The sequence below is a fragment of the Ponticoccus litoralis genome (genome assembly GCF_039769985.1).
Classification (GTDB): domain Bacteria; phylum Pseudomonadota; class Alphaproteobacteria; order Rhodobacterales; family Rhodobacteraceae; genus Ponticoccus; species Ponticoccus litoralis.
The window spans coordinates 1-57281 of record NZ_JBDNCH010000005.1 but is presented as its reverse complement, the minus strand read 5'-3'; the positions used below and the strand labels follow the sequence as shown (position 1 = coordinate 57281).

The window sequence follows — 57281 nt, the reverse complement described above, 5'->3', positions numbered from 1 at the left end:
GAACCGACGCACGAACCCGCCGCCCAGCATCGCCCCGAGAAAGCCCAGCGTCAGGCTGCCGACGCCGCTCAGGATGCCGAGGCTTGCCAGATCATAGCCCGCGTCGATGAAGAAGGGTCCGAACATGCCTATCGCGGTTTTCTGCGCCACGACGTAGAGCGCGGCGATCAGCAGCCCCTTGCGGACCTCCGGGCGCCGGAGGGCGGCTTTGAGGCTTGGTGTATGGGCGCGCGGCAGGGCCATGGGGCTGCGGGCGATGCGTGTGAAGGGCAGGCAGAGCACGGCGATCACCAGCGCCATCGCCCAGCTGGCGCCAAGCCATCCGACGCGGTCCACAAGGATGAGGAACACGCCGCCGCCGATTGCAGAGCCAAGATAGGCCCCGCCGACCTGGGCGGCATTGCCCCAGCCGTAGCGCGTGTTCCGCAGCGCGGCGACGGCATAGCCGTCACAGGCGATATCGACGGTGGCGGTCGCGAAGGCCGCAACCATCAGGATGGCCAGCACCGGCAGCACCGGGAAGGGCCCGACGAGCCCGACCGCCAGCAGCGCGGTGATCACCACCGTCACGCCGCTCAGCACGATCAGGGCCGACCGGTCGCGCCCGCCATCGGGCAGGCGGAACCGCTCGATCCGCGGCGCCCAGAGGAATTTCAGCGCCCAGTGGAAGCACCAGCAGCGAGACCAGCCCGATCTGGTCCAACGGAAGCTCCTGCGCCCGCAGCACACCGGGCAGCCCGGCCCAGGTCACCCCGCCGATGACGTTCTGCATCACGTAGACGCCACCGATGGCCCCGATGACGCGCCAGTGTCCCCTTTGCCCCGACATCAGAAGCGGTACGCGATGCTGGCGGTCGCGGTGCGGCCCTCGGTGCGGTAGCAATAACCGGCGCTACAGGTCTGGTCGGTGTTGTCGAAGACGTTCTTCACGTTCAGCCGCAGGCCAAGCCCGTCAAGGCCAAGCTGGCCGAAATCGTAGGACAGCGACAGGTCCGCGAAGAGCTGGTCGTCGTTGCGGAAGCTGTTGGTATCATCGCCCCAGCTTTCGCCGACGTAGCGCAGACCGGCCCCAAAGCCCCAGCCTTCAAACGCACCGGCGCTTGGCTCGTAGAAGCCCCAGACCGAGGCCGTGTGTTCGGGGGTCGCCGACAGCTGCTTGCCCTCGGTGCCCGAGGCGCCGCGTTCGATCTCCATGTCGAGATAGCTATAGGCGGCGGTCATCCGCAGGCCGCTGCCGAAGTTGAACTGCCCCTCAAGCTCGACCCCGCGTGAGCGCAGATCATAGGGCACCTGCACCTGATAGAGCCCGCCGAAATCCGCCGGATCGACGGTCTGGAACACCACGCCGTCCTCCTGGCGGATGTCGAAGAGCGAGGCGGTGATCAGGCTTTCGGTGTTGGGCAACTGGTACTTGAAGCCGATTTCCTTCTGCAGGCCCCGGGTCGGATCGCCCGTCCGGCTCGCTGTCCGGCGCATGGGCGCCGTCGTAGACCAGGCCGGTGGTCGGCACGAAGCTGCTGGACAGGTTGGCAAAGACCGAGAGGTCTTCATTGACCGCATAGCTCACGCCGATCCGGCCAGAGAACCCCTCGTCGGACGTGTCGGTGCCGTTCTCTGCGGCATCGAAGGTGGTGGTCTGGACCCAGTCGTAACGACCGCTGAGAAAGACCGTCCAGGCGCCGGTCTGGATCTGGTCGTGCAGGTAGAGGCCAAGCTGTTCGATATCCTGCCCGCCGGAATAGGGCTGGTTCATCGCGTCCGTCGCATCCGACGAGACATAGCCGACGCCGCCGTAATAGGCATCGTAGGAGGCATCGCTGTAGTCGAGGCCGGTCACCAGCGTGTGGTTCAGCGCACCGGTGGTGAAGAAGGCCTCGGCGCTGGTGTCGACGGCGAAGGTCCGGGAGTCTTCAAGGTAGTGCCCCCAGTAGCGCCCCAGTCCGGCACCCGCCGCGTAGAGACCGCTGAATTCGAGATCGGCATCGACTTCGGAGTAGCGCAGGTTCTGGCGCAGGGTCACGCTGTCGGTCAGCTCGTGCGCGATCTCGTAGCCAAGGCGCCACTGCTCGTTGTCGAATTCGTTGTAATCGGGGTCGCCGACATAGATGTGCGAGGCCTTGCCGTATGAGGGGTTGTAGTAGGACGCCGTGCCGCCGCGCGTGGATTTTGCGTATTCACCCAGAAGGGTGACTGTCGTGCGCTCGGTCAGCTGGTAGGTCAGGGCTGGCGCGATCATGGCGAGATCGTCCCGGAAGCCTTCCAGCGGCGTTTCGGCGTCACGCAACACGCCGGTCAGGCGGTAGCTGAGGCGCCCATCCCCGACCGGCCCGGCGAAGTCGAAATCCAGCTCCTTGTGCGCCTCGGTGCCGAAGCTCAGCTGCACCTCGCGGAAGGGCTCCTGTTTCGGGCGCTTCGACACGATGTTGACGATGCCGCCCGAGCCGCTGACACCGTACATCGACGACGACGGTCCCTTGAGCACCGAAACCGCTTCGAAGCTGTAGGGGTAGTTCTGATACCACGCCGAGGGCCCGTTGACCTGCCGCAGCCCGTCGCGGAACAGGCCGGTGTAGGCAGAGGCGAAACCGCGCAGGTAGATCGCGTCATAACGGCTGTCGAAGCCGAAATTGGTGGTGCTCGCACCAGCGGTATAGCCAAGCGCATCCAGCAGCGTGCGCGGCTCCTGATCCTCGATCTGGTCCTGCGTCACCGTGCTGATGTTCTGGGGAATGTCGCGGATCGCCGTGTCGGTGCGCGTCGCCTGGCGACGCTTTCGGCGACATAGCCGTTCTGCAACAGGGTATCGTCGCTTTCCGCTTCGAGAACGAGCGTTCCAAGACCAAACCCGGTGCCATCCTGCGCCAGAGCGCGTGTGGTAAGCGTCGTGGTCGACACCGCGGCAATGCCGGCAAGCAGGGCAATTCGGGAAACAAGCATGGGAGCCTCCATCATGGTGGCCCTGGCTGGTTCCTGGCTGAGGCATCGTGCAGGGGTCTCTTGACCGTTTTACTGGGGAATTTCAATCCACCCGACGCGCAGGTGCCCCGGTGAGGCAGTCCAATTGTATCTTTGAGGTAACAGGACATTGTCCGGCGCTTTTTGGCAGGCGTTGACAGAGGCGCTGCCGGTGCTTGCCGCACCGGGAGCCGGGCGATGCCAGGGGCGGGGGGCCCTGTCGGCGGGACATGCATCGCAAGGCGCAGGGTCCGGCTGACAGGCGCCAAAGAGTTCCGGGCTTTTGGCGTCTAGTGGCGGTCGTGGGGTCGTCTGAGGCTTTCGACCTCGTGCCGCCGGATCGGGGCAACGGCGTTCTGATCCGAAAGCCTCAGGCAATGCGGGGGAATCTTTGCTGCGCATAATTAGGATTATGTTAATATATCTGAATGCCGGCGGGCGGTTCCGTTTCCGCGTTGTCAGGCCCCCAAACGTGAAACGCCCCCGGGGGTCGGGGGGCGCTCTGCTGGTTTTGTCAGGATCGTCGCGGGGTCCGCGCTCAGGCCTTTCGGGGGCCGGGGCGCCCTTCTGGGCCGCGACACGCTTGCGGCTGAAGATCCGCGCCACGATGACGAAGAACAGCGGCACGAAGATCACCCCCAGAACGGTGCCGGTGATGGTTCCGCCCAGCACGGCAGAGCCGACCGCCGTCCGGGCGCCCGCGCCCGCGCCCGAGGACAGCACCAGCGGCACCACCCCCAGAGAGAAGGCCAGCGAGGTCATGATGATCGGGCGGAAGCGCTGCTTGGCCGCCTCTTTCACCGCCGTGTACAGGTCTTCCCCCGCCTCAAAGCGTTCGCGGGCGAATTCCACGATCAGGATGGCGTTCTTGCCGGTCAGGCCGATGACCGTCAGAAGGCCGACCTGAAAGAAGACGCCGTTCTCGAAGCCGAACCACCAGGCCGCGCCCATGGTCCCCGAGGACGCCGATGGGCATGGCCAGCATGACCGAGAAGGGGATCGCCCAGCTTTCGTACAGCGCCGCGAGGCAGAGGAAGATCGCCGCCAGCGACAGGGCATAGAGCATCCCCGCCGAGCCGCCGGAATCCAGCTCTTCCAGCGACAGGCCGGTCCAGGCCACGCCGTAGCCCGGCGGCAGCTGCGCCACGATACGCTCGACCTCGGCAATCGCCTCGCCGGTGGACACGCCCGGCGCCGGAGAGCCCTGCACCTGCATCGAGGGGATGCCGTTGTAGCGCGTCAGGCCCTGCGGCCCGTAGTCCCAGCTTTCGGTGGTGAAGTTGGCGAAGGGCACCAGCTCGCCGCTGGCGTTCCGAACCCGCCACTTCTGCAGGTCGGAGGGCGTGGCGCGGCTGTCGGCCTCGCCCTGCACATAGACCCGCTTGATCCGGCCGTTGTCGTTGAAGTCGTTCACGTAGGTCCCGGCCCAGGCGATGTTCAGCGTGGTGCCGACATTGGCGGGCGTCACACCCACCGCGCCCGCCGCGCGCCAGTCGATGTCCAGCTTGAACTGCGCCGCGTCCTCCAGCCCCGAGGGCCGGGCCGAGCCGATCAGCGGGCTTTGCGCCGCCATCCCAAGGAACTGGTTGCGCGCCTCCAGAAGCTGCTCGTGGGTCTGGCCGCCAAGCGCCTGCAGGTAGAAGTCGAAGCCCGAGACGTTGCCAAGCTCGATCACCGAGGGCGGCACGATCGGGAAGACCTGTGCGTCGCGGATGCCCATGAAGGCCGGGAAGGCGCGGCCCGCCACCGCCTGCACCGACTGCTCGGGCGAGGGGCGTTCCTTCCAGTCCTTCATGCGCACGAAGGCAAGGCCCATGTTCTGCCCCTGCCCCGCGAAGCTGAAGCCCACGACGCCGAAGACAGAGTCGACGTTCTCGGCCTCGGCGGTGGCAAAGTGGTCTTCGACAGATTCGACCACGCGCTGGGTGCGCTCTGCCGTGCCGCCGGTCGGCCCCTGGATCAGGGTCATCAGGATGCCCTGATCCTCGGCGGGCAGGAAGCCGGTCAGGGTGTTCTCGAACAGCACGACAAGGCCATAGCCCATGGCCGCATAGAGGATCAGCACCCGGAAGGGCCGCTTGATCACCGCGCCCACGGTGGCGCCATAGCCGCCGGTCAGCTTGTCGAAACCCTTGTTGAACCACGCACCGGGGCCGCGTGCCGGCGCGTGCTTGGACTTCAGCAGCGTCGCGCAAAGCGCGGGCGTCAGGGTCAGCGCCACCAGAACCGACAGCGCCATGGCCGAGACGATGGTGATGGAAAACTGCCGGTAGATCACGCCCGTCGAGCCGCCGAAGAAGGCCATGGGCACGAAGACCGCCGACAGCACCAGCGCGATGCCGATCAGGGCGCCGGTGATCTGGCCCATGCTCTTGCGGGTCGCCTCACGCGGGGAGAGGCCCTCTTCCTCCATGATGCGCTCGACGTTTTCCACCACCACGATGGCGTCGTCGACCAGAAGGCCGATGGCCAGAACCATGGCCAGCATGGTCAGCGTGTTGATGGTGAAGCCCGCCATCGACAGGATCGCGAAGGTGCCGAGGATGACCACCGGCACCGCCAGCGTCGGGATCAGCGTGGCGCGCAGGTTCTGCAGGAACAGCAGCATGACCAGGAATACCAGCCCGATCGCCTCGAAAAGCGTCTTCTGAACCTCGTGGATCGAGATCTCGATAAAGGGTGTGGTGTCGTAGGGGATGACGTATTTCACGCCTTCGGGGAAGAACTCGCTGTATTCCTCGATCCGCTCCTTCACCCGTTCGGCGGTGTCCAGCGCGTTGGCACCGGTGGCGAGGTTCAGCGCCATGCCCGAGGCGGGCTGGCCGTTGTACTGCGCGATGGCCGCGTAGTTCTCGGCCCCGATTTCCACCCGCGCCACGTCCTGCAACAGCACCAGGCCGCCATCGGTCTCCGACCGCAGCACGATATTGCGGAAGTCCTCGGGCGTCGACAGCAGCGACTGCGCGGTGATCGTGGCGTTCAGCTGCTGGCCCTCGGGGGCGGGCAGCGTGCCGAAGGCACCCGCCGAAATCTGCGCGTTCTGCGCCGAGACGGCGGCCACCACATCGGACGGCGTCATTTCAAACGCCGCCATCTTGTTGGGGTCCAGCCAGATCCGCATGGCGTATTGCGCGCCGAAGACCTGCGCACCGCCGACGCCCTCGATCCGGCTGAAGGCGTCCACGAGGTTCGAGTTCAGGTAATCCGAGAGGTCGGACTGGTCCATCCGCCCGTCTTCAGAGATCAGGCCGATGACCATGAAGAAGGACGAAGAGGCCTTCTGCACCCGCACCCCCAGCCGCTGCACCGTCTCGGGCAGCAGCGGCGTGGCCTGCGCCAGCTTGTTCTGCACCTGCACCTGCGCCACGTCCGGGTCGACGCCGGATTCGAAGGTCAGCGTTACGCTGGCCGTGCCCGCCGAGGTCGAGGAGGACGACATGTAGCGCATGCCGTCCAGACCGGTCATCTGCTGTTCGATGATCTGGGTGACGGTATTGGCCACCGTCTCGGCCAGAGGCGCCGGGATAAGAGGCGTTGATGCTGACCGAGGGCGGGGCGATCTGCGGATATTGCGCCACCGGCAGGGTAAAGACCGACAGCAGCCCGACCCCCATGATCAGGATCGAGATCACCCAGGCGAAAACGGGCCGGTCGATGAAAAAGCGGGCCATGCTGTGCTCCGTGCCTTGGGTGTCAGTCTGCGGATGTGGCGGCGTTCATCGCCAGCGCGCGCTCTTCGGGGGCGACCGTCATGCCCGGAGAGACCTTCTGCAGACCCTCCACGATGATCCGGTCCCCGGCGGCCAGCCCGTCGGTCACGACCCAGTCGCTGCCCTGATCGCGCTGCACGGTCAGCTCGCGCGTCTCGACCACGTTCTCGGCGTTGACCACCATGGCCACGGGACGGCCCCGGCGGTCGCGGGTCACGCCTTCTTGCGGGGCGAGGATCGCGCCCTCGACCACCGCCTGCGGCATCTCGACCTGCACATACATGCCGGGCAGCAGGAATTCGTCGGGGTTCGGGAATTCCAGCCGCAGCACGATCACGCCGGTCTGCTCGTTCACATGCGGTTCGGCGGCGGCAAGGATGCCCGCGTGTTCGTAGGTCTCGCCGTCGGCAAGGCGCAGGAAGACCTCGGCGCCCGCTTCCTCGGCCACCTGCTGGCCCGAGCGGCGCCATTTCAGGATCTCGGCGGCGGATTGCGTCACGTCCACATAGACCGGGTCAAGCTGGCAGATCACCGTCAGCGCATTGGCCTGACCGGATGTCACCAGCGCCCCCTGCGTGGTCTGGCTGAGACCCACGGTCCCGGCGATGGGCGCGCGGATGGTGGTGCGTTCAAGGTCGATGCTCGAGGCCAGAACCTGCGCCTCGGCCACCTTCACCGCGGCCTGTGCCACGTCGCGGGCGGCGGTGGCATCGTCCAGCACCTGCTGGCTGCTGACGTTGCGCTCGCGCAGTTCCTTCTGGCGCTCTTCCTCGCGCTGCGCCGCGCGCAGCTGCGCCTCGGCCTGCGCCAGCCCGGCCTCGGCGGCAGCCTTGGCGGCCTCGTAGGTGGCGGCGTCGATCTGGTACAGCGCGGCGCCGTTCTTGACCGGCTTGCCCTCTTCGAACAGCCGCTCGATCACGATGCCGCTGACCTGCGGGCGCACCTCGGCCACCCCAGAGGCGGCCACCCGCCCCGGCAGGGCGGCGGTCAGGGTGATGTCGCGGGCCTCCAGCGTGACGACGGTCACCGGCTGCGGTGGCCGCTCGCCGCCCTGCTGGGCAAGGACCGGGACCGCGACCAGCGCCAGAAGAATGGCAAGCAGCAGCGAACGGGGGGAAGACTTGGGCATCACGGACTCCGGAAGGTCGGTTTGGGCTGGCATCGGTGCTTGCCATGAGGCATTTACGGAACTGAGCGGTTTTGTAAAGGTGCGTCGCGGGAACCCCGTCGATTTCATCCGCGTTTCTACTGTGGAGGTGGCAGGGATGTTGCAAGTTTCACCGGAGACCCGGGCAGAGCCGAAGACAACGGTGCGCAGGCGCGGACGGCCTGTGCAGATGTGCCAGACCGCGCGCGAGACGCTGGTGCTGGATTCCGCCATCGCGCTGTTGCGCGAACATGGCCCGGACGAGGTGACCATGGAAGAGATCGCCCGCCGCGCGGGCATGTCGAAGCGCACGCTTTACACCCTGTACAGCAGCCGCGAGGAATTGCTGGGCGCCGGTCTGGAACGCATGAGCCGGTCGCTGTTCCGCCCGCTTGGGCCGGACGATCGGGCGGCCTCGCTGGAGGACCGGCTGCGCATCCTTCTGACCTTCAACCCCCAGAAAGAGCCGCCCGCCGTGGTGATCGAGATGCTGCGCGCGGTGATCGCCGGGGCGCGGACCTACCCCGAGATGGGCCGCAGCCTGTCGCGCTCGGGCCCCGGGCAGGTTGCGGTGCTGCTGTGTGCCGAACTGCAGCGCGCGGTCGCGGCGGGCGAGGTGGCGCTGGATCCCGCCGAGATCGAGGGCGCCGCCGAACTGCTGGTCGACATGGTGGTGGGCAATGCCATCCCGGCGCTTCTGAACCCCGATCACCTGCCCCGCGATCCCGAGGCGCAGGCCGCCCGCCGCGACCGCGCGATCCGCATCTTCCTGAACGGCGTGCGCCCGCGCTGACCGCCCGACGCAGCCGCCGTTACGCGACAGGCTGGGGCCGCGATGCCCGCACATCCCGGCCCGGCGCTGATCGTTACCGGACGGGGCGGACGGCCCGCAGGATGGCGATCTCTCGGACGCATCCCCGGCACCCGGTGCATGCACGCGCGGGCGGGCCCGGAGTGCAACCTGCGTGGTCCCGGCTTGCACCGAAGGGTCAGCCCCCAGCCGCCCCGGACACCGCGGAACCGGGGCTTACGCCAAGGAATGCGGAAACCTGCACCCCGAGTCCGATTTGTGACCGGTTTGGTCCGAAGCGGACGTTCCATAACCTTTTGATCCGGCGATACTGGGCGCAAAGGAGTCGGATCAGATGCGTTATTCTGGCTGGAAAGTCATCAAAGAGGCCCTGACGGGCCACCGCGGCTGGGGCCCCGCATGGCGGGATGCCACGCCCAAGGCGGACTACGATACCATCATCATCGGGGGCGGCGGGCATGGGCTGGCGACGGCCTACTACCTTGCCAAGCACTTCAAGCAATCCCGTATCGCGGTGCTGGAAAAGGGCTGGATCGGCGGCGGCAACGTGGGCCGGAACACGACCATCATCCGGTCGAACTACCTGCTGGACGGCAACGAACCCTTCTACGAATTCTCGCTGAAGCTCTGGGAAGGGCTCGAGCGGGAGCTGAACTACAACGCGATGGTCAGCCAGCGCGGCATCCTGAACCTGATCCACTCCGACGCGCAGCGCGACGCCTTCACCCGGCGCGGCAACGCGATGATCCTGAACGGCGCGGATGCCGAAATGCTGAGCACCGCGCAGATCAAGGAACGCTACCCCTTCCTCAACACCGAGGACGCGCGCTTTCCGATCAAGGGCGGGCTGGCGCAGCATCGCGGCGGCACCGTGCGCCACGACGCGGTGGCCTGGGGCTATGCGCGCGGCGCCGATACCCATGGCGTCGACATCATCCAGAACTGCGAGGTCACCGGCTTCCGCATCGAGGGTGGCCGGGTGCTGGGGGTCGAGACCTCGCGCGGCTACATCGGCGCGAAGAAGGTCGCCTCCTGCGTGGCCGGGTCGTCCTCGCGGGTGATGGAGAAGGCGGGCATGCGCCTGCCCATCGAAAGCACCGTCCTGCAGGCCTTCGTCTCCGAGGGGCTGAAGCCGGTACTGCCGGGGGTCATCACCTTCGGCGCCGGGCACTTCTATTGCAGCCAGTCCGACAAGGGCGGACTGGTCTTCGGCGGCGACCCCGACGGCTACAACACCTATGCACAGCGCGGCAACCTGCCGGTGGTCGAGGACGTGGCCGAGGGCGGCATGGCGATCTTCCCGATGCTGGGCCGCGCCCGCCTTCTGCGGATGTGGGGCGGCATCATGGACATGTCGATGGACGGCTCTCCGATCATCGACCGCACCCATGTCGACGGGCTCTATTTCAACGGCGGCTGGTGTTACGGCGGCTTCAAGGCGACGCCCGCAAGCGGCTTTGCCTATGCGCATCTGCTGGCCACCGACACCCCGCATGAAACCGCCAAGGCCTATCGCTTCGACCGTTTCGCCCGTGGGCGGATGATCGACGAAAAGGGCATGGGCAACCAGCCCAACCTGCACTGAGGAGACCCGGACATGATCATCGACCACCCCTCCTCGGGCCGCGCGACGCCTCGGAATTCGTCTACAAGGGCGACGCCATGCTGATCCATCGGCCCGACGGCATGGCCGAGGACGCCCCGGAGAAATTCGTCGACTACGGCTACCTGCGCGACAATCCCGCGGGCGAACACCGAGAGCTGTGGTTCCACGAACAGGGCGACCGCTCTTGGCTGGTCGTCACCCGCAACACGCTGACGCATGAGATCGCCTCGGTCGAACTGGCCCGCGACGTGGCCCGCCGGGAAGGACGCACGAAATGACCCGGGAAAACCGAGTTCAGGGCGGTCTGATCGACCGTTCGCAGACCTTCAAGTTCCGCTTCGACGGGCGCCAGATGACCGGCCACGCGGGCGACACGCTGGCCTCGGCCCTCTTGGCCAACGGCGTGCGCCTGATGGGCCGCAGCTTCAAGTACCACCGCCCGCGCGGCCCGCTGACCTCGGGCTCCGAGGAACCCAACGCCATCGTCGAACTGCGCGAGGGCGCGCGGCAGGAACCCAACACCCGCGCCACCACGGCAGAACTGTTCGACGGGCTGGTGGCCAAGTCGCAGAACCGCTGGCCCTCGCTGGCCTTCGACGTGATGTCGGTGAACGACCGGCTGTCCAGCTTCTTTGCCGCCGGGTTCTACTACAAGACCTTCATGTGGCCCGCCGCCTTCTGGGAAAAGCTCTACGAGCCGATGATCCGCCGCGCGGCGGGTCTGGGCAGCCTCAGCCTGCAGGACGATCCCGACAGCTACGACAAGGGCTTCCTGCACTGCGACCTGCTGATCGTCGGCGCCGGTCCCGCCGGTCTGGCGGCGGCCCTGACCGCTGGCAACGCCGGGCTGCAGGTGATCCTCGCCGACGAGGATTTCGCCCTCGGCGGGCGGCTGAACGCCGAGACCACGGCCCTTGGCGATCAGGCCGGGCACGCCTGGGCGGCGGAAACCGTGGCGCGGCTGCAGGCCCTGCCCAATGTCCGCGTGATGCCGCGCTGTACGGTGCAGGGCGCCTTCGACCATGGCATCTATGGCGCGGTCGAGCGGGTCAGCGACCACCTTGCGGTGCCGCAGGCGGGCAAGCCCCGGCAGATCCTCTGGCGCATCTACGCCAAGCGCAGCCTGCTGACCGCGGGCGCCATCGAGCGGCCCATCGCCTTTGAAAACAACGACCGCCCCGGCATCATGCTGGCGGGGGCGCTGCGCGCCTATGTCAACCGCTGGGCCGCCGCGCCCGCGCGCCGCGTGGCGATCTTCACCAACAACGACGACGGCCACCGCACGGCGGTCGACCTGAAAGCGAAGGGCGTCGAGATCGCCGCCGTGATCGACACCCGGCCCGGTCAGGGCCATGCCGATTACGAGGTGCTGCAGGGCGAGATCATCGACACCGCAGGCCGTCGCGGGCTGACCGGCGTCACCGTCCGGCTGGCCTCTGGCGGCACGCGGCAGATCGACTGCGGCGCGCTTGGGGTCTCGGGCGGGTGGAACCCCAACCTTGGCCTGACCTGCCATCAGCGCGGGCGCCCCGCTTGGGATGAAGGTATCGCCGCCTTCGTGCCGGGCGAGGATCTGCCCGGCGGCATGAGCGTCGCGGGCGCGGCACGCGGGCTGTTCTCGACCCATGCCGCGCTGACCTCGGGGGCCGAGGCGGCGGCGCGCATCGCCTCCGACCTCGGACAGAACGCCACCGCCCCCGACCTGCCGCAGGCCGAGGACGCGCCGGTGAACATCACCCCCTTCTGGCACGTCCGCGACGCGAAACGCGCCCGGGTCGACCAGCAGAACGACGTCACCGCCAAGGACGTGAAACTGGCGCATCAGGAAAACTTCGTCTCTGTCGAGCACCTGAAGCGCTACACGACGCTGGGCATGGCCACCGATCAGGGCAAGACCTCGAACATGGGTGGCCTCGCCATCATGGCCGAGATCGCCGGCAAGGGCATCCCGCAGGTCGGCACCACGATCTACCGCCCGCCCTACACGCCCGTCGCCATGGGCGCGCTGGCAGGCCGGTCGCGCGGCAAGGACTTCCGCCCTGTGCGCAAGACCCCCAGCCACGTCTATGCCGAGGAACAGGGCGCGGTCTTCGTCGAGGTCGGCAACTGGCTGCGCGCCCAGTGGTTCCCCCGCAAGGGCGAAACGCACTGGCGCGAAAGCGTCGACCGCGAGGTGCTTCAGACCCGCAAGTCGGTGGGCATCTGCGACGTCACCACGCTGGGCAAGATCGACGTGCAGGGCACCGATGCGGCAGAGTTCCTGAACCGCATCTACTGCAACGGCTTCGCCAAGCTGGCCGTGGGCCGCACCCGCTACGGGCTGATGCTGCGCGAGGACGGGATCGCCATGGACGACGGCACCGCCGCGCGTCTGGCCGAGGATCACTTCGTCGTCACCACCACCACCGCCAATGCGGTGGGCGTCTATCGCCACATGGAATTCGTGCGCCAATGCCTGTTCCCGGACATGGACGTGCAGCTGATTTCCACCACCGAGGCCTGGGCCCAGTTCTCCGTTGCCGGTCCCAATGCCCGCAACCTGCTGCAAAAGGTCGTCGACCCGGAGTTCGACATCTCGAACGAGGGCTTCCCCTACATGGGCTGCGGCGAGATCACCGTCTGCGGCGGCCTGCGCGCCCGGCTGTTCCGGATCTCCTTCTCGGGCGAACTGGCCTATGAGATCGCGGTGCCGACCCGCTACGGTGACGCACTGATCCGCCGCCTGATGCGCGAGGGACGCGAATTCGACGCGGTGATCTACGGCACCGAGGCGCTTGGTGTCATGCGGATCGAAAAGGGCCACGCGGCGGGCAACGAGCTGAACGGCACGACCACGGCGCTGAACCTCGGGATGGGGCGCATGGTCTCTTCCAAGAAGGACTCGATCGGCGCCGTGCTGTCGCGCCGCGAAGGTCTGAACGAGGAAGACGCGCTGAAGCTGGTGGGCTTCAAGCCGGTCGATCCGTCCAAACCGGTGCCCGCCGGGGCGCACCTGATGACGCGCGGCTCGCCCGTCGATGCGGCGCACGATCAGGGCTATGTCACCTCGGCCTGCTACTCGCCCAATCTCGGGCATGCCATCGCCATCGGCTATCTCAAGTCGGGCGACACGCGGCTGGGCGAAACCGTCCGGCTGGTCTCGCCGCTGACCGGCATCGACCACGAGGTCGAGGTTGTCAGCGCCCATTTCGTCGATCCTGAAGGAGAGCGTCTCCGTGCATGACCTCATCGCCATCACTCCGCTTGGCGGGCACGAGCCGCGCCGCGACCACCACCACGGCCAGGACCTGATCGAGGTCACCGACGTGGCGCTGGCCTCTGTCGCCGCCCGTCTGGGACAGGAGGCCGCCGGCGCCGCGCTGGTGGCCGAGGTGACCGGGGCCGAGGCCCCCGCCCCGGGCCGCGCCTCATCCTCCGCCTTCTGGATGGGACCGGACCAGTGGATGGTCGAAGCCCCCTTCGCCACGCAGGAGGACCTGGCCCGCGAGATTGCCGGAAAGGCCTCGGGCGTGGCCAGCGTGACCGAACAGACCGACGCCTGGTGCCGCTTCGATCTGAAGGGCGACCGGCTGGGGGACGTGCTGGAACGGGTCTGCAACGCCGACGTGCGCCGCTTTACCGGCGGCGAGGCGATCCGCACCGCCATCGAGCATCTGGGCTGCTTCCTCGTCGTCCGGGCCCCGGGGCATTTCTCGGTGATCGGGCCGCGCTCTTCGGCGGGCTCGCTGCATCACGCGCTGCTGACCGGGATGCACTCGGCGCTGTAAGGCGCCCGATCTGAAACACCGATGGCCCGCGCCATGCCCGGGCCGTCGGTGACGCACTCTGCCCAAGGGCCCGCCGCCGCCCGGTCGGTCAGACCGAGGGCACCGGCAGGTTTTCCCGCACCCGATTCAGGTTGATCCGGCGCCTGTCCTCGCGCGGGGGCAGGCCGAAGGCCTCGGTGTAATGCCGGTTGAAGACCTTGGCGCTGGCATAGCCCACGGCCTCGGCGATCTCGGCCAGCGTGTCGTTGGAATACATGACGATCTGCCGCGCCGCCTTCATCCGCATCTGGCGGAAATAGCGCGTGGGGTTCTGCCCCACCGCCTTCTTGAAACTGCGTTCCAGATGGCGCGGGGTGATGTCCAGCGCCTCGGCGATCTCTGCCACCGTCGGCGGATCGTCCAGATTGCCCGCGACCAGCTCGATGGCCCGCGCCACCAGCGGCGGCACGTCCTCCTGCCGGTTGCCGCCGGTCACCGGGATCACCTGCGCCACGCCGGTCTTGCGCACCATCGGGTGCTGGAACCAGCAGGCGACCTCTGTCGCGGTCTCGGGACCAAGTGCGCCGTCCACAAGCGACAGCGCAAGGTCGAAGGCCGCCGCCGCCCCCGAGGCGGTCACGCAGCGCGGCGAAATCTCGATGACCTTTCCCGAGGCCTCGACCTCGGGAAATTCGGCGTGAAAGGCCGCCTCGTAGCACCAATGGACGGAAAACGGCCCGCCGCGCACCGCGCCACTGCGCAACAGCGGAAAGACGCCGCCGCTGATCGCCCCCAGCACCGTGCCGTGACGGGCCGCGCGCCGCAGGTCGGCGGCGGCATTGTCATCGCGAAAACTGCTGGTCGGGGCGGAAAGCAGCAGCAGGTAATCGCAATCGCCCAGGTCGCTCAGCCGGCGCGTTGCCTCGAAGGCGATGCCGGCGCTGGACATCACCCGCGATTCGCCGTCCGAGACCAGTTCCCATGCAAAGCGGGTGCCGCCCGAAATCTCGTTCGCCGCGCGCAGCGGCTCGATCACGGAGGTCAGGCAGGCCATCGGAAAGCCCGGGAAAATCAGCAGGCCGATCTTCAGCACCGCGTCGGTCATCGTCCCCTCCTGCGCGTCCTTGCCTCTCTTTTCTCCACTGCGGGGAAAGGTTTTGCAACACGGTGAAACTCTGCCCGCCGCCGGGGGCGCCGGACGTTCCTCGCGCCTGAACACCCGCCTGCCCCATGCCGCGCAGAGGTGGCGGGCCGGTGTCATGCGGGCCACAGGGCGGGGGCGCGGTTTGGCGATTTCTCATGTTTGCTGAGGAAATCGGCGGGTTTTTGGGCGATTTGGCAGGCTTGATTGACTGTGAGGAAAACTTTTTTCATATCAGTTGCGGGATCAGGGATCGGGTGCTAGCCTTTCGTCAGGTGCCCGCGGGCAGAATCAAGAAGTGGAGCAAACGCGAATGTGCGGGATTGTCGGACTCTTTCTGAAGGACAAGGCGCTGGAGCCGCAGCTTGGCGCCCTGTTGACGGACATGTTGATCACCATGACCGATCGCGGCCCGGACAGCGCCGGGATCGCCATCTACGGCAATACCGCCGAGGGCCGGTCGAAGCTGACGGTGCAGTCGGACGAGGGTGACGCGGCCTTCGGCGATCTCGCCGAAAAGCTGGGCGCGGCGATCGGCGCCGGGGTCGGCCTGACCCGCAAGGACAGCCACGCGGTGCTCGACCTGCCCGCCGACAAGCTCGCCGAGGCGCGCAAGGCGCTGGCGGATGTGGCGCCGGGCGTGCGCGTCATGTCCTCGGGCGAGACGCTGGAGATCTACAAGGAAGTCGGCCTGCCCAAGGACGTGGCGGCGCGCTTCGAGGTCTCGAAGATGCAGGGCAGCCATGGCATCGGCCATACCCGCATGGCGACCGAATCCGCCGTGACCACCATGGGTGCGCATCCCTTCAACACCGGCCCCGACCAGTGCCTTGTGCACAATGGCTCGCTGTCGAACCACAACTCGCTGCGCCGCAAGCTGCGCCGCGACGGGGTCCATATCGAGACCCAGAACGACACCGAGGTCGGCGCCGCCTACCTGACCTCGGAAGATGCAGCAGGGCGCGACGCTGGGCGAGGCCCTGGAAGGCGCGCTGCAGGATCTCGACGGCTTCTTCACCTTCGTGGTGGGGACCGAGGACGGCTTTGGCGTGGTGCGCGACCCGATCGCCTGCAAGCCCGCCGTCATGGCCGAGACCGATCAATACGTTGCCTTCGGCAGCGAATACCGCGCGCTGGTGAACCTGCCGGGCATCGAGGATGCCCGCGTCTGGGAACCCGAACCCGCAACCGTCTACTTCTGGAAGCACTGAGACATGCAGACATTTGACCTTGCGGTAGAAGGGCTGCGCTCGCTGAACGAAACGCTGCACGCGCAGGCCGGAAGCACCAACCAGACCGCACTGGGAAGTCGTCAATCCGCGCGGCAGCCATGCCATTGCCGTGGGCCTCGACGCGCCCATCGAGGTCTCGGTCAAGGGCTCCACCGGCTATTACTGCGCCGGCATGAACAAGCAGGCCACGGTGCATGTGCACGGCTCTGCCGGGCCGGGCGTGGCCGAGAACATGATGTCGGGCACCGTCATCGTCGAGGGTGACGCCAGCCAGTACGCCGGCGCCACCGGGCGCGGCGGCACGCTGGTCATCAAGGGCAATGCCAGCTCGCGCTGCGGCATCTCGATGAAGGGCATCGACATCATCGTGCACGGCAACATCGGCCATATGTCGGCCTTCATGGCGCAGTCCGGCAACCTGGTGGTCTGCGGCGATGCCGGCGAGGCGCTGGGGGATTCGCTTTACGAGGCGCGGCTCTTCGTGCGCGGCTCGGTGAAATCGCTGGGCGCCGACTGCATCGAGAAGGAGATGCGGCCCGAGCACCTGACGCTGCTGGCCGAGCTGCTGGAGCGCGGCGGCTGCGACGCCAAGCCCGAAGAGTTCAAGCGCTACGGCTCGGCCCGCCAGCTGTACAACTTCAAGCCTGACAACGCCTACTGAGGGGCCCGCCAGATGAAAGACGATACAAGACACGCGCCGCGCACCACGCCGATCCAGTCGGCGACCTTCTCGCAGTCGATCAACGCCGAGATCCGGCGGGCCGCGGCGACCGGCATCTACGACATCCGCGGCGGCGGCGCCAAGCGCAAGGTGCCGCACTTCGACGACCTGCTGTTCCTCGGCGCCTCGATCTCGCGCTATCCGCTGGAAGGCTACCGCGAGCGCTGCGACACCTCGGTGACGCTGGGCACGCGCTTTGCCAAGAACCCGATCCAGCTGGATATTCCGATCACCATCGCGGGCATGTCCTTCGGCGCGCTCTCCGGTCCGGCGAAAGAGGCGCTGGGGCGCGGCGCCACGCTGGCGGGCACCTCGACCACCACCGGCGACGGCGGCATGACCCCGGAAGAGCGCGGCCATTCGCAGCGGCTGGTCTACCAGTACCTGCCCTCGCGCTACGGCATGAACCCCGACGACCTGCGCCGCGCCGATGCCATCGAGATCGTCGTGGGCCAGGGCGCCAAGCCCGGCGGCGGCGGCATGCTCCTGGGGCAGAAGATCTCTGACCGCGTGGCCGAGATGCGCAACCTGCCCAAGGGCATCGACCAGCGTTCGGCCTGCCGTCACCCGGACTGGACCGGGCCGGACGACCTGGAGATCAAGATCCTCGAGCTGCGCGAGATCACCGGCTGGCGCGTGCCGATCTACATCAAGATCGGCGGGGCGCGGCCCTACTTCGACACCACGCTGGCGGTCAAGGCGGGCGCGGATGTGGTGGTGCTGGACGGCATGCAGGGCGGCACCGCGGCCACGCAGGACGTCTTCATCGAGCACGTCGGCCAGCCGATCCTCGCCTGCATCCGCGAATCCGTGCGGGCGCTGCAGGACTCGGGCATGCACCGCGAGGTGCAGCTGGTGGTCTCGGGCGGGGTCCGCACCGGCGCCGATGTGGCCAAATGCATGGCGCTTGGCGCCGATGCGGTGGCCATCGGCACGGCGGCGCTGATCGCGCTTGGCGACAACGATCCGAAGTGGGAGGCCGAGTACCAGAAGCTGGGCACCACCGCGGGCGCCTATGACGACTGGCAGGAGGGCCGCGACCCGGCGGGCATCACCACGCAGGACCCGGACCTGATGGCGCGCTTCGATCCGGTCGAGGGCGGGCGGCGGCTCAACAACTACCTCAAGGTGATGACGCTGGAGGCCCAGACCATCGCGCGGGCCTGTGGCAAGAGCCACCTGCACAACCTCGAACCCGAGGACCTCTGTGCCCTGACGCTGGAGGCGGCGGCCATGGCCAAGATCCCCCTCGCCGGCAGCGACTGGTACCCCGGCAAGCCCGGCACCGGCTACTGACCAGAGCTCTTGCGGCGCGGCCCTCTCGACGGGGCCGCGCCGTTTCTGTGAAAAACAAACGAAAAGACAACAGGGAAACAGCGGAAATGACCATCGACCTGGCCGCCTACGCCAAGGACAAGGGCGTCAAGTACTTCATGATCTCCTACACCGACCTCTTCGGCGGCCAGCGCGCCAAGCTGGTCCCGGCGCAGGCCATCGCCGGCATGCAGAAGGACGGCGCCGGCTTCGCGGGCTTCGCCACCTGGCTCGACCTGACCCCCGCGCATCCCGACATGCTGGCGGTGCCGGACCCGTCTTCGGTGATCCAGCTGCCCTGGCAGCCCGAGATCGCCTGGGTCGCCAGCAACTGCGTGATGGAGGGCCAGGACGTCGCCCGGGCGCCGCGCAACGTGCTGCGCCGGCTGATCGACGAGGCCGCCGAAGAGGGGCTGCACGTCAAGACCGGCATCGAGGCCGAGTTCTTCCTGCTCACCCCCGAGGGCGACGAGATCTCCGACCCCTTCGACACCGCCGCGAAGCCCTGCTACGACCAGCAGGCCATCATGCGCCGCTACGACGTGATCCGCGAGATCTGCGACTACATGCTCGATCTCGGCTGGGGCCCCTACCAGAACGACCACGAGGACGCCAATGGCCAGTTCGAGATGAACTGGGACTTCGACGACGTCCTGAAGACCGCCGACAGGCATTCCTTCTTCAAGTTCATGACCCGCTCGGTGGCCGAGAAGCACGGCTTCCGCGCCACCTTCATGCCCAAGCCCATCGAGGGACTGACCGGCAACGGCTGCCACGCCCATATCTCGGTCTGGGACGCGCCCGGCAAGGCCTCGAAGGAGAACGTCTTCGCCGGCAAGGGCGAGGGCCAGACCGGCGAGCTGGGCCTCTCCGAGCGCGGCAAGCACTTCCTCGGCGGCATCATGAAGCACGCCAGCGCCCCGGCGGCGATCACCAACCCCACGGTGAACAGCTACAAGCGCATCAATGCGCCGCGCACCACCTCGGGCGCCACATGGGCGCCCAACTCGGTGACATGGACCGGCAACAACCGCACCCATATGGTGCGCGTGCCCGGCCCCGGCTCGCTTCGAGCTGCGCCTGCCCGACGGCGCCGCCAACCCCTACCTGCTGCAGGCGGTGATCATCGCCGCCGGCCTCTCGGGCATCCGCTCGAAGGCCGATCCGGGCAAGCGCTGGGACATCGACATGTATGCCGAGGGCCACAAGGTCACCGGCGCGCCCATGCTGCCGCTCAACATGCTCGACGCCATCCGCGCCTATGACGCCGACCCCGAGCTGAAGACCGCCATGGGCGACGCGTTCTCGACCTCCTACATCAAGATGAAGCGGCAGGAGTGGAACTCCTTCGTGAACCACTTCTCCAGGTGGGAGAAAGACAACACCCTCGACATCTGACCGCGGATCGCCTTCACGACAAAGCCCCCTCGCAGCAGCCTGCGAGGGGGCTTTCCATTTCTACCGACCGCTGCCGCCCGCGGCGGCAAGATCGTCGACGATCTTGCGCAAATTCCATTCATGGAATTTGCGCTCCGCAATCACCCGGACCCGACGCTTTTTCAGGAGGGCTGTTCGCGCCAGTCGGGCAGGTCGTTCACCAGCATATGCGCGGCCCGCCGCAGGGTCGCGCGCAGCTTCTCGACCGCCGGGCCCTCCATCCCGCAATCCGCCAGCGCCGCGTCGAAGGTCTTCAGCCACAGCTCCGCATCCGCCTGCCGGATCGGCACATGTGCATGGATCTCGCGCAGGTTCATATGGCCGTTGCGTTCGCGGTAATAGGCACGCCCGCCCAGGAAACCGGACAGGAATTCCATCTGCGCCTGCACGGTATGCGCCATCCCGTGGCCCCGAAAATGCAGCCGCAGCAGCGGGTAGGCCTCGGGGTCGGTTTCCATCCGGTCATAGAAGGCGGTGACCAGCGCGTGCAGCCGCTCCTCTCCGCCAATCTGATCCAGTGCTGTTTTCATGCCTGCCTCGCTAGCCGAGTGGTGCCGGGCGCGCCTTGACCCGGATCAAGCCCGAGGCCGCCCTGCCCCGGCCCTGCGCTGTCCGAAGGGGGCGCGCAGATGCCCTGGCCCGCTGTCCGGGGCGCACCGACACCCGTCGCGGCCCTGCGACATGGCAGGGACAGGGTCCGCCCGGTGCCATGGGGGAAGTGCCAGTGTCGCGCATGCCGCCACCTTTGCCGCCAAAAATGTTTGCATCGTAGGAACATTAATTTAACCATAAGAATACTCCGATCCGCCCGATCCGGCAACAGCAACCCGTACGGGGGACCCGCTTCCCCCGCAAAGCCATACAGGAGCGCCGTCCCGCATGATCGCCATCACCCTCGGCCTTGCCGCCGCCCTCGCCCGGGGGGCCCATGATGTCTGCGTCCGCTATGTCAGCCAGAACAACGGCATCTTCGCCTCTCTGGTCTGGGTGCTGGGCTTCGGGCTGGTGCTGGCGACCCCGGTCAGCGCGGTGGCCTGGCAGCAGGGCGCGGGCGGCGGATCGCTGCCGCTGGCGATGCTGTCGGGGTTGTTCTTCGCGCTTGGCGGCCTGGCGCTTTACAAGGCCTTCTCCATCGGTCCGGTGCGGCTGGTGGCGCCAGTGATCGGGGCCTACCCGATCCTTTCGGTCGGCTGGGCCTGCCTCTCGGGCACGCCGGTCACGGGGCTGCAATGGGGCATGGTCGCGGTCATCGTCGGGGGCATCGCGCTGCTGTCGCAGTCCGACCCGGAGGACCATGGCTCTGGCGGCGGCGCGCCTGCCATCTTCTGGTCGCTGCTTGCCGGCATGGGCTTCGCGGCGACCTTTGCCGTGGGTCAGGCGGCGACAGCCACCGGAGGCGAACTTGCGCTTCTGGCGCCCACCCGCGCCGTGGCGCTGGCGGCGGTTCTGGCCGTGGCGCTGGCCCTGCGCGCCCCCTGCGCCCGGAGCGGCGGCACCTGCCGCTGCTGGCGCTGATGGGGGCGCTGGATGCGGTTGCGCTGGGGTCGGTGATCGGCGCGGGCCGTACCGACCGGCCAGAGTTCGCGGCGGTCGGGGCCTCCACCTTCGAGAGTCCTCACCATCGTGCTTGCGGCGCTGTTCCTGGGCGAACGGCTGAAGCCGCGTCAATGGATGGTGGTGCTGGCGATCTTTGCCGCCATCGGTGTGCTTGGCAGCCCCGAGGGTTAAGCCCCGGCGACGACTTTTCCCCGCGACCGCATCCGGCACCCGCTGGCATCGCGGAAGGACAGGGCGCCCGGGCGATGGCTTGTCACGCAAGACCGGCAGGGCCGGGCGCCGACCCTTCGGCACGGCTCTGGGACGGGCAGCAGCCCGGCGCGCCCTGCGGATCGGGGAAGAAACGCCCTTGGGCAACGGGACCGCTGCCGGTCAGGCCCCGGCGCGCCTGCGGGGTGACCGGGCAAGGATGCCCTGCCCGGTCACGGGGTCACGCTTTCAGATGCAGCGCCGCGTTTTCATAGGGGTAGCCGCAATCATCGACGGCCCGACGCGCGGTTTCGCGGAACCCCAGGGCGGCATAGAACCGCATGGCCTGTTCGTTCCGGGTGTAGACTTCAAGCGAGAGCGCGCCCTTCTGCGCCAGCGCATGGGCGATCAGCCTGCAGCCGATGCCCTGCCCCTGCCGGTCCGGCGCGATGAAAAGCCCGCCGACGAAATCGCCCAGAAGGCTGATGAAGCCCGGGGCGCTGTCCCCGTGGCAGGCGACCCATGTCTCCGAGTTCGGCAGGTACTCCGCCTCGATCAGCTTCTGCTGCTCCAGCAGCCTTGGCTTGCCGATGAACGGATGGGCCATGAGCGATGCGTCCAGCCAGATGGCCGACAGGTTTGCAAGATCCGTTGCCGCGTCATACGTACCGGATCGTGATGTGCTGGTTCTCCATGAGAACTCCATAGAATAAGATGCACGAAAGGGTCGGCACACAGGGGTGCCGGTCGATGCCGCAAAAAGCGGAAAAATCAGGACCTCAGCGCATCAATCTCCTTCTATGGTCGCCCCGCTCATACAGCCCTGCCCCGCGCGCGTCAACGGCAACGAGGGGGCACCCGATCCGGGCCTGCCGGTTGCCCGGCGGCGCGGTCCATTGTGCATGGGGGGCGGGCGTGGCCCGCGGGCGCCAGGTCCCCGACAGGCTCCCCGTGTGGCGGAGGGCCTTGCAAGGGTGACGGTTCGAAGCGGATTGTGCCTGCCTCGCCTGCCCTGTCCGCATGGCGCGGGCCCGGCATGTCCGGCACCGGCCCGCCGATGCCCGGTGTCGCCTGTGACGGACGGCGCCCCGCCCGCCAGAGCGGCGTCGGACGGCATCCGGCGCCGCCTGCCTGCGCAGCAGGGCCCGCCGCCGGATGTGTACCGCAACCGCCCCGTCACCGGGGCGGGCGGCATTTGGGGTCAGTTGTTCAGGACCGCCATGTTGTCGGCTTCCCAACCGATCCAGACCGGATCGGTGCCGACCGACTGGCCGGTTTCCGCGTCGACGTAGGCCTTCAGCAGTGCATCGCCCTCGCCCACGGCGATCTGCATCGCCATGCGGCTGCCGAGGAAGGTCTTGCCCACCACGCGCCCCTGCACCGCGTTGGCGGTCTGCGGACGTTCGGCGCTGAAGCCCAGCTTTTCCAGCCGGACCGAGGCGGTGATCGGCTCGCCCGTGGCGGGCAGACCCGCCGGCGCCTTGCCCAGAAGGGTCGTGCCCTCCCAGTCCATCACCACCTTGTCGCCCTCGGTGCCGCGCATCCAGCCCGACAGCAGGTTGGTCTCGCCGATGAACTCGGCCACGAAGCGGCTGGCCGGGCGGAAGTACAGCTCTTCCGGGGTGCCGTCCTGCTCGACCTTGCCCTTGTTCATGACCACGATGCGGTCGGACATGGTCAGCGCCTCTTCCTGGTCATGGGTGACGAAGAAGAAGGTCTTGTTGGTGCGGCGCTGGATCGACTTCAGTTCCTGCTGGACCTGGCCGCGCAGCTTGGCGTCCAGCGCCCCCAGCGGTTCGTCCAGCAGCAAGAGCGACGGGTCGGGCGCCGGGGCCCGCGCCAGCGCGACCCGCTGCCGCTGCCCGCCCGAAAGCTGCACCGGGTAACGCGACGCGTAGGAATCCAGCTCCGGGAAGGACATGATCTCTTCAGAGCGGCGCTTGATCGCGGATTTGCCCATGCCCTTCAGTTCCAGCCCGAAGGCCACGTTCTGCGCCACGGTCATATGCGGGAACAGCGCGTAGTCCTGGAACACCATGTTCACATGGCGCTTCTCCGGCGGCTGGTTGGTCACGTCCTCGCCGTCGAGGAGCACCCGCCCCGAGGTCGGACGCTCGAACCCGCCGAGGATGCGCAGGGTGGTGGACTTGCCGCAGCCCGACGGGCCGAGGAAGGTGACGAACTCGCCCTGCGCGATGTCCAGCGTCAGATTGTCCAGCGCGACGGTTTTGCCGAAATGCTTGGACAGGCCTTCGATGCGGACAAGCGGTGTCTGGTCGGTCATGGCTCAGGTTTCCTTGTTCATGCGGCGGGTGAAGCGCTCGGCCCAGATGCCGATGGCGGCGGTCAGGATCAGCGCAACGGTCGCGATGGCGTTGATTTCGGGGCTCATCCCGGAACGAAGCTTGGCAAAGATCAGCACCGGCAGCGTCGGCTCGTAACCGCCCAGGAAGAAAGAGCGCACGAAGTCGTCGAAGGACAGCAGCAGGCAGAAGATCGAGGCGCCGAGGATCGCGGGCACCAGATAGGGCAGCGTGATCCGGATGAACGAGATCAGCGGATCGGCCCCCAGTGTCGCGCGCGGCCTCGATCTGGCTCTTGGGCAGCGTCGACAGCCGCGCCATGACCACCAGCACCACGAAGGGCACGTTGTGCACCGCATGGGCCCAGACGATCGCGCCCATGCCGGGCTCGATCCCCAGCCAGCGGGCGTAGATGCGGAAGGCGATGGCCGAGATGATGCCCGGCACCAGCGCCGGCAGCACGGTCATGCCGAAGACGGCGGTGCGGCCCAAGAACCTGCGCCCTTCCAGCAGCACCGCGATCCAGGTGCCGACGAAGATCGAGATCAGCGTCGACAGCACCGCGATGGCGACGGAATAGCCGAAGGTCGACAGGACTTCGGCATCGGCGAAGACCCCGGTGTACCAGTCCAGTGTCCAGGACCGGATCGGGAAACCGATGAACTTGCTGTCCTTGAAGCCCATCACCACCATCAGGATCAGCGGCACGAAGACATAGAGGACAAAGGCCCAGTAGACGCAGGCAAGAAAGATCCGGTTGCCGCGGAACAGCTCGGGACGGTCGTTCATTTCTTCTCTCCCTTGCGCAGCGCGCTCATCAGCTTCTGGAAGGTCGCCGTGAGGACCAGCGCCGCCGCGAACATGATCGTGGCAAAGGCCGCCCCGGTGGGCCATTCATCCCCAGCCACGTGGAAGAAGCCCGCGATGGTTTCGGCAAAGACCGTGGTCGAGGGCCCGCCAAGCAGGACCGGCGTGGCGTAGAAGCCGGTCGAGATCAGGAACACCAGCGTACACCCCGACGAGATGCCTTCTATGGTCAGCGGCAGGGAAATGCGGCGGAACCGGGTCCAGGCGCCCGCGCCCAGATCGGCGGCGGCCTCGTTCATGCTCTTGGGCAGCTTCTCCAGTGCCGAGTACAGCGGCAGCAGCATGTAAAGCGCGGTCAGGTAGACGATCCCGAGGCCCATGGAAAAGCTGGTGTACATGAAGGGGATCGAGTCGGTCGATCAGGCCGAGGGTCTTCAACAGAAGGTTCACGGCGCCGGTATTGCCCAGCAGGATCATGATCGCATAGGTGCGCACGATCTCGCCCACCCAGAACGGGATCAGCAGCAGCAGCAGGAACAGCATCTGGTTCTTGCGGCTGACGTGCCGCGCCAGGAAATAGGCCACGGGATAGGTGATGATCAGGGTGCAGAAGGTGAACACGCCGGCAAAGATCAGCGTCCGGAAGAACGGCATCCAGAAGATGCTGTCCCCGAAGAAGCGGGCGTAGTTGTCCAGCGTGAAATTCTGCTCGACACCCGGCGCGACCGGGTATGCATCGGTCAGCGACACGCGCATCATCTGCAACATCGGGCCAAGGTGCTGGGTCAGCACCCAGAGGATCGGGAAAGCGGCGAGGATCAGGAACTGGCGCCGGGGCGAGGCCGTGGTCAGCCGCATCAGCGCGTGATAGGGTCCCCATGCGGCCAGGCGGCCCCAAAATGTGCGGCCCGAAGTCTCTTCTGTCATGGCTCGCTCGTCCTGCTGTGCGGAGGCGTCATACGTCATGCGGTCGTCTTTCGAGTGTGCCTGTGCCCCTGCCCCGCACCCGGCGGGACAGGAACAGGGTCATTGAAGATGGCGATCAGGCGGCCTTGATCGCCTCGACCGCCGGGTCCATCAGGCCGTATTTCAGCTCGTTCTGCTCGGCGCGGAAGAATTGCAGGTTGGCCAGCTGTTCTTCCGGGAAAGAGGTGGATTTCCGCTCCAGCTCGGTCAGGTGCGGCGCCACGTCCTTGTAGGTCGAGATGAAGCCCGAGGCCTTGGTCATGGCCGCACCGATTTCCGGCGAGGACAGCAGCGCGTCGAGGAAGGTATAGGCGTTGTCGGCGTTCGGCGCGTTGTTGGCGATGTTGAACGTGTAGACAAAGCCGTAAGAGCCTTCGCGCGGGATGCTCATCCCCAGCGGGAAGCCGTCGTTGATCAGCGCCGCCGCCGGGCCGTTCCACGAATGGCCCAGGGCGATGTCCTGGTTGACCATCATCTGCTGGAATTCGGCGCCGCCGTCATAGTACTTCCGCACCAGCGGCTTCTTGTCGATCATGAACTGCTGCACCTCGGCCATGATCTCGGCTCGCGCGTTCGTGATCGTTGGCATATTCGATGAAGTTGCCGTCATAGCCCTTCATCAGCATCACGATCGACAGCATGTCCTGGATGATATAGGCGGTCTGGCCCTTGTACTTCTCGCTGAACAGCGTGTCCCAGGTCTGCGCCTCTTCCTCGCTGACAAGCTCGGTGTTGTAGGACAGCACTTCCATGCCGGACAGGATCGGCACGCCCCACTTGTTGCCGTTGATCGTCGCCCAGTCGCCTTCCGAGAAGGTCGGGTTGATCTTGCCCCAGTTGCTCAGCCGGTCCGTGTCCATCGGCGCCAGCAGGTCGCTTTCGATGAACTGCAGGAACCGGTGCCCGGCGACGGTCATGATGTCGACCGTCGGGTTCGGCTGTTCGGCGGCCAGCAGGTTGAACTGCTTGCCCTGGTCGTCGACCAGGCGAACGTTGACCTTGATGCCGGTATCGGCCTCGAACTGCTTGCGGAAAGCCTCGGGGACGAAGTCGTTGTAGGTCCAGATGTTCACCTCCCCGCCGGACTGCGCCGAGGCGTGGCGCAGGTAGACGGGCGAGGCCAGCGCCGCGCCGGTGGCGGCGGCGGTGCCAAGAAAGCGGCGGCGGTTGAAGATCAGTTTCGACATGGTGTTGTCTCCTTGTTGGTCCAGTGGTGGCTCTTCTTATTGCCCCGGTAAGGGGTCTTCTTGGTTATGTCTCCAGCGCGCGTCACGCGCTGGCAGGTTGACGCAAAAGCCCCGTCTTCGCGGCGGCCTTCAGCTCGTCCGAGGCTGAACCGGTCCAGGTCCAGCGCCGCAAGGATCTGGTTCTCGGCCTCGAAGTCCCGCCCGTACATGGCGGAGAAGATCCGGATGCCGGCCTCGTGCAGCGGCGCGGGATGACCCGCCAACCGGCCAAGCGCGGCGGTCAGCACCAGCCCGTAAGGCACATCTTCGGTGACATAGCGGCTGTCGGCGGTGGCCGGACCGGTGCCGCCATTGCCCTGCGCGTGCATCTGCTGGTTCATCTCGGAAATCGAGGCGACCGGCACGTGGAAGGACAGGTGGAAATGTTCGAAGATCGTCCGCACCTCCAGCCCCAGCGCCTGCGCGATCTCCAGCCGTTCGCGGTCCAGCTCTTCCAGCAGGCGGCCCACCTTGGGCGTGACGTTCTGGCCACGGGACCGGGTTTCGCCGCGCTCCATCCGGGTGATGTTGCCCAGGGCGATGCCCATGTGGTTCTGCGGGTTGAGGTTGGACAGCGAGATCGCCAGCAGCCCGTCGCGCGGCTGGAAGCGATCACCGAACAGCGCCTGGCACAGCGCCAGCGCGTCGGCAGAGCGGTCTTCCGGCACGGTGCACAGGTCGACCCGGCTGCGCACGGTGTTCACCTTGACCTCGGTGCCCGATTGCCGCCGCCCGGTGCAGATCGTCGTGCCCCATGCGGTGATCGGCGCGACGACGCCGCGCTCCGCCAGAAGCTGCATCAGGTAGACCGCCCCCAGCGAGGCATGGGAGGACACGATCACGTGGTGCCGGTCCTCGATATGCGGCGCCAGCGCGTCCAGCACGGTCTTGTGGCCATAGCCGGGCAGCGCGATGATCAGCACATCGTTCTCGCGCGCCAGAGTGGCCGCGCTGTCGGCAATCCGCGGGGTCAGCGTGGTCTCCACCGCGCCGGTGGCGCGCAGCGCCTCCCCCTTGGCCAGCTCTGCCGTGCCCGCGCCCGACGGCGACCACAGCATCGGGTCGTGACCCGCCTCGTGCAGCACCGCCGCCGTTCCGAACGCGATCGAGCCCGCGCCCGCCAATCCTACCGTCTTGCTCACATTTCCCCCCTGATTCGCTATGAGTCGTCTTCCGTATTCTACACCATTATAGCAGATTGCAATCCGTTATGACGGAATTTAACTCAGGAGGCCGTTTCCGGCAGCCGTACCGGATCGCCCAGCACATGCATCAGGCGGTTCGCCCAGCCGAACAGCGAGGCCGACAGGATCAGGTCCAGAACCTCTGCCTCGTCCAGCCCCGCATCCTTCAGCGCCGCCATGTGTTCCGGCCCGGCCTGCGACGGCGTTTCCGACAAAGCCACGGCAAAGTCAAAGATCGCACGGTCGCGCGGACCAAGGTCCGCCCGGGGACCGTCGCGGAACAGCTTGTCCGTCACTTCGGTGGATTTCTCAAGCTGCGCATGCCGCGCCGCGTGGACGGCGGCGCAATAGATGCAATGGTTGACCATCGAGGCCCCCAGCGCACCCAGTTCCCGCTCGGCCCGGCTCATCCCGCCCTTGTCGTACATGATACCGTTGAACAGCGGCGAACGCACCTTCAGGCTTTCGACATCATGCGCCAGCGTCAGCACGTATTCCGACACCTTGGTGTTCGAGGGCGTGACCTTCAGCGCGTCCAGCTGCTCGGCGCTGGCCTCCTTCAGGTCGACCGGCTTCACGCGCGGCTGCCAATGCGGCACGTTGCGGGTGAATTTCGTGATCACCTTGGTCATGCGTAGACCTCCTTCATCAGGCGCAGCCCGGCAATCACCCGCAGCTGATAGGCCAGGAACGCGTTCAGTTCGCACAGCCGCACGATATCGGCATCGGCAATCCCCGCCGCCTGCAGGCCCGAGATATCGGGCGCCGCGACATTGCGGGTATCGGCGGCCACCTTGTCCATGAAGGCCACGACCGGCGCCAGCCTCTGCCCTGCCCCGTCGTCAGAGGGGTCGGCCAGCGCGGCATAGTCGCCCGCATCCGCCGCGTATTGCCCGGCCAGCGCCTCTTCGCCGTTCAGCACCGCGATGCGCGCCGCCAGTGCCGCGCGCAGCGCATGCGACCAGGGTCCGCAATCCTGCGTACCGCAACACCGCCACTTCGGCCTCCTGGGTCATCTCGAAAATGCTCGCGCGCCCCTCGATGGCGGCCCCGGGCGCGCGGCCCGCGCCCAGCCCGGCGCTTTTCAATGCGGTCGTATCCAAAGCCATCAGGCCACCTTCCCCTTCTTGTCTGCGCAGTCCAGTTCCGACGGCACCCATTCGCTGCCATCCAGTTCCGGCTTGGCGTAGGCCAGCATCGCCTGCCAGTGCTCGGCCACGTCCTCGGCATAAAGCTTCGACGCAACCGCGCGCGCCATCCATCCCGCCCCCTCGGAGATCCCCGGGATATCGCCGCTGACCTTGCCCAGGCTGGCCGAAGCCCCGTAATTGAAACAATAGACATTGGCCAGCCACGGCGCCCGCCCGGGCACCTTCTCGCGGAAGGTGAAGTCCTCGTTCAGATAGGGAAACAGCCCCAGGTCGCGCGACGGCTCGTCCGCCGGCGGAGTATAGACGTCCCGCCACAGCAGGATATCGCCCGCCGCCTCGCCGAACTCGGTCCGCGACAGCGGGTCGATGGTAAAGCCGGTGCCCAGGATCACGAAATCCGCCTCGTAGGCCGTGCCGTCGGCAAAGCCGACCCGCACCGCGCCGTCCCGCTCGACGGTGCTTTCCACCGCCTTGCCGAAATGGAAATACGCATTGGGGTGGCGGCTGACCCGGTTGGTCGAGCCATGCGGCGGCGGCGTCTGGGTGGCAAAGGAATACTGCATGAAGCGCCAGCGCCATTCATCGGGCAGGCTGGCATAACCGGCGGTGAAGCCGAAAGAGCCGATCCCCATCATCTTGTTGACGGTGGGCATCTCCTTGCGGCGGATCAGGTGGCGGACCTCGGCGGCGCCATGTTCCAGCGCCTCGGCGGCATTGTCCACGGCAGAGGCGCCAACCCCCACGACCGCCACGCGCTTGCCCTTGAGCCGGTCAAAATCGATCTCGTCGGCGCTATGCGCCCAGAAGGACCGGTCCAGCCCCTGCACGAACCCCGGAATATTCGGGCGCCCGGTGCCGTCGCGCCCGGTGGCAAAGACCAGCTTGCGGGTCAGGATCGACGGCTCGGCCGCGCCCGACAGGTGCAGGCGCAGCAGGTCGCCCTCGGGCTCGACCCGGTCGACGGACACGCCGTTCTCGGTCGGGATCGCCAGCACCCTGCGATACCACTTCAGGTATTCCATCCACATCGACCGCGGGATCTTGTCCAGCTTTTCCCAGTCGGCGGTGCCGAACTGCGCGCGATACCACGCACTGGAAGCTCAGCGCGCCATGGCCGTAGGCCGGGCCGGTCAGCTCCTTGGGAGAGCGCAGCGTCTCCATCCGCGCATAGGTCAGCCAGGGGCCTTCCAGCCCCTCGGGGCTGCGGTCCAGCACCCGCATGTTGTGGATGCCGCCGGTCTTCAGCGCCATCCAGGCGACCATGCCGCACATGCCGCCGCCGATGATCACAACGTCGCTGACCCCCTCGCGGGCGGGCACCCAGTCCTTGCCCGGCCAGCAGAGGAATTTCAGATCCTCGCGCAGCCGCGCCTCCAGCACGGGCAGGCCCTGGCCGTCGATCGGGGAAGCGGTGTCATGTGTCATGTCGTCTTTCCTGTAACTCTGCTGTCCGGTCACGGCACGCTCCAGGCGGGCCGGCTGGCGGACCAGTCCGGGTGGAGATCGTCGATATGGAAGGCATGGGCATGGCGCTGGCGCGGCCCATGCGCGGGGGTCTCGCGCAGGTGCGGGTGGTCACCCGGCAATTCGGGATGGTCGTGCTCGCGGGTCAGCGGATCGCTTGCGGGCCAGACCCGCAGCGCCAGCGCCGCCACGCCGACCGTCAGCCCCGACAGGATCAGCAGCGCCGGTGCCAGCCCGAGCCGCGCGCCCAGCTCGCCCGCCAGCGGGTAGGCCACCAGCCAGCCCGCATGCGACAGCGAGAACTGCGCCGCGAAGACCGAGGCGCGGTCCCCTGCCCCCGCAGAGCGCGCGATCACCAGCCCGCCCGGCGTCAGCACCAGCGAGGCGGCCAGGCCGAAGCCGACCCACAGCCCCATGTACCCGCCATAGGCCATCGGCAGCGCGATACCCAATCCCAGCACCGCGTGCAGCAGCGCCCCCAGGGCCATCACGCGGCGCTCGTCCAGCGACTCGATCAGCCGCGGCACCAGCACCGCGCCGGTCGCGGCGCCCAGCCCGTAGAAGCCCATCAGCACCGGGTAGTGCCGCTCGGCGTCGCCCAGCTGCGCACCGGCCAGCACCACAGAGTTGACCAGCACCCAGGCCATGCTCAGCGACAGGGCAAAATTCAGCAGGAACAGGCCGCGCAGCCGCGGAGTCCGGCGATAGATCGACAGCCCCGTCAGCGCCCGGGTCAGGAACGGCCCCCGGCGCGGCGCGCCAGCCCCGGCGGGGAAGCGCGTGACCAGCAGCGCCGCGATGGACCCGGAGAAGGCCAGCGCCGCGACCCAGAACAGGAACTCGTGCCGCAACCACTTGCAGCACCATGGCGGCGATCACCGGCGAAAGCACGGATTCCAGCGTATAGGCGATGCGCGACCAGACCAGCGCGCGGCTATAGGCGCGCTCTTCGGGCAGCACGTCCGGGATCACCGACTGGAAGATCGGCGTGAAGCCGGACGAGACCGCAAAGAAGACCAGCGCCAGCGCCGCGATCTGCCAGGTCTCGGTGGCAAAGGCCATCGGCAGCAACAGCGCCATGCGCGCGATATCCAGCCCGACCATCACCCGCTTGCGCGAGCGCCCGGCGAAAAGCGCCTCGGCCAGCGGCGAGATGCCCACATAGGCCACCATCTTCACCGCAAGCAGAAAGCCCAGGATCTGCCCCGCCGCCGCCGTGCCGCCGATGCGATAGGCCGCCAGCGACATCGCCACGGTCATCAGGCCGATCGCCAGCAGCGAACAGACCTGCGCGGCAAAAAGCGTCCGGAAGACGGGATTGGCAATCGGGCTGATCCGGGTTGCGGTCATGAAACGAGCGTATCCTGTGGGAGGCCGTTGGCGTTGAACCGGGCGGTACTGGTATCGACGCGGTACTGAGCGGCATATTCTGGGGCGATCCGCGCCAGATTGTCCACAGCCGCAATGATCAGATCCACCTTCTCGTCGCTCATCAGGGCGGAAAGATTCAACCGCACCCAGCCGGGCTTGGCGGTTTCCTCGCCCTGTTCCAGCGCCGCGATGGTGGCATCCGATTCGGCGCGGCCCAGCCCCAGCAGCCGGTGACCATAGGGCCCGGCGCAGGCACAGCCGCCGCGCGCCTGCACCCCGGTCAGGTCGCTGAGCAGGCGGGTGAAGAACTGGTGATGCACCAGCCCCCCTGCCCGTCCCGCACCCGGAAGGAAAAGATCGGCAACGCCTCGGCGCCGGGAATGCCCAGCAGCTCGATCCGGTCGTTGTCCGTCCAGACCTTCAGCGCCCGCGCCCGCAATTCGGCCTGCCGACGGTCCAGCCAGCTCTGCCCCAGCGCCTCCTTGACCAGCATGGCCAGCGCGGCGCGGATATCGCCGGTCACATTCGGGGTGCCGCCCTCTTCCCGCGCCGCGAGGCTGCCGGAATAGACATGCCCCAGGGCGACACGAAACTGACCGTGCCGCCGCCGGGGAGGGTCGGCGTGGCACGGAGGGCGATCCCGTCGCGGATCACCGCAACACCACTGGAACCGGGACCGCCGGGAAACTTGTGCACCGAGAACACGATGGCATCCTTCTGCGCATCGGTGCCCGCCCTCATGTCCATCGCGCAATAGGGACCGGCACAGCCGTAGTCCCAGACCGACAGCGCGCCATGCGCGCGCAGCATCCGCGTCACCGCGTCCACATCGGTCAGGATGCCGGTCACGTTGGACGCCGCGGAAAAGGTGCCGACGATCCGCGCCGCGCCCTGCGCCGCGATCAGGGCGCGCTCCAGCTCGGCCATGTCGACGCCGCCGGTCGCCGCCTCGGCGATCTCGATCACCTCGGCCCCGGTCTCGCGCCAGGGCAGGATGTTGGAATGATGCTCATAGGGGCCGGTCAGCACCACCACGCGCTGCCCCTGCCGGACCAGCGCCGCCAGATCCAGCAGCCCCGCGATGCGGTTGAGCCCGGCGGTAGAGCCCGACCCGGTGAACACAACGCTCATGCCCGCGGCGGCGCCGGTCAGCCGGGCGATCTCGGCCCGCGCCGCCTCGCGCAGCTTGGTCATGTACTCGCCGCAGAAAGAGGCACGGGTGTGGGTATTGGCGTAATAGGGCAGCACGCGGTCGCGGATGAAATCCTCGACCTGTGCCAGAGCCCGCCCCGAGGCCACGTAATCGGCATAGATCAACGGCCGCGCCCCGAACGGCCCGTCGATCTGCGCATCCTCGCCGATCAGCCCCTCGCGGATCCGGTCGTGAACGTCGGCGCCTTGCAGCGCGGCCTTGAAATCGTCGAGCGCAGTCATGTCATCCCCTGATTTGACCGGATCGAGTATGACGCAAGTTTTGCAAAAATCTTCACAGTTGTTTGCCGTTGATTTCGTCTTTTTGTGTCATATGATCGAAGAATGAAGCATAAACCAGATCATTTTGACTTTCGAATTCTCGAAGAACTGCAGCGCGACGCGGGCCTGCCCCAGCGGGCGCTGGCCGAGAAGGTCGGGCTGTCGCAGAACGCCTGCTGGCGCAGGCTCAAGGCGCTCGAGGCCTCGGGCGCGATCCGCAACCGCACCGTGGTGATCGACCGCGAAAGCCTGGGCGGCGGCTTCGTGGTGTTCTCGCTGATCAAGACGCGGCACCATTCCGCAGAGTGGCTGCGGCTGTTCCGCAAACATGTCTCGGCCATCCCCGAGGTCATCGACTTCTTCCGCATCGGCGGCGAATACGACTACCTGCTGAAGATCGTGGCCGGGGACATGGCCGGCTACGACGACGTCTACAAGCGGCTGATCGAGAACATCGAGCTGGAAACCGTGACCTCCTATTTCGCGATGGAGGCGATCGAAGAGCAGCGCCCGATTCCCCTGCGGTAGGGGCGCCGCCCGCGTCGCCGGTATCAGGCGTATCGGGGCGCGTCCCCACCGCCGTCCGGCGACCGGGATACGCCCCCTGCCCCGCTCAGCGCCAGGTCAGCACGACCTTGCCGGACTGGCCGGATTTCATCGCGGCAAAGCCGTCACGATAGGCATCCACGCCCATCCGGTGCGTGATCACCCGGCTGACATCCAGCCCGTTCTGCAACATGGCGATCATCTTGTACCAGGTTTCGAACATCTCGCGCCCGTAGACCCCCTTGATGGTGATCGCCTTGAACACGATGCGCGACCAGTCCACCGGCGACTTGCCCGGCGGGATCCCCAGCAAGGCGATCTTGCCGCCCATGATCAGGCTTTCGACCATCTGGTCCAGCGCCTGCTGGCTGCCGGACATCTCCAGCCCGACATCGAATCCCTGCTTCATGCCCAGTTCGTGGATCACGTCGCGCAGGTCCTCGCGGGTCACGTCCACCGTGCGGACATTGCGGCAGACCTGTTGCGCCAGCGTCAGGCGGTCCGGGTTGATGTCGGTGATGACCACATGGCGCGCCCCGGCATGGCGCGCCACCGCCGCCGCCATGATGCCGATGGGCCCGGCGCCCGTGATCAGCACATCCTCGCCCAGCAGATCGAAGCTCAGCGCCGTGTGCACCGCGTTGCCCAGCGGGTCGAGGATCGCGCCGATCTCGTCGGGGATGTCGTCCGGCAGCGGCACCACGTTGAAGGCCGGCAGCTTCAGGTATTCCGCAAAGGCGCCCTGCACGTTCACCCCGATGCCGCGCGTGCCCGGATCCAGATGGAACTTGCCCGACCGGCTCTGGCGGCTTTCGGTCCCCACCACATGCCCCTCGCCGGAACACCGCTGGCCGATCTCCAGCCCGGTCACGTTGCGCCCGATCTCGACGATCTCGCCGGCGAACTCGTGGCCGGTGATCATCGGCACCGGCACCGTGGCCCGCGCCCAGTCGTCCCAGTTCCAGATATGGATATCGGTGCCGCAGATGCCGGTGGCATTGACGCGGATCAGCACCTCGTCCGGGCCGATCTCGGGCACCGGCGCCTGCACCATCCACAGCCCCTCTTCAGGGTGCGATTTTTCCAGCGCTTTCATCGTGTTGGGCAGGGTCATTGGATCACTCCCAGAGCGCGGCCAACCTTGGCGAAGGCGGCCAGCGCACGGTCAAGCTGGTCGCGGGTCAGGGCGGCGTTCATCTGCGTGCGGATGCGGGCCTGCCCATGCGGCACCACCGGGTAGAAGAAGCCCGAGACATAGACCCCCTCTTCGAACAGCCCGGCGGCCATCTTCTGCGCCAGCGGCGCTTCGCCCAGCATCACCGGCACGATGGGATGCTCGCCCGGCAGCAGATCGAAGCCCAGCTCTTCCAACCCCTTGCGCCAGTAGGCGGCATTCTCGACCAACCGCCTGCGCAGTTCGCCCCCCTCTTCCACCAGGCGAATGGCCTCCAGCCCGGCGGCCACGATGGACGGCGGCAGTGCGTTCGAGAACAGATAGGGCCGCGCGCGCTGGCGCAGCAAGTCGATCACCGGCTGCGGACCGGCGATGTACCCGCCCGGGCCCCGCCAAGCGCCTTGCCCAGCGTCCCGGTCAGGATGTCCACATCCACCCCGAAGTGATCCGGCGTCCCGGCGCCCCTCGGCCCCATGAAGCCGGTGGCGTGGCAGTCATCGACCATGACAACCGCCTCGTAGGCCTTGGCCAGCCGCGTGATCTCGGGCAGGTTCGCAAGATAGCCATCCATCGAGAAAACGCCGTCGGTGGCGATCATCACATGCCGGGCGCCGCCCTCGCGCGCCGCTTTCAGCTTGGCCTCGAGATCGCCCATGTCGTTGTTGGCATAGCGGTAGCGCTGCGCCTTGCACAGCCGGATGCCGTCGATGATCGAGGCATGGTTGAGGCTGTCCGAGACAATCGCGTCCTCCGGCCCCAGAAGCGGCTCGAACAGCCCGCCATTGGCGTCGAAACAGGCGGCGAACAGGATCGAGTCGTCCTTCTTCAGGAAGGCCGCAAGCTTCTGTTCAAGCCTGCGGTGCAGATCCTGCGTGCCGCAGATGAACCGGACAGAGGCCATGCCAAAGCCCTTGCCGTCCATCACCTCGCGCGCCGCGCGGATCAGGTCCGGGTGGTCGGCCAGTCCCAGGTAGTTGTTGGCGCAAAGGTTGATCACCTCGCGCCCGCCAACGGCGATTTCGGCGCCCTGCGCCGAGGTGATCATGCGCTCGCGCTTCATCAGGCCATCGGCCTCGATCCCGGCAAGCGTGGTCTGCAGATCGGCAATGAAACGGTCGGACATGGGCGACTCCTCTCATGGTACGGGCCCACATCTACCATAACGGACCCGCGTCCGCAATCATGGATTACATCTTAGCGGATTTCTGTCCGCTAAATTGTCACAACCCCGTTTTTCGACCGCCCGCCGCTCAGCCGCCCTTCACGACCAGAAAGGCCCGCGCCAGCCCATCAGCCCGCAGGCTGTGCGGGACATCGGCGGCATATCGGGCGGTTTCGCCGGTATCCAACCGGTCCATGGCCTCGCCGCTGACCACCGTCAGCGCGCCCTCGATCACCGTCAGGTTTTCCTGCGTGCCACGGGCATGGGGCGCGGGATCCAGCACCCCGCCCTCGGCAAAGCGCAGCTCGTAGACCTCGTGATGCCCGGCGTCTTCGGGCGGCGACAGGATCCTTATGGTACAGCCCGCGCCGCGATTCTCGATGGTCGGCACCTCCTGCGCCCGCAGTACCTCGATCTGGCTGCCGGGCTGGTCCTCCAGCAATCCGGCAAAATCCACCTGAAGCGCGCGGGTCAGGTTCCACAGCGTCGAGACCGTGGGCGAGGATTCGCCGCGCTCGATCTGGCTGACCATGCTGCGGGAAACCCCCGACAGCTTGGCCACGGCCTCCAGCGAAAGGCCCTGCGCTTGCCGCGCCTGTTTCAGGCGGGCGGGAAGCAATGAGAGGATGACGTCCGGTTTGTCCATGATCCCGGAAGCTAAGACCGCAACACGCGGTAATCCAGCGGAAAATCCGCAATCGCGGAGGACGTGGCCCGAACCGGGGTCAATGCGCCGCCCCCGCATGGGCCCCGCCGGCCAAAAACCCCGCCGATCCCGGGGGGCCACCTCCCGGGACAACCCGACGCAAAGGCCGGAAGGCCCCGGCGCCGGGCCTTCCGGTCTCAGGTCTCCAGAGCCGCGTAAAAGGCCGCAATGGCCTGCTGCAACCGCGCGCGGTCGATGGCCGAGAAGTCCCGGTCGTCCTGCAATTCCAGCCGCCCGTGCGAGGCATTGCAGCGCGCCACACCGGCGCCGGTCGAAACCTGAAAGGTGGTCTTGGCCTTGCGCGGACGCGCGGCGGCGGGGGCCGTCTTACCCGTGGGTAAGCCCCCTGCCCCCTCGGTGAACCCGCGCAGGATCTCGACCTCGCGCGCGGAGTCCCGATCCGGTTCCGCCCGAAGCGCGGTCGCGACGCGGGCGACCAGCGTCTCGTCCCGGTCCATCATCCGCTTCAGGTCGACGCCCAGATTGCGCGGGATTGCCTGCGGATGCGCCAGCACCTTGTCCAGCCGCATCAGAAGTTCGGCGAAGGCGCGGATATAGCTGCGCTTGGTATAGGTGGCGGATTTGAACAGCACCGCCACCGCGTCCGATACCTCGGGGCATTCGTTGACCGGGTCGGCGGCATAGGCCCGCGCCAGCGCCGCCATCTCGGCGAAAGAGATGTCCTTCCGCACGAGGTTCTCGTCCACCATCCGGCGATAGCTGGTTTCAAGCTTGCCGCCCGCAGGCACGATCCCGGCGGGAATGCTGGCAAAGGCCGCGTCGCCGGTGTCTTCCAGCAGCGAGCGAAAGGCCAGAAGCCGCCGCATGCCCTGGATCAGCTCGTAACGGCCATCGGGCCGCGCCTCGACCCGGATCGGGTTCGACAGGCCGATCTCGCGGATCGACAGCTTCAGCTCGTCCAGCTCTTCATCGGCACCGGGCTTGCGGTCGCGCAGCAGCATGTCGGTGACCACCGAGTCCAGCGGGATGCGGTCGGTCACCAGCCCGTCGCGCTTGAGCCGCACGAATTCCTGCGCAAGCCGGTCGTTCTCGGCGCGGATGCCTTCCTCTGCCTCCTTGCGGTCGCGCAGGGAACTGGCGTTCTCGGAAATCGCCGAGGCCATGGGCCCGCGTCGCAGGGCACGGTCGGGCGTCTTGCCCACCTCCATCTCGTTCATTTCGGGAATGTCGATGTCGAACATCCGGCGTTTCCGGCTCATTGGTCAGCCTCCATCTGCGCCCATGCATTATGCAGGGTCTGGCGGAATTCCTCATAGGCGGAATCGAATGTAGACCGGGCGCGGCGCCAGGTCTCTCTGGTCATGTCCCGGTAATCCATTTCGTAGACCGAATTCAGGAATCGCCCCGACTGTTCGACCGCGCGGGTCATCTCGACCGGGTTCTCGGTGACATGCTCGCCCCAGACCTTGCGGAAGGCATCCTGCATGGCACGGTGCAGGTCGTTGCCCGGCTCGAACCGGGTCAGCAGGAAGCGGATGTCCATGAAGGCCTTGGGCAGGGCGATCTTACCCGCGGGTAAGACGCCGTCGAACCCCGCCGACAGATCCCCCAGCGCCTCGGACAGCTGGCCGATGAAGGAGGTGGTGGAATCGTATTCCCAATAGCCCGGCCCCGAGGGGATATACAGCACGTCGGCGGCAAAGACCGCGTTCATCGACTGGTAACCGATGGCGGGCGGGCAGTCGAAAAGGATCAGGTCGTAGCTGTCGTCGGGGATCTGATCCGGGTAGCGCGAGACCGCCGCGAAGAAGGACCAGTCGGGGTTCAGATGCCGGTACTGTGCGCTGGCAAATTCGACGAAGGCGGCGTTCGCGCAAGAGGGGATGGCGTCGATGGTGGGCCAGGAGGTGGGCTTGATGAAATCGCCAAGGCGCAGATCGCCAAGGCCCAGCTCGGTGATCGCCGAGGGCAGGTGGCGGCGGGGCAGGGCGGCCCCGGATCTCGGCTCCCACCGGACCGGTGTTCATGCGCTCGGTCTCGCGGATCAGGTCGCGGGCCATGATGCCCCAGACCGTGTGTTCCTCCGAGACGTCGGTCAGCCCCATGGAATGCGACAGGGTCGCCTGCGGGTCGAAGTCCACCACCAGCACCCGGTAACCGTCCAGCGCCGCCGCATGGGCGAAGTGCAGCGCCACGGTCGACTTGCCTGCGCCGCCCTTGAAGTTCGCCACAGCCGCGCGCACCGCGCGGCGGCCCGCGGGCCGGTGCGGCATCAGGCTGCGCTTGTTGATCTTCAGCCGGCGGCGCAGCTCGTTGATCTCTTCCAGAGAGAACCAGCGCTGGCGCCCCTCTTCCTCGACCTCGCCGGTGGGCAACGAGGGATCGGCGGCCAGCTTGCCGCGAAAGGTCGACTGGTTGATCCGGAAGATCAGCTCGGCCACCTCCCAGGAGGAAAAGCGGCGCAGCTTCTTTTCCAGCCCCGGAGAAAAGGTCTGCTGCCGGATCCACCCCTGCAACTTGAGGGCGCGGCCTTGCAGCGTGCCCAGGTCTTCGTGTGTGTACATGTCTGCCTCGTAGGACGTCTTTTCCGCGTCTTTCTCCATTTACGCTGAATTTGCCAAACTGGCAAAACCTATTATCATGTCTCTCGTGCCCGGACCTGTCTTACCCGCGGGTAAGGAAACAAGGGCCGGGGGGCTGGCGGGCCGATTCGCCGCCGCTGCACGGCAGGCCCGCCCAAAAGCCCGGCGGGTCCACCAGATATAGGGGGACACCCGGCCCCCTAAACAGCCCCTTGGGGGGACGTCGCGGGGCAATAGGGGGACAGACAGGACGTCCCCCTTCACCAATATCTTCACCTTTTTCTTTTCGAAAAGGAGAAGGGAAGGGGGCGCTCATCCCGGCTGTCAGCGCCGCGCCTTGACAGAATCGAAACTTTGGACGCAAATTGCCTGCAAGCTCGGAAAAGCGTTGTGAAGCGCTGGGAAACCGGGCATCGGCACCGGGCCGGGGACCTCCCATGGCATCGGGCAGAGGCGGAGCAAGTCATGCACGTGGCGAAACCGTACCGGGCGCAATGCCGCGGTCCTGAAATACGACATCCTCTCGGCACTGGGGGTGCAGGCGCTGAGCGCGGACAAGCACCGGCAACGGCTGATCCTGCGGGTCATCGTGCTGCTGACCACGCGCTACAACTGGCAGCGCAACGAGCTGTCCATCTAGCCGGGCCGAGATCGCGCGGCTGTGGTCTGTGGACGAACGCACGGTCAAGCGAGAGATGGCGAAGCTGCGCAGCCATGGCTGGATCGAGGTCAAGCGGCCCGCCGCGAAAGGCCGGGTCGCGGTCTATGCCCTGAACCTCGACGCCATGCTGACAGAAACCGCGCCGCATTGGGCCACCATCGGCCCCGACTTCGAGACGCGGATGCAGGACCGCCACGGCGGGGCAGGGGAGGCCGCGCCCGACCCCAAGGTGATCCCCTTTCAGCCGCGCGCGCGCAGCGCCCTGGCCGAGGGCGCATGGGGGCAGGTGCTGGACCGGCTGCGCCAAGAGGCCCCGGCCCTCGGCCACCGCCTGGTTCGGCCAGTTGTCCGAAGCCGAGCGCGAGGGCGGGCAGGTGGTGCTGAGCGCACCCAGCCGCTTTGTCGCGGACTACGTGGCGACCCATCACATGAGCCTGCTGCTCTCGGCCTATCGGGGCGTCGATCCCGCCGTCCGGCATATCCGCATCGAAGGGTAGGGGGCGACGCCCACTGGGCGAGAGACATGCGTGCCGCCTTGCAAGGGATCGGAGGGCAGGGTGCCGCTGCCGGTCCATACATCGCTTGGCAGGGCCGCCAGGAAGACGGAAACACTGGGCATTGCCGGCGGTCGCGCGCTACAAGGCCCGCGATCCGGCGGATGCCGCCCGCCGCGCCTGCAAGTGAGAGATCCATGACAAATGCCCTGACCGCCTCGGGCCTCTTCGGAGGCCAGTTCTCGGACCCGACCCTCGCCGCGGAGTTCTCAGCAACCGCCTTTGCCCGGCGCATGCTTGCTTTCGAAACCGCATGGACCCGGGCGCTGGCCGGGGTCGGCGCGGTGCCCGAGGACGAGGCGGCGGCGGCGCTTGCGGCCATCGCGGCCTTCGACCCCGGCGCGGTGGCCGTGCTGGCGCAGGGCAGCGACAGGGACGGGTTGCCGGTTCCGGCGCTGGTCAAGGCCCTGCGGCAGGGGCTGGACGCAGGCCCGGCCAAGGCCATCCACAGCGGCGCCACCAGCCAGGACGTGATCGACAGCGCCATGGCGCTGACGCTGATCGCCGTGACCGAGGCGCTGGATGCGCGGCTGGCGACCGCGCTGACGCAGCTGGATGATCTGGCCGCCCGCTTTGGCCCGGCGCCGATGATGGCCCGCACGCGGATGCAGGCGGCGCTGCCCGCCACGGTTGCCCTGCGGCTGGACGCATGGCGCCGACCGCTGGCCGATCACCGGGCGCGGCTGGTGCCGCTTCGGGCAGAGTTCGGGCGGGTGCAGGTCGGCGGTGCCGTGGGGCGGCGCGATCTGCCCGAGGGGCAGGGCACGGCGGTGGCCGAAGAGGTCGCACGCCTGCTTGGCCTTGCGCCCGCGCCGGTCTGGCACAACGACCGCAGCGGGCCGGTGGCGATGGGCCACTGGCTGACGCTGGTGGCGGGCACCGCTGGCAAGATCGGGCAGGACGTGGCGCTGATGGCGCAGCAGGGGGTGGACGAGCTTCGCCTGTCCGGGGCAGGGGGCTCTTCCGCCATGCCGCACAAGCAGAACCCGGTTCTGGCCGAAGCGATGATCGCGCTGGCGCGCTTCGTGGCCGCGCAGCAGGGCCTGCTGGCGCAGGCCATGGTGCACGAACAGGAGCGGTCGGGCGCGGCCTGGGCATTGGAATGGCTGACCCTGCCCGCGATGGCCGAGGCGACCGGCGCGGCGCTTTGCCACCTGACCCGGCTGCTTGGCTCGATCGAGGGAATGGGCGCCGCCTGACCATCGCCTGACCCGCGCGCGGGGGCTGTGGTCAGCGGGGCGGAACGGGCCTTTGCAAGCGCCCGTCGGGGGTCCGCCTTGGCGGACGCGCTGGGTTGCCGCCCGTCAATGGCCGATTCGCCAGCGCGCGGCTGCCCCTTGCGCGGGGCCGCGCCGTTTGAAGGTGGCCTTTGTCGCCGGACCGCCTGTCAGATCCCCGCCACCTCTGCCGCGCGGATGGCGAAGCGGTTGGCCAGCGGACCCAGAGAGGCCGCCTCGGAGGAGGCGGCGCTGCCGTGGCGGGCGCGGTCGGCGATGCCGTGGAAGATCACCGCGAAGCGGAACATGGCAAAGGCTACGTGGAAGGGCAGCAGCGGGGCTTTCAGGTCGGAATGCGCGAAGTATTCCGCCACGAAGGCCTCTTGGGTGGGGATGCCGCCCGCGTCCCAGCCGGTGCCCCGGATGCCGCCGTATTCCTCTGGCGTGGCGTGCCATGGGATCACGCAAAAGCCCGGGTCGGCCAGCGGGTGGCCCAGCGTCGACAGTTCCCAGTCCAGCACGGCGGCGACGCGGGGCGCATCGGGGGCGAAGATCAGGTTGCCCAGCCGGAAATCGCCATGCGCGATGGACACCGCGCCGTCGTCCTCGGGCAGGTTTTCCTGCAACCAGGGGATCAGGCGGTCCAGCGCGTCGATCCGCTGGCCGTCGCTGTCATGGTACTGCCGCGACCAGCGCGCGATCTGGCGTTCGAAGTAGTTGCCGGGTTTGCCGTAGTCGCCAAGGCCCACACTCTGGGGCCGCACCGCGTGCAGCCGCGCCAATGTGCGGGCCATGTCGAGGTAGATCTCGCGCCGCTCGTCCGGGTGCAGCCCCGGCAGGGAGCAGTCCGGGAAGACCCGGCCCGCGATCCGCTCCATCACGTAGAAGGGCACGCCCAGCACGCTGGCGTCCTCTTCCAGTGCCAGCACCCGCGGCACCGGGACGGCTGTCGGGCCAAGGGCCTGCTGCACGCGGAACTCGCGTTCGATGGCATGGGCGCCGGGCAGGATCGGGCCTTGGGGCTTGGCGCGCAGCACCAGCCGCCGGTCGCCCCAGTCGACGAACCATGTGGGGTTGGACTGCCCGCCGCTGATGCGCTGCAACGCCAGCGCGGGACCGCCGGGGATGTGGCGCCGCAGCCAGCCGGTCAGGGCGGTGGTGTCGGGATCGCTCATGCCCGTGCCCCCTGTGGCCACCCGGGGCGGGCCTTGCCGGGGTCACGCATCGGCCACGTCCCAGCGCCAGAAGCCGCGCCCCTCGTCGCCCAGATGCCGGTTCAGCACCATCTGGTGCACCTCGTCGGCGCCATCCACCAGCCGCGCCTGCCGGGCGTAGCGGTAGACCCATTCGAGCACCGTATCGGTGGAATAGCCGCGCGCGCCGTTGATCTGGATGCCGGTGTCGGCGGCCTGATGCAGCAGGTTGGCGACGTGGATCTTCGCCATCGAGACCTCTTTTTTCGCAAACCGCCCCTGCTCCAGCTCCCACGCGGCCTTCATCACCAGCAGGCGCCCGGTCTCGATGCCCATGGCCAGCGCACCCAGTTTGACCTGAATGCTCTCGCGATCCGCCAGCCGGACGCCGAAGCCCTCGCGCCGCGCGGCATAATCGGTGGCGATCTCGACGCAGCGCCCGGCCAGCCCCAGCCAGCGCATGCAGTGGGTCAGCCGCGCCACACCGAGGCGCATCTGCGTGACCTTCAGCCCGCGCCCTTCCTCCAGCAGCACGCGGTCGGCGGGCAGTTCCATGCCGTCGTAGACCAGTTCGCAGTGGCCGCCGTGTTCCTCGGGACCCATGATGCCGATGCGCCGCTCGATCCGCCATCCGGCGTCGTCGCGGTCGTGCAGGAAGGCGGTCAGGCCCCGGCGCGGGTCGTCCGAGGTGCGCGCCATCAGGATGAAATGATGCGCGTCCTCGGCCCCGGTGATGAACCATTTGCGCCCGGTGATGCGCCAGCCCTTGGCGGTCTTCTCGGCCCGGGTCCGGATCATGCCGGGGTCGGAGCCGCCGCCCGGCGCCGGTTCGGTCATTGCGAAGGACGAAGACACCTTCCCGGAAACCACAGGCGCCAGCCAGCGGGCGCGCTGCTCTGGCGTCCCGGCCTTGGCGAGGATCATCATGTTGCCGTCGTCCGGCGCCGCCGAGTTGAAGACCACCGGGCCGAAGATCGAGCGGTTCATTTCCTCGTAGCAGACCGCCATGCCCATGGTGCCCAGCCCCTGACCGCCGTGTTCTGGCGGCAGTTGCAGGCACCACAGGCCCTGATCCTGCGCCTTGGCGCGCAGAGCCTCCAAAGGCGCGCGGGCGATATTGTCATAGGCGTCCCAATTGGCGCGATCTCGCCTCGACGGGCAGGATCTCGTCCTCGACGAAGCGGGCGATGCGGGCGCGGTAGTCCTCGATCCGGGGGGAAATGGTGAAATCCATGGGGCTCTCCTATAGCGAGGACACGAGGTGGCCGCCGTCGACGGCAATGTCGGCGCCGGTCATGAAACGCCCGAGGTCCGAGGCCAGCAGCAGAAGCGCGCCGTCCAGATCGCGCGCCTGCCCGATCCGGCGTTGCGGCACGCGGCGGATCAGCGCCTGCCCGGCGTCCGAGGCAAAGAAGTCGCGGTTGATGTCGGTTTCGATATAACCGGGGCAGAGCGCGTTGACGCGGATGCCGTGCCGCGCCCATTCCAGCGCCAGCGCGCGGGTCAGTTGCAGAAGACCGCCCTTCGAGGCCGCATAGGCCGAGGTGTGGCCCGCAACCCGGTGCGCGAGGATCGAGGCGACGTTGACGATGCTGCCGGGCGTTCCTGCGTCGATCATCGCCTGCGCGGTGGCGCGGGCGACGTGGAAGGCGCCCTTGAGGTTGACGTCGATGACGTGGTCGATGTCCTCGGGACCGTGGTCGAGGGCAGAGGCGGAATGCGCGACGCCCGCGTTGTTGATGACGATGTCGAAGCGGCGGCCCTTCAGCGCCTGTGCCACCTGCGCGGCCTCGCCCACGTCCAGCGCCAGCGCTTCGGCCTGACCGCCCGCGTCGCGGATCGCCGCGCAGGTCGCCTGCAAGCGGTTGGTGCGGCGCGCCGCCAGCGTGACCCGCGCGCCCAGCCCGCCCAGAAGCCGCGCGAAGTGTTCCCCGAGGCCGGACGAGGCGCCGGTGACAAGCGCCTCTGCCCCCGCGATGCCGGGCCATTGCTGCTCTGTCATCCCGTCCCCTCCCATGGCCGAAAAACCGAACGCTCGCTCGAAAACTAGCGGCGGCGCGGCGCGGTTGTCAATCGAGCGCCCGCTCGATATTCTGCGCCGCAACCCTGCCGGAAGACCCGCCGTCCATGCCCCAGATGCCCTCCGAAACGCTCTGCCGGTCCATACTGGAGGCCAATGCCGCCACGATTTCCGTCCGGAAAGAGGCGCTGGCGGTGCGGCGGTTGCAGACCATCCTTGGCGCGGCGCTGAGGCTGTCGGCGGAACGCGGGTTCCACGCCATGTCCCTGCGCGCGCTCTCGCAGGAGGCGGGGGTGTCGATGGGCGGGCTCTATGCCTATTTCGACAGCAAGAGCACGCTGTTGCGGATGATCCTCCGTGCGGTGACACGGGCGGTCGAAGAGACGCTGGCGCAGCCGCCGGAGGGCATCGCCGAGGATCCGGTTGCGCATCTCGACTGGCTGATCGACGCGCATATCCGGCTGACCGAAGAGATGCTGCCGTGGTTCACCTTTGCCTTCATGGAGGCAAAGAGCTTTCCCCGCGACCTGCGCCGCATGGCCACCGACAGCGAGGCCATGACCGAAGGCTATATCGCCGCGATCATCGAGCGCGCGGTGGCGACGGGGCAATTCCGGGCCGACCTGTCACCGATCGTGCCGGCGCTGGTGAAGCCGCTTTTGCAGGACTGGTACGTCAAGCGCACCAAGTACCGGCGCCGGGGCATCGGCATCGAGGCCTATATCGCCACGGTGCAGGACAGCGTGCGGCGCATCTGCCGCTAGCGGCGGCGGGTGCGGGGTCTATCCCGGCGGTCCGAAGGCAAGGTCGGCGGGCGCGATCAGCCCCTCTTCGGTGGCCACGGCAGAGAAATCGTCCAGCGCGGCAAAGCGGGCCGGGCGCACGGTGCCGAGTTTGGAGCGGTCGGTGACCAGCACGCTGCGCGCCGCCCGGCCCATGGCCTGCCGCTTCAGCCCCGCCTCGCGGAAGGTGATGCAGGTCACGCCCAGCCGGGCGTCGACCCCCGCCGCCGACATCAGCGCAAGATTGACCGCGTAGGCGTCCAGCGTGCCGTCCTCTTCCGCCGGGTAGAAAGAGGCGGTGGCGGGGTGGTAGACGCCGCCCAGCAGGACGAGCTTTATGTTGGGTTTGCGCACCGCCATGTCGGCAATGTTCAAAGCGTAACATATCACGGTCAGCTTCATCTCGGCGGGGATGGCGTGGACGAGGTGGGGCAGGGTGGTGCCGCAATCGACGAAGACGGTCGCCTCGTCTTCCAGCAGCGGCAGGCAGGCAAGGCAGGCGGCGCGCTTGGCGTCCTGGTTGATCTCTGCCGCATCCGACAGGTCATAGGGCGCGCGGCGCGCGGCGTCCTGTGTCAGAACAATATGCCCGCCGAGGAATTGCAGCGTTTCGGGGTTTTCCCGCACGTCGCGGCGCACCGTCATTTCCGAGACGTCGAGGCTTTCGGCGGCGTCGCGGACATGCAGCGGCCCGTCGCGCATCACCGCGTCCCGCAGCCACAGAACCCGGGCCTCTTTCCGGCTTGCGGGCAGCCCGCGCGTCTCGTTCTGGTTCATCTTGCCCGCTCACCCGCTCTGGCCTTGGCGATGTTACAATCGTAACAAGATGCGGTTGCGGAAACAACAGGAATGGCGCATCCTTGCGATATGGAGGCCATCGGATTCGCGGCAGGCGGGGCGGTGGCGACCGACGGAGGGATGATCGTGAAGACAGAGGTGACCACCCTGCCGGCCTCGACGCCGGTGGCGCATCCGCGCAACGCGGGCATGGCGCTGGATCTGGGCGCCGTGCGGGCGGTGCAGGTCAATACAGAGGCCAGCAACCGACGCGCCGCCAGCCTGCCGGGCCGCCGCGCCGTCAAGGGCGATGCGCAAAGCGCCTGGCTGTTGAAGGCGGTGACCTGCATCGACCTGACCACGCTGAACGGAGACGACACCGAGGGCCGGGTGCGGCGGCTTTGTGCCAAGGCCGTGCAGCCGATCCGCACCGATATCCTAGAGGCGCTTGGCATGGCGGATCGCCGGATCACCACCGGCGCGGTCTGCGTCTACCACCGTTTCGTCGCCACCGCCGTCGAGGCGCTGAAGGGCAGCGGCGTGCCGGTCGCCGCCGTCTCGACCGGCTTTCCGGCGGGTCTGGCGCCGCATCACACCAAGCTGGCCGAGATCGCGGCCTCGGTCGCGGACGGCGCGCAGGAGATCGACATCGTCATCACGCGCGAACATGTGCTGACCGGCAACTGGCAGGCGCTGTACGACGAGATGCGCGACTACCGCGCCGCCTGCGGCGATGCGCATGTGAAGGCGATCCTTGCCACCGGCGATCTCAAGACCCTGCGCAATGTCGCCCGCGCCAGCCTTGTCTGCATGATGGCGGGTGCCGATTTCATCAAGACCTCGACCGGCAAGGAGGGTGTGAACGCCACGCTGCCGGTGTCGCTGACCATGGTCCGGGCGATCCGCCAGTACCGCGAGATGACCGGCGCCAAGGTGGGCTACAAGCCCGCGGGCGGCGTGTCCAAGGCCAAGGATGCGCTGGTTTACCTTGCCCTGATGAAAGAGGAGCTGGGCCTCGACTGGGTGCAGCCGGACCTCTTCCGCTTCGGTGCCTCGTCGCTTCTGGGCGATATCGAGCGGCAACTCGAACACCGCGTGACCGGCGCCTACAGCGCCGCGCAGCGCCACCCGATCGGATGACCCAATGACAGTCGCGAGCTACTTCGACAGCATGGATTACGCCCCCAGCACAGAGGACGACAGCGCCGCGCGCGCCTGGCTTGCCTCGCACGACGCGCGCTTCGGCCATTTCATCGACGGCGCCTTCACCAAACCCGCCGAGGGCTTCGACACCTCCGAGCCCGCCACCGGCAAGGCGCTGGCGCAGGTCTCGCAGGGGGTTGCGGCGGATGTGGATGCGGCCTTCAAGGCGGCACGCCGGGCACAAAAGGGCTGGGCCGCGCTGCCGGGCTATGAGCGCGCCCTGAAGCTGTATGCGCTGGCGCGGATCATCCAGCGCAATTCCCGCCTGATCGCGGTGGTCGAGGCGCTGGACAACGGCAAGTCGATCCGCGAGACGCGCGACATCGACATTCCGCTCGCCGCCCGCCACTTCTACCATCACGCGGGCTGGGCGCAGCTGCAGGACAGCCAGTTCGCGGGCTACGACCCCGTGGGCGTCGTGGGGCAGGTGATCCCGTGGAACTTCCCCTTCCTGATGCTGGCGTGGAAACTGGCGCCCGCGCTGGCGCTGGGGAACGCGGTGGTGCTGAAGCCCGCCGAGGCGACGCCGCTGACGGCGCTGCTGTTTGCCGAGCTGGCGCAGGCGGCGGGGCTGCCCGCCGGCGTGCTGAACATCGTTACCGGCGATGGCGAGACCGGCGCCCTGATCGCCGCGCATGAAGGTGCCGACAAGGTGGCCTTCACCGGCTCGACAGAGGTCGGGCGCCGCATCCGCGAGGCGACGGCGGGGCAGGGCAAGAGCCTGACGCTGGAACTGGGCGGCAAGTCGCCCTTCATCGTCTGCGAGGATGCCGACATCGACGCGGCGGTCGAGGGTGTCGTCGATGCCATCTGGTTCAATCAGGGGCAGGTCTGCTGTGCCGGGTCGCGGCTGCTGGTGCAGGAGGGTATCTCGGACACCTTCCACGCGCGGCTGGCGGAGCGGATGAAGACCCTGCGCATCGGCGGCTCGCTCGACAAGACCATCGACCTCTCCGCGGTGATCGACGGCGCGCAGCGCGACCGCATCGCCGGGATGGTGGACCGCGCCGTCGCCGCCGGGGCCACGCTGGTGCAGTCGGGAGCGGTGCCCGCCACGGGCAGCTTCTACCCGCCGACCCTGCTCCGCGATGTGCCCGCCACCTGCGAGGCCGCGACAGAGGAAATCTTTGGCCCCGTCGCCGTGTCGATGACGTTCCGCACCCCGGACGAGGCGGTGACGCTGGCCAACCACACCCGTTACGGTCTGGCCGCCAGCATCTGGAGCGAGAACATCAACCTCGCGCTCGACCTCGCGGCAAAGGTTCAGGCGGGCATCGTCTGGGTCAACTGCACCAACGTGATGGACGCGGGCGTCGGTTTCGGCGGCGTCAAGGAAAGCGGTTTCGACCGCGAGGGCGGGCGCGAGGGGTGCTATGACTACCTCAAGCCGCGTGCCTTCGCCAAGGCGTCCGAGCGCAAGGCGGCTGCCCCCGTGGCGGCGAAGGGCTTCAGCCTCGACCCGGTGGACCGGACGGCGAAGTTCTACATCGGCGGCAAGCAGGCGCGGCCCGACGGCGGCAACGCGCGCCCGGTGGTGGGCGCCAAGGGCAACGTGCTGGGCGAGGTCGGCGAGGGCAACCGCAAGGACATCCGCAACGCGGTCGAGGCGGCGCGCGGCGCGAAAAGCTGGGGGTCGAAGACCCAGCACAACCGCGCGCAGGTGCTGTATTACATGGGCGAGAACCTCTCGGCCCGCGTGGACGAATTCGCCGAGCGCCTCACCGCGCAGACCGGGGTCAAACCCGACAGGGCGCGGGCCGAGGTCATGGCCGCCGTTTCGCGCCTGTTCAGCTATGGCGCTTGGGCGGACAAGGTCGAGGGCACGGTGCACATGCCGCCGATGAAGGGGCTCGCGCTGGCGGTGCCGGAACCCATCGGCGTCGCGGGCGTGATCTGCCCCGAGGAAAGTCCGCTTCTGGGCTTCGTTTCGGCGGTGGCGCCGCTGATCGCCACCGGAAACCGCGTGGTGGCCGTGGCGTCCGAGGCGCATCCGCTGTCCGCGACCGACTTCTACCAGGTGCTGGAGACCTCGGACCTGCCCGGCGGCGTGCTGAATATCGTCACCGGCGACACGGAACCGCTGGCCCGCGAACTGGCGAAGCACAACGACGTGGACCTGCTCTGGGCCTTCACCACGCCCGCGCTTTCGGCAGAGGTGGAACGGTTGTCGACGGGCAACCTCAAGCGGGTCTTCACCGATCACGGGCGCGCATGGGACTGGACCAGCGCCGAGGCGGAGGGCGAGGTCTTCATCCGGCAGGCCACGCAGATCAAGAACATATGGGTGCCCTACGGGGAATAAGGCCAGCGCCGCCCGGCAAGGGGCGGCGCGACACCGGGTGGCGTCTCCTCAGCGGTGTGGTTCAGCAAGACCACTGTTGAGACCTGAGACCCGGTTATGGCCACCCGCCACCCGCTGCGCGATGTGGAGGCCGCGCGCGTGGCCACAACCTGTCGGCAGCGCTTCTTCCCGACGTGCTACGGGGGCAGAGCAGGGGCATCGCGCCCCCGGGATCTGCGTTGCGGCGGCCCGGCTACGGGCAGGGCGGTCGGCCAAGCCTGCGGTCCCCAGGGCCCGGCGGGGCAGGGCGCCCTTGCGCTACTGCGGAAACTTGAAAACCGGCACGAAGCTGGCCGGGGCAAGCGTCTCTTCCAGCTGCGCGCGCGACAGGTCTTCGGCGCGGATGGCCCGGATCTGCGGTCCGGCGTCGGTGTGGACCAGAGAGCCTTCCAGCGCGCGCACCGCGAATTCGATGGCCATGCGGCCCTGCAGGACCGGGAAATCCGTCGGCGCGGCAAGGATCTTGCCCCGGTAGATGCCCCGGTAGATCGCGTGGGTCATGTAGTCCGAAACGATCTGCACCCGGCCCTCGGCGCCGCGCGTCCGCAGCAGCGACACCGCGACCTCGGCGGCGGGGGCGGCGCCGACGAGATAGGCAAGCCCGGGTTCGGCATCCAGCGCCTCTTCGACGAGGGTCACCTGGATCTCGCGCCCGGTGTCGCCATATTTGGTCACCGCGATCTCGACCGCGCTGCCCTCGATCGCCTGCCGAAAGCCGGCCTCGACAAAGCGCACCCAGCCCGCCGCCTCGGGGCCGGGGAACCACGCGAGCTTGACCGGCGGGGTGCCGGCGGGATGGCGGCTGGCGACCACCTCTCCGGCGACGGCGCCCATGCGGGTCCATGACACCCCGACCTTGGCGGTGACCCCCGCGCCCGCGATGTCGTTGACGGCGGCGATCACCGGGATGCGCTGCGCGACCTGCTCGACCGTGGGCGTCATGCCGTCGAAGGACACCGCGCCAAGGATCAGCGCATCGGCGCCCTCGGCCACGCAGTCCAGTACCTGCTGGCGCTGCCGGTCGAGGTTGGGATAGCCCCCGGCCTCGACCAGCCGGAAGGACACGCCAAGGCGGCGGGCCTCTTCGACCATGCCGTGGTTGACGCTGAGCCAGTAGGAATCCTTAAGGTGCGGATAGGCGACGCAGAGCGTCCAGTCGCGCGAGGCGGTTTCCAGCGGCGTGTAGGTCATGACCTCACCGGGCGCGCCTTCGGCCTCTCCGGCGCGCGGCACCTCGATCTCCCAGGCCCCGGCAGGCGCGGCAGCCAGGGCTGCCAGCAGGAAGACGTGACGAAACGGACGCATCGCGGGATTCTCGCAGCATTTCCCTTTGGCGGCAACGGGTTTGGCCGCATAGTCCCTGAGGGACCACAGGGAACGGACCGCGATGCCATGAGACAGCCGGGCCTGCGGGGCAAACTGCTGCTTGCGTTCATTCTGATCGCCGGGCTGCCGACGCTGGCCGGGCTGCTGGGGCTTGTCGAGCTGCGCAGTCTTGCCATCCGCCAGTCGGACGTGATCCGCCAGACCATCCCGGCCATGGACGACGTGCGCGGCATCGCCGAGGAAAGCACGCTGATCGTCGCCATCGCGCCGCAGCTGGCAGAGATGACCGACCAGCGCGACCGCGAAGCCCTGTTCCACGACCTGAAGGATCAGGTCGACGCGCTGACGCGCCGCCTGCAACGGCTGGACGCGCAGCGCGGCGCCGATATCGCGGCGCTGGGGGCCGCCGATGTCCCGGGTCGATCGAGTCGCTGGCCGAGCTGAACCGGCTGGTCGCCCGCCGCATCGCTGCCGACCGGCTGTTGCAGGAACGGTCCAGCCGCGCGCTGACGGCGGCCAACACGCTGCTGGACATGTCCGACACGCTGGTCGCCAATGCCGAGATGGGCGCGACGGCGGTGATCTCCAGCCTCTACGGCGACACCGGCGCGCCGCTTGGCAGCGACAGCGGGCTGGAGGCGCTGGACAAGCTGCTGGAGGTGGACCTGTTCCAGATGGGGCTGATGTACGAATTGCGGTCCCGCACCGCCGAGGTCGGGCTGTTGATCAACCGCATCGAGGATGCCGAGGACGCCCGCCGAACTGGCGGGCATCGAAGCCGCCTTCCTGTCCGAGCTTCACATCGTCTCGCGCCGGGTGGCCGCGATCCGCGACCCGGCGCGCCTGCAGCTGGCGCAGGACACGCTGACGGAACTCCAATCGGCGGACATCCCCTGCCGCCAGCCTTTTCGCGCTTCAGGGCGCCATACTCGACACCCGGGCCGGGATCGGGGCGCTGAAGCTGACCCTGCAGGAGGCCGCCACCCATCTGACCGAGGAATCGGCCAGCGTGGCCGACCAGTTGCAGCGCCTTGCGGTGGGCTCTGCCGAGACGGTCGCCCGCGACATGGGGCGCGCGCAGATGCGCAGCTAGCGCGGCGGCGATCGCGGGCTTCTTCCTGGCGCTCGCGGTGCTGTGGTTCATCGTGCGCGGGCGCATCACCCTTGCCCGCTCGACCGGCTGCATCAGGACATGATGGCGCTGGCCGAGGGCCGCCTGGACCGAGCCGATCCAGGCGCGCGGCACGGATGAGATCGCCCGCATGGAGGCGGCCACCGAAAGCTTCCGCCTGCAGGCCATCGCCAAGCGCGCGCTGGAGGCGCAGCGCGATGCCACGGAACGCGAGCTTCTGGACCATCGCACCAACACGGAGCGCCGCGTCGCCGAGCAGACCGAGCAGTTGCAGCTGGAGGCCGCCGCCCTGCGCGAGGCCCGCGACAAGGCCGAGGATGCGGACCGCGCCAAGTCCGAGTTCCTTGCCATGATGAGCCACGAGATCCGCACACCGCTGAACGGGATGCTGGGGCTGATGCATGCGCTGTCCGAGGACCCGCTGTCGTCCCGGCAGGCCGAGCGGGCCAAGGCGGCCCGCGCCTCGGGGCAGAACCTGTTGCAGATCCTGAACGACATCCTCGATTATTCGAAGATGCAGCATGGCGGGCTGGAGCTGGTGGCGCTGCCCTTCTCGCTGCATACGCTGGCCCGGGACGTGCTGGCGCTGATCCGTCCGGGGGCCGAGGCCAAGGGGCTGCGCCTGTTGCTGGACTGCCCCGACGATCTGGTCGACGTGCTGCAGGGCGACGTGGCCAAGCTGCGGCAGATCCTGTTCAACCTGCTGTCCAACGCGCTGAAGTTCACCGACCGGGGCGAGGTGGTGCTGCGCCTGCGCGCGACGGCGCTTGGCCCGGCGTTGCACCGCGTCACCTTCGAGATCAGCGACACCGGGCGCGGCGTCTCCGAGGCGGCCAAGGCGCGGATCTTCGAGGCCTTCGAACAGGAGGACACCACCACCAGCGCCCGCTACGGCGGCACCGGGCTGGGGCTTGCGATCAGCAAGCGCTTCGCCGATGCGCTTGGCGCCTCGCTGACGCTGGAGAGCACCAAGGGCGTGGGGTCGGTCTTCGCGCTGACCCTCGATCTGGCCGAGGGCGAGGCCGCAGCCCTTGCCGGGGTCGAGGACGCGGAACCCATGGCGCCCGCCGCGGTGCCGCTGTCGGTGCTGGTGGTCGAGGACAACGACATCAACCAGATGGTCGCCCAGGGCTATCTGGAGCGGATGGGCCACGGCTGTCTTTGCGTATCCGACGCCGAGACCGCGCTGGAGCTGCTGGCGCGGCAGGATTTCGACGTGGTCCTGATGGATGTGAAACTGCCCGGCATCGACGGGCTGGAGGCGACCCGGCGCATCCGCGCCAGTTCCGACCCGGGGATCGCGGCGCTGCCGGTCATCGGCCTGTCGGCGCATGTCATGGAAGACCAGATCGCCGGGCATCTGGATGCGGGGATGTCCGGTTTCGTTGCCAAGCCGGTGGCGCCGGAACGGCTGGCCCGGGCGCTGGAGGCGGTCAGCCGGGGTGCGCGCGGGCAGGTCTTTCCCTCGCCCCGGATGCCGGTTTCCGCCGCCCATGCGCGGGTCGCGGTGATGCGCCTCGCGCTGGCGCGGGACCGGGCGGATTTCGGCGCCGAGGGCAGCGAGCGGATTGCCCGGCTGTTCGTCGACCGCATCGAGCAGGAACAATGGGCCCTTGAGGCGGCGCTGGAGGCGGGGCAGGCGGAGGCGCTGCGCGATGTCGCCCACCGGATGAAGGGCACGGTGGGCAATTACGATCAGGCCGATGCCCGCGCCCTGCTGGAGCGGATCGAGACCGGTGCAGAGGATACCGCCGCGCTGGTGGCGCAGATGGCCGGGATCACCGAGGCGATGCAGGCCGCGATGCAAGAGGCGCTGGGGGCGCCGCCTGTCACGAGACGTGCGGTGTGAAGGCGTAGCCCTCGCCGTGCACGGTGCAGATGATCGCAGGGTTGGCGGGGTCGCTTTCCAGCTTGGCGCGCAGGCGGCGGATCAGCACGTCCACCGTGCGCGGGTTGGCGCCGTACTGCCGATGCGTCATCCGCCCCATCAGCACGTCCCGCGTCACCACCTGCCCGGCGCAGGACACCAGATGGTGCAGCACCTCGAACTCGGCCCGGGTCAGCGGCACCGTCTCGCCATTGGCATCTTCCAGCCGCCGCGAGCGCGTGTCGAAACAGAAGCCCTCGAAGCGGTGGACCTGCCGCGCCGCATGGCCCGCCTGCCCGGTGCGGTAGAGCAGGTTCTTGATCCGCGCCAGCAGCTCGCGCCGGTTGAAGGGCTTGCAGACGTAGTCGTCGGCGCCGATCTCCAGCCCGACGATGCGGTCGACCTCGTCGTCGCGCCCGGTGACGAGGATGATGCCGATATCCGACAGCGCGCGCTGTTCCCGGGTGATCCGCAGCCCGTCCTTGCCCGGCAGGTTGATGTCCACCAGCATCAGGTCGACGACCTGTTCCGACAGGATGCGCTCGGCCTCCTGTGCGCTGTCGGCTTCCGAAACCCCGTAGCCCTGCGCCGCCAGATAGCTTGCCAGCGCGGCCCGGGACACCGGTTCGTCTTCGATCACGAGGATATGCGCCATGGTCTCACCAAGGGAAGAGTTACTTTTCCTGTTAACAAATTTTAACATTCCAGCCCAGCCCGTTCATGCACCGGGCCTGACCTGTTCACATCCGCTGCCTAAGAATCGGGATGCGCGTGCCGAAGATCCGGGCAGCCGGACCCGGTGCGACGCCAATAGTCGATCTTCAGAACAGGGAAACTTCATGAGCACCAAACTCTTGCTGTCGGCCACCGCGCTGACGCTGGCCTCCGTCTCTGCCGCCTATGCCGAGGACAGTTCCGATCCCATCGTTATCCCGATCCACAACTGGTCCAGCCAGATCGTCATGAGCCACGTCGTCGGCCAGATCTTCGAATCCATGGGCAACAGCGTCGAATACGTCTCGACCGACAGTCAGGCGGTCTACGAATCCGTGCGCCTTGGCGATGTGACACTGGAAATGGAGGTCTGGGAAGGCGCCTTCGGCCCGGCCTTCGAGACGGCGATGGAAAAGGGCGGCCTGCACGACGCCGGCGACCATGACGCCATCACCCGCGAGGACTGGTGGTATCCGCTCTGGACCAAGGAAGCCTGCCCCGGCCTGCCCGACTGGGAGGCGCTGAACGCCTGCGCCGCCGCCTTCGCCACGCCCGAGACCGGCGAGAAGGGCCGCTTTCTGGGTGGTCCGGTGGACTGGCTGAAGCACGATCAGGAACGGGTCGACGCGCTGGACATGGATTTTGTCGTGGTCAACGCGGGCTCTGCCTCGGCGCTTTGGGCCGAGGTCGGCGCGGCAGAGCGCGACAAGCGCCCGGTGGTGATCTTCAACTGGACGCCGAACTTCGTCGAGGCGCTCTATCCCGGCGAATTCGTCGAGTTCCCGGAATACACCGAGGGCTGCAAGGAGGATCCCGCCGTCGGCCCGAACCCCGACATGACCTATGACTGCGGCAATCCCGCCAACGGCTACCTGAAGAAGGCCGCATGGGATGGCATGGAAGAGAAATGGCCCGCCGCCTATGCCACGCTGACCCGCATCAGCTTTACCAACCCGCAGATCGCCGAGATGGCGAAGCTGGTCGACATCGACGAACTGGAGCCGGAAGACGCTGCCGCCGAATGGCTGGAGCAGAACGAATCCGTCTGGAAGCCCTGGGTGGACGGCGACGCCTGAGCGCCGCGCTTTCCACCCTGTCTTCGCGCCCCGGGCCTGCGTCCGGGGCGACCCCCTGCCCTCGAAAGGTTCGCGATGCCCGCCTCCACGCCAGTGATCTCCTGCCGCAATGTCTGGAAACTCTTCGGCCCCCGGCCAGAGACCTATCTCGCCGGGCTCGACCCCGGAACCGGGTTCGACACGATCCGCGCGGACGGCTACGTGCCCGCCGTGCGTAACGTCTCACTGGATATCGCGCAGGGCGAGATGCTGGTGATCATGGGCCTGTCGGGGTCCGGCAAGTCGACGCTGGTGCGCTGCATGTCGCGGCTGATCGAGATCACCGGCGGCGCCGTCGAGGTCGAGGGGCAGGTCATCGGCGACCTGTCGGAACGCGGGTTGATCGACCTGCGCCGCAACAAGATGGGCATGGTCTTCCAAAGCTTCGGCCTGCTGCCGCACCGCACCGTTCTGGACAATGTCGCCTTCCCGCTGGAGATGCGCGGGCAGGACATTCACACCCGCCGCGCCCGCGCGCTGGAAGTGATCGAGCTGGTGGGTCTGGGCGGGCGCGAGGATTACTTCCCGCGCGAATTGTCCGGCGGCCAGCAGCAGCGCGTCGGCATCGCCCGCAGCCTTGCCATCGAGCCCGACATCTGGTTCCTCGACGAGCCCTTCTCGGCGCTTGACCCGCTGATCCGGCGCGAGATGCAGGACGAGTTCCTGCGTCTTCAAGACATGCTGGGCAAGACCATCGTCTTCATCACCCATGACTTCGACGAGGCGCTGCGCCTTGC

Annotated in this window: 44 protein-coding genes and 10 pseudogenes (1 of these 54 running past the window's edge); 23 read left to right on the top strand and 31 right to left on the bottom strand. The window is 67.7% G+C overall.

Annotated elements, in window-relative coordinates; translation table 11 throughout:
• From ABFB10_RS23790 to ABFB10_RS23765, 6 genes and pseudogenes are all read right to left on the bottom strand, one after another.
• Positions 1-729, bottom strand: the 5' portion of a protein-coding gene (locus ABFB10_RS23790) for an MFS transporter (protein WP_347168673.1). 342 nt of this gene lie to the left of the window's left edge; the window shows 729 of its 1071 coding nt (coding positions 1-729); the start codon lies at positions 727-729; its stop codon lies beyond the left edge, outside the window.
• Positions 730-828: 99 nt separating this feature from the next.
• Complete coding sequence (locus ABFB10_RS23785) at positions 829-1476, bottom strand: TonB-dependent receptor domain-containing protein (RefSeq protein WP_347168672.1); 648 nt, start codon at positions 1474-1476, stop codon at positions 829-831.
• Between the two features lie 61 nt (positions 1477-1537).
• Positions 1538-2710: pseudogene (locus ABFB10_RS23780) on the bottom strand (TonB-dependent receptor domain-containing protein); the annotation flags it as partial.
• Entirely contained in the window at positions 2707-2937 is a 231-nt protein-coding gene (locus tag ABFB10_RS23775; protein ID WP_347168671.1) for a hypothetical protein, read from the bottom strand. The pseudogene ABFB10_RS23780 and the gene ABFB10_RS23775, both read right to left, overlap by 4 nt.
• A gap of 594 nt (positions 2938-3531) precedes the next feature.
• Positions 3532-6626, bottom strand: a pseudogene (locus tag ABFB10_RS23770) (efflux RND transporter permease subunit); the annotation flags it as partial.
• 22 nt (positions 6627-6648) lie between these two features.
• On the bottom strand, positions 6649-7794 hold the full coding sequence (locus tag ABFB10_RS23765) for an efflux RND transporter periplasmic adaptor subunit (RefSeq protein WP_347168670.1): 1146 nt from the start codon (positions 7792-7794) through the stop codon (positions 6649-6651).
• Positions 7795-7930: 136 nt separating this feature from the next.
• Between ABFB10_RS23765 and ABFB10_RS23760 the strand changes: the two genes are divergently transcribed.
• The 5 genes from ABFB10_RS23760 (at position 7931) to ABFB10_RS23740 (ending at position 13996) form a co-directional block, all read left to right on the top strand.
• Complete coding sequence (locus tag ABFB10_RS23760; RefSeq protein ID WP_347168669.1) at positions 7931-8605, top strand: TetR/AcrR family transcriptional regulator; 675 nt, start codon at positions 7931-7933, stop codon at positions 8603-8605.
• A gap of 352 nt (positions 8606-8957) precedes the next feature.
• The gene (locus tag ABFB10_RS23755) at positions 8958-10208 is read left to right on the top strand and encodes a sarcosine oxidase subunit beta family protein (RefSeq protein ID WP_347168668.1); all 1251 of its coding nucleotides are present in this window, start codon (positions 8958-8960) and stop codon (positions 10206-10208) included.
• Positions 10205-10507, top strand: coding sequence for a sarcosine oxidase subunit delta (locus ABFB10_RS23750; protein WP_347168684.1), 303 nt, complete (start codon positions 10205-10207; stop codon positions 10505-10507). Before ABFB10_RS23755 ends, ABFB10_RS23750 begins: the two co-directional genes overlap by 4 nt.
• Positions 10504-13452: a sarcosine oxidase subunit alpha family protein gene (locus ABFB10_RS23745; RefSeq protein ID WP_347168667.1), complete on the top strand. Its 2949-nt coding sequence runs from the start codon at positions 10504-10506 to the stop codon at positions 13450-13452. The genes ABFB10_RS23750 and ABFB10_RS23745 overlap by 4 nt, the downstream gene beginning before the upstream one ends.
• The gene (locus tag ABFB10_RS23740; RefSeq protein WP_347168666.1) at positions 13445-13996 is read left to right on the top strand and encodes a sarcosine oxidase subunit gamma; all 552 of its coding nucleotides are present in this window, start codon (positions 13445-13447) and stop codon (positions 13994-13996) included. The genes ABFB10_RS23745 and ABFB10_RS23740 overlap by 8 nt, the downstream gene beginning before the upstream one ends.
• An 88-nt stretch (positions 13997-14084) precedes the next feature.
• On the opposite strand, the gene ABFB10_RS23735 is transcribed toward ABFB10_RS23740, so the two are convergent.
• Positions 14085-15080, bottom strand: a complete 996-nt coding sequence (locus tag ABFB10_RS23735) for a GlxA family transcriptional regulator (RefSeq protein ID WP_347168665.1) — start codon at positions 15078-15080, stop codon at positions 14085-14087.
• A gap of 349 nt (positions 15081-15429) precedes the next feature.
• On the opposite strand from ABFB10_RS23735, the pseudogene ABFB10_RS23730 reads away from it, so the two are divergent.
• From ABFB10_RS23730 to glnT, 4 genes and pseudogenes are all read left to right on the top strand, one after another.
• Positions 15430-16327: pseudogene (locus ABFB10_RS23730) on the top strand (class II glutamine amidotransferase).
• A 3-nt stretch (positions 16328-16330) separates the two neighbouring features.
• A pseudogene (locus ABFB10_RS23725) lies at positions 16331-17009 on the top strand (protein GlxC).
• A 12-nt stretch (positions 17010-17021) separates the two neighbouring features.
• Positions 17022-18365, top strand: a complete 1344-nt coding sequence (locus ABFB10_RS23720; protein ID WP_347168664.1) for an FMN-binding glutamate synthase family protein — start codon at positions 17022-17024, stop codon at positions 18363-18365.
• Between the two features lie 86 nt (positions 18366-18451).
• A pseudogene (gene glnT / locus ABFB10_RS23715) lies at positions 18452-19781 on the top strand (type III glutamate--ammonia ligase).
• A 161-nt stretch (positions 19782-19942) separates the two neighbouring features.
• Here the strand turns inward: glnT and ABFB10_RS23710 are convergent.
• Positions 19943-20350: a group II truncated hemoglobin gene (locus ABFB10_RS23710; RefSeq protein ID WP_347168663.1), complete on the bottom strand. Its 408-nt coding sequence runs from the start codon at positions 20348-20350 to the stop codon at positions 19943-19945.
• Positions 20351-20699: 349 nt separating this feature from the next.
• On the opposite strand from ABFB10_RS23710, the gene ABFB10_RS23705 reads away from it, so the two are divergent.
• Complete coding sequence (locus tag ABFB10_RS23705; protein ID WP_347168662.1) at positions 20700-21335, top strand: EamA family transporter; 636 nt, start codon at positions 20700-20702, stop codon at positions 21333-21335.
• A 472-nt stretch (positions 21336-21807) separates the two neighbouring features.
• Here the strand turns inward: ABFB10_RS23705 and ABFB10_RS23700 are convergent, their stop codons facing one another.
• The 4 genes and pseudogenes from ABFB10_RS23700 to ABFB10_RS23685 all read right to left on the bottom strand — a co-directional run bounded on the left by ABFB10_RS23700 (position 21808) and on the right by ABFB10_RS23685 (position 25074).
• The gene (locus ABFB10_RS23700; protein ID WP_347168661.1) at positions 21808-22173 is read right to left on the bottom strand and encodes a GNAT family N-acetyltransferase; all 366 of its coding nucleotides are present in this window, start codon (positions 22171-22173) and stop codon (positions 21808-21810) included.
• 594 nt (positions 22174-22767) lie between these two features.
• Entirely contained in the window at positions 22768-23850 is a 1083-nt protein-coding gene (locus tag ABFB10_RS23695; protein ID WP_347168660.1) for an ABC transporter ATP-binding protein, read from the bottom strand.
• Positions 23851-23853: 3 nt separating this feature from the next.
• Positions 23854-24640 (bottom strand): annotated as a pseudogene (locus ABFB10_RS23690) (ABC transporter permease).
• A gap of 14 nt (positions 24641-24654) precedes the next feature.
• A complete protein-coding gene (locus tag ABFB10_RS23685) occupies positions 24655-25074 on the bottom strand; it encodes an ABC transporter permease (RefSeq protein WP_347168659.1) in 420 nt (139 codons plus the stop codon).
• Between ABFB10_RS23685 and ABFB10_RS23680 the strand changes: the two genes are divergently transcribed.
• Entirely contained in the window at positions 25055-25732 is a 678-nt protein-coding gene (locus ABFB10_RS23680; protein WP_347168658.1) for a hypothetical protein, read from the top strand. The two genes, ABFB10_RS23685 and ABFB10_RS23680, sit on opposite strands and share 20 nt — an antisense overlap.
• Here ABFB10_RS23680 and ABFB10_RS23675 read toward each other — a convergent pair.
• The 7 genes and pseudogenes from ABFB10_RS23675 to ABFB10_RS23645 all read right to left on the bottom strand — a co-directional run bounded on the left by ABFB10_RS23675 (position 25719) and on the right by ABFB10_RS23645 (position 31518).
• Positions 25719-26198 (bottom strand): extracellular solute-binding protein, encoded by a 480-nt coding sequence (locus tag ABFB10_RS23675; protein ID WP_347168657.1) that lies wholly within the window; start codon positions 26196-26198, stop codon positions 25719-25721. The genes ABFB10_RS23680 and ABFB10_RS23675 overlap by 14 nt on opposite strands.
• Positions 26140-26829, bottom strand: a complete 690-nt coding sequence (locus ABFB10_RS23670) for an ABC transporter substrate-binding protein (protein WP_347168656.1) — start codon at positions 26827-26829, stop codon at positions 26140-26142. The genes ABFB10_RS23675 and ABFB10_RS23670 overlap by 59 nt, the downstream gene beginning before the upstream one ends.
• Positions 26817-28010, bottom strand: coding sequence for an NAD/NADP octopine/nopaline dehydrogenase family protein (locus ABFB10_RS23665; RefSeq protein WP_347168655.1), 1194 nt, complete (start codon positions 28008-28010; stop codon positions 26817-26819). The genes ABFB10_RS23670 and ABFB10_RS23665 overlap by 13 nt, the downstream gene beginning before the upstream one ends.
• A gap of 83 nt (positions 28011-28093) precedes the next feature.
• Positions 28094-28684 carry a peroxidase-related enzyme gene (locus ABFB10_RS23660; protein ID WP_347168654.1) on the bottom strand — a complete coding sequence of 197 codons (591 nt, stop codon included), beginning with the start codon at positions 28682-28684 and terminating at the stop codon, positions 28094-28096.
• A complete protein-coding gene (locus tag ABFB10_RS23655) occupies positions 28681-28974 on the bottom strand; it encodes a hypothetical protein (RefSeq protein ID WP_347168653.1) in 294 nt (97 codons plus the stop codon). Before ABFB10_RS23655 ends, ABFB10_RS23660 begins: the two co-directional genes overlap by 4 nt.
• Before the next feature lie 186 nt (positions 28975-29160).
• Positions 29161-30628 (bottom strand): annotated as a pseudogene (locus tag ABFB10_RS23650) (NAD(P)-binding domain-containing protein).
• Positions 30629-30657: 29 nt separating this feature from the next.
• On the bottom strand, positions 30658-31518 hold the full coding sequence (locus ABFB10_RS23645; protein WP_347168652.1) for an MFS transporter: 861 nt from the start codon (positions 31516-31518) through the stop codon (positions 30658-30660).
• 137 nt (positions 31519-31655) lie between these two features.
• Between ABFB10_RS23645 and ABFB10_RS23640 the strand changes: the two genes are divergently transcribed.
• Positions 31656-31832, top strand: a complete 177-nt coding sequence (locus ABFB10_RS23640) for a hypothetical protein (protein WP_347168651.1) — start codon at positions 31656-31658, stop codon at positions 31830-31832.
• Between the two features lie 181 nt (positions 31833-32013).
• On the opposite strand, the pseudogene ABFB10_RS23635 reads toward ABFB10_RS23640, so the two are convergent.
• Positions 32014-33472: pseudogene (locus tag ABFB10_RS23635) on the bottom strand (aminotransferase class V-fold PLP-dependent enzyme).
• A gap of 102 nt (positions 33473-33574) precedes the next feature.
• On the opposite strand from ABFB10_RS23635, the gene ABFB10_RS23630 reads away from it, so the two are divergent.
• Positions 33575-34039 carry an Lrp/AsnC family transcriptional regulator gene (locus tag ABFB10_RS23630; protein WP_347168650.1) on the top strand — a complete coding sequence of 155 codons (465 nt, stop codon included), beginning with the start codon at positions 33575-33577 and terminating at the stop codon, positions 34037-34039.
• A gap of 85 nt (positions 34040-34124) precedes the next feature.
• Here the strand turns inward: ABFB10_RS23630 and tdh are convergent, their stop codons facing one another.
• The 5 genes and pseudogenes from tdh to ABFB10_RS23605 form a co-directional block, all read right to left on the bottom strand.
• Complete coding sequence (gene tdh, locus ABFB10_RS23625; RefSeq protein ID WP_347168683.1) at positions 34125-35153, bottom strand: L-threonine 3-dehydrogenase; 1029 nt, start codon at positions 35151-35153, stop codon at positions 34125-34127.
• A gap of 14 nt (positions 35154-35167) precedes the next feature.
• A pseudogene (locus tag ABFB10_RS23620) lies at positions 35168-36354 on the bottom strand (glycine C-acetyltransferase).
• A gap of 127 nt (positions 36355-36481) precedes the next feature.
• The gene (locus ABFB10_RS23615; RefSeq protein ID WP_347168649.1) at positions 36482-37039 is read right to left on the bottom strand and encodes a helix-turn-helix domain-containing protein; all 558 of its coding nucleotides are present in this window, start codon (positions 37037-37039) and stop codon (positions 36482-36484) included.
• 197 nt (positions 37040-37236) lie between these two features.
• The gene (locus tag ABFB10_RS23610) at positions 37237-38319 is read right to left on the bottom strand and encodes a ParB/RepB/Spo0J family partition protein (protein ID WP_347168648.1); all 1083 of its coding nucleotides are present in this window, start codon (positions 38317-38319) and stop codon (positions 37237-37239) included.
• Positions 38316-39624, bottom strand: a pseudogene (locus ABFB10_RS23605) (AAA family ATPase). Before ABFB10_RS23605 ends, ABFB10_RS23610 begins: the two are co-directional and overlap by 4 nt.
• 1023 nt (positions 39625-40647) lie before the next feature.
• Here ABFB10_RS23605 and ABFB10_RS23600 point away from each other — a divergent pair.
• On the top strand, positions 40648-40800 hold the full coding sequence (locus tag ABFB10_RS23600; protein WP_347168647.1) for a hypothetical protein: 153 nt from the start codon (positions 40648-40650) through the stop codon (positions 40798-40800).
• Between the two features lie 194 nt (positions 40801-40994).
• The gene (locus tag ABFB10_RS23595) at positions 40995-42056 is read left to right on the top strand and encodes a 3-carboxy-cis,cis-muconate cycloisomerase (RefSeq protein WP_347168646.1); all 1062 of its coding nucleotides are present in this window, start codon (positions 40995-40997) and stop codon (positions 42054-42056) included.
• Positions 42057-42244: 188 nt separating this feature from the next.
• Here the strand turns inward: ABFB10_RS23595 and ABFB10_RS23590 are convergent, their stop codons facing one another.
• The 3 genes from ABFB10_RS23590 to ABFB10_RS23580 form a co-directional block, all read right to left on the bottom strand.
• Positions 42245-43249 (bottom strand): phosphotransferase family protein, encoded by a 1005-nt coding sequence (locus ABFB10_RS23590; protein WP_347168645.1) that lies wholly within the window; start codon positions 43247-43249, stop codon positions 42245-42247.
• Positions 43250-43291: 42 nt separating this feature from the next.
• The gene (locus ABFB10_RS23585; protein ID WP_347168644.1) at positions 43292-44368 is read right to left on the bottom strand and encodes an acyl-CoA dehydrogenase family protein; all 1077 of its coding nucleotides are present in this window, start codon (positions 44366-44368) and stop codon (positions 43292-43294) included.
• A 142-nt stretch (positions 44369-44510) separates the two neighbouring features.
• The gene (locus ABFB10_RS23580; RefSeq protein ID WP_347168643.1) at positions 44511-45269 is read right to left on the bottom strand and encodes an SDR family NAD(P)-dependent oxidoreductase; all 759 of its coding nucleotides are present in this window, start codon (positions 45267-45269) and stop codon (positions 44511-44513) included.
• Positions 45270-45394: 125 nt separating this feature from the next.
• Between ABFB10_RS23580 and ABFB10_RS23575 the strand changes: the two genes are divergently transcribed.
• A complete protein-coding gene (locus ABFB10_RS23575) occupies positions 45395-46051 on the top strand; it encodes a TetR/AcrR family transcriptional regulator (protein ID WP_347168642.1) in 657 nt (218 codons plus the stop codon).
• A gap of 18 nt (positions 46052-46069) precedes the next feature.
• Here the strand turns inward: ABFB10_RS23575 and ABFB10_RS23570 are convergent, their stop codons facing one another.
• Entirely contained in the window at positions 46070-46846 is a 777-nt protein-coding gene (locus ABFB10_RS23570) for a DeoR family transcriptional regulator (RefSeq protein WP_347168641.1), read from the bottom strand.
• 141 nt (positions 46847-46987) lie between these two features.
• Here ABFB10_RS23570 and deoC point away from each other — a divergent pair, with 141 nt between their 5' ends.
• Positions 46988-47986 carry a deoxyribose-phosphate aldolase gene (gene deoC, locus ABFB10_RS23565; protein WP_347168682.1) on the top strand — a complete coding sequence of 333 codons (999 nt, stop codon included), beginning with the start codon at positions 46988-46990 and terminating at the stop codon, positions 47984-47986.
• 4 nt (positions 47987-47990) lie between these two features.
• The gene (locus tag ABFB10_RS23560; protein ID WP_347168640.1) at positions 47991-50351 is read left to right on the top strand and encodes an aldehyde dehydrogenase family protein; all 2361 of its coding nucleotides are present in this window, start codon (positions 47991-47993) and stop codon (positions 50349-50351) included.
• Positions 50352-50648: 297 nt separating this feature from the next.
• Here ABFB10_RS23560 and torT read toward each other — a convergent pair whose 3' ends face one another.
• Positions 50649-51695 carry a TMAO reductase system periplasmic protein TorT gene (torT, locus tag ABFB10_RS23555; RefSeq protein ID WP_347168639.1) on the bottom strand — a complete coding sequence of 349 codons (1047 nt, stop codon included), beginning with the start codon at positions 51693-51695 and terminating at the stop codon, positions 50649-50651.
• An 87-nt stretch (positions 51696-51782) separates the two neighbouring features.
• Here torT and ABFB10_RS23550 point away from each other — a divergent pair, with 87 nt between their 5' ends.
• The 3 genes from ABFB10_RS23550 to ABFB10_RS23540 all read left to right on the top strand — a co-directional run bounded on the left by ABFB10_RS23550 (position 51783) and on the right by ABFB10_RS23540 (position 54697).
• Positions 51783-52160 (top strand): hypothetical protein, encoded by a 378-nt coding sequence (locus ABFB10_RS23550; protein WP_347168638.1) that lies wholly within the window; start codon positions 51783-51785, stop codon positions 52158-52160.
• Between the two features lie 38 nt (positions 52161-52198).
• Entirely contained in the window at positions 52199-52675 is a 477-nt protein-coding gene (locus ABFB10_RS23545; protein ID WP_347168637.1) for a hypothetical protein, read from the top strand.
• A gap of 303 nt (positions 52676-52978) precedes the next feature.
• Positions 52979-54697, top strand: coding sequence for an ATP-binding protein (locus tag ABFB10_RS23540; protein ID WP_347168636.1), 1719 nt, complete (start codon positions 52979-52981; stop codon positions 54695-54697).
• On the opposite strand, the gene ABFB10_RS23535 is transcribed toward ABFB10_RS23540, so the two are convergent.
• Entirely contained in the window at positions 54678-55370 is a 693-nt protein-coding gene (locus ABFB10_RS23535; RefSeq protein ID WP_347168635.1) for a response regulator, read from the bottom strand. The two genes, ABFB10_RS23540 and ABFB10_RS23535, sit on opposite strands and share 20 nt — an antisense overlap.
• A gap of 184 nt (positions 55371-55554) precedes the next feature.
• Here ABFB10_RS23535 and ABFB10_RS23530 point away from each other — a divergent pair, with 184 nt between their 5' ends.
• Both ABFB10_RS23530 and ABFB10_RS23525 read left to right on the top strand, forming a co-directional pair.
• A complete protein-coding gene (locus tag ABFB10_RS23530) occupies positions 55555-56505 on the top strand; it encodes an ABC transporter substrate-binding protein (RefSeq protein ID WP_347168634.1) in 951 nt (316 codons plus the stop codon).
• Between the two features lie 75 nt (positions 56506-56580).
• Positions 56581-57281: ATP-binding cassette domain-containing protein (locus ABFB10_RS23525; RefSeq protein ID WP_347168633.1), on the top strand; the 701-nt coding region annotated here is incomplete at its 3' end.

Coding starts and splice junctions, on each gene's coding strand:
- ABFB10_RS23775 (WP_347168671.1), bottom strand. CDS start 2,937: ATGCTTGTTTCCCGAATTGCCCTGCTTGCCGGCATTGCCGCGGTGTCG.
- ABFB10_RS23765 (WP_347168670.1), bottom strand. CDS start 7,794: ATGCCCAAGTCTTCCCCCCGTTCGCTGCTGCTTGCCATTCTTCTGGCG.
- ABFB10_RS23755 (WP_347168668.1), top strand. CDS start 8,958: ATGCGTTATTCTGGCTGGAAAGTCATCAAAGAGGCCCTGACGGGCCAC.
- ABFB10_RS23705 (WP_347168662.1), top strand. CDS start 20,700: ATGATCGCCATCACCCTCGGCCTTGCCGCCGCCCTCGCCCGGGGGGCC.
- ABFB10_RS23700 (WP_347168661.1), bottom strand. CDS start 22,173: ATGGCCCATCCGTTCATCGGCAAGCCAAGGCTGCTGGAGCAGCAGAAG.
- ABFB10_RS23590 (WP_347168645.1), bottom strand. CDS start 43,249: ATGAGCGATCCCGACACCACCGCCCTGACCGGCTGGCTGCGGCGCCAC.
- ABFB10_RS23675 (WP_347168657.1), bottom strand. CDS start 26,198: ATGGCCGAGGTGCAGCAGTTCATGATCGACAAGAAGCCGCTGGTGCGG.
- ABFB10_RS23695 (WP_347168660.1), bottom strand. CDS start 23,850: ATGACCGACCAGACACCGCTTGTCCGCATCGAAGGCCTGTCCAAGCAT.
- torT (WP_347168639.1), bottom strand. CDS start 51,695: ATGCGTCCGTTTCGTCACGTCTTCCTGCTGGCAGCCCTGGCTGCCGCG.
- ABFB10_RS23610 (WP_347168648.1), bottom strand. CDS start 38,319: ATGAGCCGGAAACGCCGGATGTTCGACATCGACATTCCCGAAATGAAC.
- tdh (WP_347168683.1), bottom strand. CDS start 35,153: ATGAAAGCGCTGGAAAAATCGCACCCTGAAGAGGGGCTGTGGATGGTG.
- ABFB10_RS23670 (WP_347168656.1), bottom strand. CDS start 26,829: ATGTCGAAACTGATCTTCAACCGCCGCCGCTTTCTTGGCACCGCCGCC.
- ABFB10_RS23575 (WP_347168642.1), top strand. CDS start 45,395: ATGCCCCAGATGCCCTCCGAAACGCTCTGCCGGTCCATACTGGAGGCC.
- ABFB10_RS23745 (WP_347168667.1), top strand. CDS start 10,504: ATGACCCGGGAAAACCGAGTTCAGGGCGGTCTGATCGACCGTTCGCAG.
- ABFB10_RS23595 (WP_347168646.1), top strand. CDS start 40,995: ATGACAAATGCCCTGACCGCCTCGGGCCTCTTCGGAGGCCAGTTCTCG.
- ABFB10_RS23710 (WP_347168663.1), bottom strand. CDS start 20,350: ATGAAAACAGCACTGGATCAGATTGGCGGAGAGGAGCGGCTGCACGCG.
- ABFB10_RS23720 (WP_347168664.1), top strand. CDS start 17,022: ATGAAAGACGATACAAGACACGCGCCGCGCACCACGCCGATCCAGTCG.
- ABFB10_RS23615 (WP_347168649.1), bottom strand. CDS start 37,039: ATGGACAAACCGGACGTCATCCTCTCATTGCTTCCCGCCCGCCTGAAA.
- ABFB10_RS23580 (WP_347168643.1), bottom strand. CDS start 45,269: ATGACAGAGCAGCAATGGCCCGGCATCGCGGGGGCAGAGGCGCTTGTC.
- ABFB10_RS23560 (WP_347168640.1), top strand. CDS start 47,991: ATGACAGTCGCGAGCTACTTCGACAGCATGGATTACGCCCCCAGCACA.
- ABFB10_RS23630 (WP_347168650.1), top strand. CDS start 33,575: ATGAAGCATAAACCAGATCATTTTGACTTTCGAATTCTCGAAGAACTG.
- ABFB10_RS23735 (WP_347168665.1), bottom strand. CDS start 15,080: ATGACCGACGCGGTGCTGAAGATCGGCCTGCTGATTTTCCCGGGCTTT.
- ABFB10_RS23535 (WP_347168635.1), bottom strand. CDS start 55,370: ATGGCGCATATCCTCGTGATCGAAGACGAACCGGTGTCCCGGGCCGCG.
- ABFB10_RS23785 (WP_347168672.1), bottom strand. CDS start 1,476: ATGCGCCGGACAGCGAGCCGGACGGGCGATCCGACCCGGGGCCTGCAG.
- ABFB10_RS23550 (WP_347168638.1), top strand. CDS start 51,783: ATGAGACAGCCGGGCCTGCGGGGCAAACTGCTGCTTGCGTTCATTCTG.
- deoC (WP_347168682.1), top strand. CDS start 46,988: ATGATCGTGAAGACAGAGGTGACCACCCTGCCGGCCTCGACGCCGGTG.
- ABFB10_RS23660 (WP_347168654.1), bottom strand. CDS start 28,684: ATGACCAAGGTGATCACGAAATTCACCCGCAACGTGCCGCATTGGCAG.
- ABFB10_RS23540 (WP_347168636.1), top strand. CDS start 52,979: ATGGAGGCGGCCACCGAAAGCTTCCGCCTGCAGGCCATCGCCAAGCGC.
- ABFB10_RS23760 (WP_347168669.1), top strand. CDS start 7,931: ATGTTGCAAGTTTCACCGGAGACCCGGGCAGAGCCGAAGACAACGGTG.
- ABFB10_RS23685 (WP_347168659.1), bottom strand. CDS start 25,074: ATGTACACCAGCTTTTCCATGGGCCTCGGGATCGTCTACCTGACCGCG.
- ABFB10_RS23570 (WP_347168641.1), bottom strand. CDS start 46,846: ATGAACCAGAACGAGACGCGCGGGCTGCCCGCAAGCCGGAAAGAGGCC.
- ABFB10_RS23530 (WP_347168634.1), top strand. CDS start 55,555: ATGAGCACCAAACTCTTGCTGTCGGCCACCGCGCTGACGCTGGCCTCC.
- ABFB10_RS23680 (WP_347168658.1), top strand. CDS start 25,055: ATGGAAAAGCTGGTGTACATGAAGGGGATCGAGTCGGTCGATCAGGCC.